The sequence below is a fragment of the uncultured Nitrosomonas sp. genome, assembly GCF_902826915.1.
GTDB lineage: Bacteria > Pseudomonadota > Gammaproteobacteria > Burkholderiales > Nitrosomonadaceae > Nitrosomonas.
This window is the reverse complement of the sequence record NZ_CADEGP010000015.1, coordinates 1-46,360: the sequence shown is the minus strand read 5'-3', so window position 1 is coordinate 46,360 and position 46,360 is coordinate 1. Positions and strand designations below refer to the sequence as shown.

The 46,360-nt window shown below is 45.2% G+C and carries 40 protein-coding genes; 17 read left to right on the top strand and 23 right to left on the bottom strand.

What is annotated here, in order from left to right; all coding sequences use genetic code 11:
• Nucleotides 1-530: 530 nt before the first annotated feature.
• The 3 genes from QZV86_RS04420 to QZV86_RS04410 form a co-directional block, all read right to left on the bottom strand.
• The gene (locus tag QZV86_RS04420; RefSeq protein ID WP_295624437.1) at nt 531-1,433 is read right to left on the bottom strand and encodes a hypothetical protein; all 903 of its coding nucleotides are present in this window, start codon (nt 1,431-1,433) and stop codon (nt 531-533) included.
• 122 nt (nt 1,434-1,555) lie between these two features.
• Nucleotides 1,556-3,376, bottom strand: coding sequence for a copper oxidase (locus QZV86_RS04415; protein ID WP_295624435.1), 1,821 nt, complete (start codon nt 3,374-3,376; stop codon nt 1,556-1,558).
• A gap of 98 nt (nt 3,377-3,474) precedes the next feature.
• Nucleotides 3,475-3,783, bottom strand: a complete 309-nt coding sequence (locus QZV86_RS04410; protein ID WP_295624433.1) for a hypothetical protein — start codon at nt 3,781-3,783, stop codon at nt 3,475-3,477.
• Nucleotides 3,784-3,978: 195 nt separating this feature from the next.
• Between QZV86_RS04410 and QZV86_RS04405 the strand changes: the two genes are divergently transcribed.
• The 3 genes from QZV86_RS04405 to QZV86_RS04395 all read left to right on the top strand — a co-directional run bounded on the left by QZV86_RS04405 (nt 3,979) and on the right by QZV86_RS04395 (nt 8,247).
• A complete protein-coding gene (locus QZV86_RS04405; RefSeq protein ID WP_295624431.1) occupies nt 3,979-4,854 on the top strand; it encodes a DUF6502 family protein in 876 nt (291 codons plus the stop codon).
• A gap of 25 nt (nt 4,855-4,879) precedes the next feature.
• A complete protein-coding gene (locus tag QZV86_RS04400; RefSeq protein ID WP_295624429.1) occupies nt 4,880-6,691 on the top strand; it encodes a DUF5666 domain-containing protein in 1,812 nt (603 codons plus the stop codon).
• A gap of 230 nt (nt 6,692-6,921) precedes the next feature.
• On the top strand, nt 6,922-8,247 hold the full coding sequence (locus tag QZV86_RS04395) for a hypothetical protein (RefSeq protein ID WP_295624427.1): 1,326 nt from the start codon (nt 6,922-6,924) through the stop codon (nt 8,245-8,247).
• A 75-nt stretch (nt 8,248-8,322) separates the two neighbouring features.
• Here QZV86_RS04395 and speB read toward each other — a convergent pair whose 3' ends face one another.
• Nucleotides 8,323-9,288: an agmatinase gene (gene speB, locus QZV86_RS04390; RefSeq protein ID WP_295624425.1), complete on the bottom strand. Its 966-nt coding sequence runs from the start codon at nt 9,286-9,288 to the stop codon at nt 8,323-8,325.
• Nucleotides 9,289-9,512: 224 nt separating this feature from the next.
• Between speB and QZV86_RS04385 the strand changes: the two genes are divergently transcribed.
• The 5 genes from QZV86_RS04385 to QZV86_RS04365 all read left to right on the top strand — a co-directional run bounded on the left by QZV86_RS04385 (nt 9,513) and on the right by QZV86_RS04365 (nt 14,675).
• Nucleotides 9,513-10,004, top strand: coding sequence for a septal ring lytic transglycosylase RlpA family protein (locus QZV86_RS04385; protein WP_295624423.1), 492 nt, complete (start codon nt 9,513-9,515; stop codon nt 10,002-10,004).
• 155 nt (nt 10,005-10,159) lie between these two features.
• On the top strand, nt 10,160-10,879 hold the full coding sequence (locus QZV86_RS04380) for a Crp/Fnr family transcriptional regulator (RefSeq protein WP_295624422.1): 720 nt from the start codon (nt 10,160-10,162) through the stop codon (nt 10,877-10,879).
• Nucleotides 10,880-10,985: 106 nt separating this feature from the next.
• A complete protein-coding gene (locus tag QZV86_RS04375; protein ID WP_292918606.1) occupies nt 10,986-12,233 on the top strand; it encodes a lipoprotein-releasing ABC transporter permease subunit in 1,248 nt (415 codons plus the stop codon).
• Entirely contained in the window at nt 12,226-12,915 is a 690-nt protein-coding gene (lolD, locus tag QZV86_RS04370) for a lipoprotein-releasing ABC transporter ATP-binding protein LolD (RefSeq protein WP_295624419.1), read from the top strand. The genes QZV86_RS04375 and lolD overlap by 8 nt, the downstream gene beginning before the upstream one ends.
• Before the next feature lie 50 nt (nt 12,916-12,965).
• Nucleotides 12,966-14,675, top strand: coding sequence for an ABC transporter ATP-binding protein (locus QZV86_RS04365; protein ID WP_295624417.1), 1,710 nt, complete (start codon nt 12,966-12,968; stop codon nt 14,673-14,675).
• A 61-nt stretch (nt 14,676-14,736) separates the two neighbouring features.
• Here the strand turns inward: QZV86_RS04365 and QZV86_RS04360 are convergent, their stop codons facing one another.
• The 3 genes from QZV86_RS04360 to QZV86_RS04350 all read right to left on the bottom strand — a co-directional run bounded on the left by QZV86_RS04360 (nt 14,737) and on the right by QZV86_RS04350 (nt 17,852).
• Nucleotides 14,737-15,087, bottom strand: coding sequence for a YdbL family protein (locus QZV86_RS04360; RefSeq protein WP_295624415.1), 351 nt, complete (start codon nt 15,085-15,087; stop codon nt 14,737-14,739).
• 24 nt (nt 15,088-15,111) lie between these two features.
• Nucleotides 15,112-15,327 (bottom strand): YnbE family lipoprotein, encoded by a 216-nt coding sequence (locus tag QZV86_RS04355; protein ID WP_295624413.1) that lies wholly within the window; start codon nt 15,325-15,327, stop codon nt 15,112-15,114.
• 68 nt (nt 15,328-15,395) lie between these two features.
• A complete protein-coding gene (locus QZV86_RS04350) occupies nt 15,396-17,852 on the bottom strand; it encodes a YdbH domain-containing protein (protein WP_295624411.1) in 2,457 nt (818 codons plus the stop codon).
• 390 nt (nt 17,853-18,242) lie between these two features.
• On the opposite strand from QZV86_RS04350, the gene QZV86_RS04345 reads away from it, so the two are divergent.
• Together QZV86_RS04345 and QZV86_RS04340 are read left to right on the top strand one after the other, a co-directional pair.
• Nucleotides 18,243-18,566: a hypothetical protein gene (locus QZV86_RS04345; protein ID WP_295624409.1), complete on the top strand. Its 324-nt coding sequence runs from the start codon at nt 18,243-18,245 to the stop codon at nt 18,564-18,566.
• Nucleotides 18,567-18,568: 2 nt separating this feature from the next.
• Entirely contained in the window at nt 18,569-18,829 is a 261-nt protein-coding gene (locus QZV86_RS04340; RefSeq protein ID WP_295624407.1) for a hypothetical protein, read from the top strand.
• 439 nt (nt 18,830-19,268) lie between these two features.
• Here the strand turns inward: QZV86_RS04340 and QZV86_RS04335 are convergent, their stop codons facing one another.
• From QZV86_RS04335 to QZV86_RS04310, 6 genes are all read right to left on the bottom strand, one after another.
• The gene (locus tag QZV86_RS04335) at nt 19,269-20,234 is read right to left on the bottom strand and encodes a septal ring lytic transglycosylase RlpA family protein (protein ID WP_295624405.1); all 966 of its coding nucleotides are present in this window, start codon (nt 20,232-20,234) and stop codon (nt 19,269-19,271) included.
• A complete protein-coding gene (gene rodA / locus QZV86_RS04330; RefSeq protein ID WP_295624403.1) occupies nt 20,231-21,331 on the bottom strand; it encodes a rod shape-determining protein RodA in 1,101 nt (366 codons plus the stop codon). Before rodA ends, QZV86_RS04335 begins: the two co-directional genes overlap by 4 nt.
• A 54-nt stretch (nt 21,332-21,385) precedes the next feature.
• The gene (gene mrdA / locus QZV86_RS04325) at nt 21,386-23,299 is read right to left on the bottom strand and encodes a penicillin-binding protein 2 (protein ID WP_295624401.1); all 1,914 of its coding nucleotides are present in this window, start codon (nt 23,297-23,299) and stop codon (nt 21,386-21,388) included.
• Nucleotides 23,296-23,787: a rod shape-determining protein MreD gene (gene mreD / locus QZV86_RS04320; RefSeq protein ID WP_295624399.1), complete on the bottom strand. Its 492-nt coding sequence runs from the start codon at nt 23,785-23,787 to the stop codon at nt 23,296-23,298. Before mreD ends, mrdA begins: the two co-directional genes overlap by 4 nt.
• 40 nt (nt 23,788-23,827) lie before the next feature.
• A complete protein-coding gene (gene mreC, locus QZV86_RS04315) occupies nt 23,828-24,718 on the bottom strand; it encodes a rod shape-determining protein MreC (protein WP_295624397.1) in 891 nt (296 codons plus the stop codon).
• A 73-nt stretch (nt 24,719-24,791) separates the two neighbouring features.
• On the bottom strand, nt 24,792-25,850 hold the full coding sequence (locus QZV86_RS04310) for a rod shape-determining protein (RefSeq protein ID WP_295624395.1): 1,059 nt from the start codon (nt 25,848-25,850) through the stop codon (nt 24,792-24,794).
• Nucleotides 25,851-25,990: 140 nt separating this feature from the next.
• Here QZV86_RS04310 and gatC point away from each other — a divergent pair, with 140 nt between their 5' ends.
• The 3 genes from gatC to gatB all read left to right on the top strand — a co-directional run bounded on the left by gatC (nt 25,991) and on the right by gatB (nt 29,302).
• Nucleotides 25,991-26,278, top strand: a complete 288-nt coding sequence (gene gatC / locus QZV86_RS04305) for an Asp-tRNA(Asn)/Glu-tRNA(Gln) amidotransferase subunit GatC (RefSeq protein WP_295624393.1) — start codon at nt 25,991-25,993, stop codon at nt 26,276-26,278.
• A gap of 89 nt (nt 26,279-26,367) precedes the next feature.
• Complete coding sequence (gene gatA, locus QZV86_RS04300) at nt 26,368-27,816, top strand: Asp-tRNA(Asn)/Glu-tRNA(Gln) amidotransferase subunit GatA (protein WP_295624391.1); 1,449 nt, start codon at nt 26,368-26,370, stop codon at nt 27,814-27,816.
• 46 nt (nt 27,817-27,862) lie between these two features.
• The gene (gene gatB / locus QZV86_RS04295) at nt 27,863-29,302 is read left to right on the top strand and encodes an Asp-tRNA(Asn)/Glu-tRNA(Gln) amidotransferase subunit GatB (protein ID WP_295624390.1); all 1,440 of its coding nucleotides are present in this window, start codon (nt 27,863-27,865) and stop codon (nt 29,300-29,302) included.
• 77 nt (nt 29,303-29,379) lie between these two features.
• Here gatB and QZV86_RS04290 read toward each other — a convergent pair whose 3' ends face one another.
• The 4 genes from QZV86_RS04290 to QZV86_RS04275 form a co-directional block, all read right to left on the bottom strand.
• Entirely contained in the window at nt 29,380-29,751 is a 372-nt protein-coding gene (locus tag QZV86_RS04290) for a DUF393 domain-containing protein (protein WP_295624388.1), read from the bottom strand.
• A 678-nt stretch (nt 29,752-30,429) separates the two neighbouring features.
• Nucleotides 30,430-33,195, bottom strand: coding sequence for a multicopper oxidase domain-containing protein (locus tag QZV86_RS04285; protein WP_295624386.1), 2,766 nt, complete (start codon nt 33,193-33,195; stop codon nt 30,430-30,432).
• A 34-nt stretch (nt 33,196-33,229) separates the two neighbouring features.
• Complete coding sequence (locus QZV86_RS04280) at nt 33,230-34,225, bottom strand: multicopper oxidase domain-containing protein (RefSeq protein WP_295624384.1); 996 nt, start codon at nt 34,223-34,225, stop codon at nt 33,230-33,232.
• A 223-nt stretch (nt 34,226-34,448) separates the two neighbouring features.
• Nucleotides 34,449-35,174: a response regulator transcription factor gene (locus QZV86_RS04275; protein ID WP_295624382.1), complete on the bottom strand. Its 726-nt coding sequence runs from the start codon at nt 35,172-35,174 to the stop codon at nt 34,449-34,451.
• Nucleotides 35,175-35,555: 381 nt separating this feature from the next.
• Here QZV86_RS04275 and QZV86_RS04270 point away from each other — a divergent pair, with 381 nt between their 5' ends.
• From QZV86_RS04270 to QZV86_RS04260, 3 genes are all read left to right on the top strand, one after another.
• Nucleotides 35,556-36,386, top strand: coding sequence for an inositol monophosphatase family protein (locus tag QZV86_RS04270; protein WP_295624380.1), 831 nt, complete (start codon nt 35,556-35,558; stop codon nt 36,384-36,386).
• A gap of 154 nt (nt 36,387-36,540) precedes the next feature.
• The gene (locus tag QZV86_RS04265) at nt 36,541-37,830 is read left to right on the top strand and encodes a dicarboxylate/amino acid:cation symporter (protein ID WP_295624378.1); all 1,290 of its coding nucleotides are present in this window, start codon (nt 36,541-36,543) and stop codon (nt 37,828-37,830) included.
• Nucleotides 37,831-38,080: 250 nt separating this feature from the next.
• A complete protein-coding gene (locus QZV86_RS04260; protein WP_295624376.1) occupies nt 38,081-39,841 on the top strand; it encodes a hypothetical protein in 1,761 nt (586 codons plus the stop codon).
• Nucleotides 39,842-39,919: 78 nt separating this feature from the next.
• On the opposite strand, the gene scpB is transcribed toward QZV86_RS04260, so the two are convergent.
• From scpB to QZV86_RS04230, 6 genes are read right to left on the bottom strand one after another with little or no spacing between them, the layout of a single operon-like run.
• On the bottom strand, nt 39,920-40,546 hold the full coding sequence (gene scpB / locus QZV86_RS04255) for an SMC-Scp complex subunit ScpB (protein ID WP_295624374.1): 627 nt from the start codon (nt 40,544-40,546) through the stop codon (nt 39,920-39,922).
• Nucleotides 40,512-41,327: a ScpA family protein gene (locus tag QZV86_RS04250; RefSeq protein WP_295624372.1), complete on the bottom strand. Its 816-nt coding sequence runs from the start codon at nt 41,325-41,327 to the stop codon at nt 40,512-40,514. Before QZV86_RS04250 ends, scpB begins: the two co-directional genes overlap by 35 nt.
• A gap of 37 nt (nt 41,328-41,364) precedes the next feature.
• Entirely contained in the window at nt 41,365-42,567 is a 1,203-nt protein-coding gene (locus QZV86_RS04245; protein WP_295624370.1) for a tryptophan--tRNA ligase, read from the bottom strand.
• A 26-nt stretch (nt 42,568-42,593) separates the two neighbouring features.
• The gene (locus QZV86_RS04240) at nt 42,594-43,259 is read right to left on the bottom strand and encodes a site-2 protease family protein (protein WP_295624368.1); all 666 of its coding nucleotides are present in this window, start codon (nt 43,257-43,259) and stop codon (nt 42,594-42,596) included.
• Nucleotides 43,252-43,884, bottom strand: coding sequence for an L-threonylcarbamoyladenylate synthase (locus QZV86_RS04235; protein WP_295624367.1), 633 nt, complete (start codon nt 43,882-43,884; stop codon nt 43,252-43,254). Before QZV86_RS04235 ends, QZV86_RS04240 begins: the two co-directional genes overlap by 8 nt.
• Nucleotides 43,885-43,928: 44 nt before the next feature.
• Nucleotides 43,929-44,789, bottom strand: a complete 861-nt coding sequence (locus QZV86_RS04230) for a 3',5'-nucleoside bisphosphate phosphatase (protein WP_295624365.1) — start codon at nt 44,787-44,789, stop codon at nt 43,929-43,931.
• A gap of 127 nt (nt 44,790-44,916) precedes the next feature.
• On the opposite strand from QZV86_RS04230, the gene QZV86_RS04225 reads away from it, so the two are divergent.
• Nucleotides 44,917-46,140, top strand: a complete 1,224-nt coding sequence (locus QZV86_RS04225) for an NnrS family protein (RefSeq protein ID WP_295624363.1) — start codon at nt 44,917-44,919, stop codon at nt 46,138-46,140.
• Nucleotides 46,141-46,360: the final 220 nt, after the last annotated feature.

The window sequence follows — 46,360 nt, the reverse complement described above, 5'->3', positions numbered from 1 at the left end:
TTCAATTCATCTTGAATCTGTTGCAGGGTACTTTCCAGTTGCTTGATGCGTTGAGCTGCCGTATCCTGGGCATATGCCTGTGATGCGGTCATAACACTTAAACATGTGCCAATAATGAGTCTTAAAACTAAGTGTCTTTTTAGCGGGTAGTTCATATTTGCTCCCTTATTATTTATATTGTATGTATTCACGAGGAATTCTCGATAACTGGAATTGATAGTTGCTGATATTCCTTGTGAATCATGTAGATGAATTATTCGGAGAGATTAAGCCAATCTATTCGAAGCCGGAAAAAGTGACGCAGAACTCCTCTGCCGCAGAATATGCGGTATTAACCGGCATTCAGAGAGTTTTCTACCCGAGGAACAGAATAATAAGCCTCTAGGGATTATCGTTCCTTTGGCTAAAGTGCTAGGAAAACGCCCAATTGGTTGATGACTATTTTCTCAATTCGACAAGCTCAATCAGAACAAAGAACAAAACTTAATTGCCCGTTATGAGCTTATCGAAGTATTCGAGTTAGTAGTTGTCTAACTCAATACACTGACATCATCCCAGCTAATTTGATCAGACGCGACGCCAACCAGCGTGACTGATGCGGTAGAACCAAAATCTACTATGAAATCTTGATCATCATCACTACGGTGAATATTAGTGACAAAGCTTTCTAGATGTTCTCTTGAAATAAGGCCCAGCCCGGTATCAAATATAATGAATTTATCTTCGCTGGAGTTGAAGTCTCCGATTCGTAAATGTGCGGCCTCGCGGATCACAAAGTCATCCGCACCTTGTCCGCCATGGCAATCTTCGCCACCGCGTACTCCAATTCGATCATCGCCGCTAGATGGAGAGTAATCGAGTCGATCTGTAATCTTAAACCCGGCTCCTGGAGAGCTAGGGGACCATTCTTCAGAAACACGATGATAGATGCCATCGCCATCTGCATCAGAATAGCGTGTGATTTCTGTGCCGAAAGGTTCTTCGTCAGCACGAATTACATCACCCGCATCCGTCACAGAATAGACTTCAGTGCCATCATCATCGATGGGCTCAAGTTCCGGTACACCCTTTTTAATTTCGAATACTTCAACGACTTCGTTATTTTCGTTAATAGTGAATTGGTAACCTTTGCGGTCACCACTGCCAGGGCGATCATCATTATTGCCATCATCATCGGTGCCGTTGGAATCAGAGATGGCTTTGTAGGATCCATCACCCTCGGGGTCAGAATAGACAGTGATTTCCGGCCCGTTAGACGATTGTTTGGTGTGGGTGATTTGAGTGCCATCGATTACAAAAGAATCTCTATTGTCGATAGATTCTTGCTGAGTTATTCCATTTTCAACTTCGAAATAGGCTGTCACAGCTCCGTTTTCAATGGTGAACGTAAAATGTTTGTTGCTGTTGGATGAATCATCATGTCCTGTGCTCATTTTGGTTCTCCTAAAAAATCAATTAAGTCAATGTGACAGATAGCATTTAATAGGGTAAGGCGATATCAAATACTATCTGTAGTTGTCATTTATCCATGGAACTAGTTATATTAAAAATACGATTATTCAATCGGATTGCGTTGAGCTGGAGTCAATTGACTGCTCCAAGATGCGGGTAGATTCTGCACCCAGCCGTTATATACTACCGGGATCGGCAGAATGCCTTGCCCGCCCATGCCTGGATTCCCTTTTATTGCGTCATCCTTCTGTGTAGTGCCTGCGGCAAATAATCCTACCGCACCAACAATTTTTGCATCCGATGGATCGCCATCATTATTTGGATCAGGATCCACGATCAGCATTCTGTTGGAAAACTTGCTGGATACATACGCATAGTAACCGCCACCTTGTTTGGCTCCATATTGTACGCCGTGGCAACCAGGATCACAGGGCAGCATCGCAACCACTTTATCGGTATTCGTATTGACAATAGTTATCGTGCCTGAGAGCGTATTGGCGGTTATCATATTTTTACCATCAGGAGAAACCGGGGTTTGAATCGGTAATGCGCCTATTGGGCCGGTAATGGTTCCTGCAACCGGGTCATAATTTTTGATTAGGTTAATGTGTTTCATAACCTTGTGGGTATCCATATTCACAACCGCGATCGTGCTGTCGAGCAGGTTAGCCGCGTAATATTTGCTGGCATCGGGCATCATGCCCGTTGCTATAGGATGGCCGAAAGGGCTGCCGACCGGAAGAATGGCCTCAATAGCATCGGTATGGAAATTGTATTGCGTGGAATCCCCTGAAAAAACATTGGGCGTTACCATGGTTTTGCCATCATGACTCATCCAGTGTGCGTGAGGATTACCGCGCCCAATATCCACTCGGCGCAGTACTCCGGTTCCTAGGGGGGCTAGCTCCATTACTGAGTCCGTGCGTGTGTCGCCATTATTCGTAACGTGAAGGCGATCGGAGTCAGTCAAAGTCATCACATGTGCAGGTGATTCGCCTACGGATACATTGCGTATGAGTGCGCCTGTTTGACGATCAAATACAGCCAGTTTACTGTCAAACCATTGGGTGGCATAAATTACGGTTTGGTCTTTGTCGGTCCACATATTGTGTGGGTTGTTCATTTCAATGGAAGGTAATGCTACTTTGCGTGTCACTTGCCAGGAAGATCCATCTATTGCTGATATTGTGCCGGGTTTCTCCTTGCCGCGAGTGGTTTCAAATTGTGTGGCAACCCATATTTCACCAACTGCGGGGGTTTTAGGGTTTTCTAGTGCGTTTAGCGAAATATCATTGCCATAAAGTTCATTCAGTACGTTTGGTAGATTAACAACGCCAATGTCTACGCGCACGTCAACATTCGGATAGGTGATATGCCACGGTTTGTTGCTTGCATAGTCTTGCCAGTTGGCAGGGTTGGTGGCAATAAAGAAAGTCCGTAAGAGTCTTGTTGCCAGATCGCTGCTGGATGGGACGGTAATGCCGTTAATCAGGCTGATTGAAGAGCCTAAATCCAACCCGGTAGTTTTGGGGTCATCGACAATCACCGCGCCAAACATATAGGGATGAACGCTACAGGTGAAAACATACAAACCGGGTGTTGTTAGCGTCACATCATCTCCGCCTTTTCTCGGTTCCGTATTGAAAGGCATATTAGCAGCGCCCGTCGGATAAATTAAGCTGGTTCGGGTATGCACGGTATTTGAATTGCCCGAGAACTTCACGCGCACGCCTGGGGAAGCTATGGCAATTGAACGATTCCCTGCGACAGACGTGCCAGTATCAAACCATCGTCCAGGATTATCCGTCAGCTCAAATTTGACTTCGTTATCACCGGCAGAGACGCTGCCTGCTGATAACATGAGCAGTGCTGAGGAACAGATCCCCAAATTGACTGCTTGCTTTAAAAATTTTTTATTAAACATTGAATATTCTCCTTGGAGCAATTAAAAATAATAGTTTTTATGTGGTTTTTCACTCAGTTTCGCCTGTGATAGGCGCCACTGAGTTTTACTATCTTATATTATTTCGTGTTGCCATGACCTCCGTGAATATGGTCGTTTTTCCATAGCAGTTTTCCGATTCGTCTGGCTTCACGATCATCGACGTTTTGTCCGTCGCGTATGATAGGTGAAGCGACATTTTGATTATTTTTTGAATGCACAGTTCTGCTAGAATCATTCGTGCTGTGGTCATGGCGAATCTGATCTGTCGGAGTGTTCATTGTGCTCGAGTATCTAAGGTAGTCATCTACAGCTTTTCCGGCAGAGAAAGATGTAGATGCAAATCCCATGCTGAACATTAGAATTGTGATAATTGAGAGTTTTTTCATGATACTTCTCCTTGATTTGAATTGATGCAGCATCAGTAATGTGTCCTGATGTGCGTGTGATATTTTTCCTCACACAGAATCAACTATACGTGGGATATTTTCCCATGTCAACATATTGTGTGATTATTTCCCACGATATGTTAAAATAGCTTGTATTCATCAACTTTGTGGCCCATTTATTCGTGGATAAGCTTTATGCACAGTATTCAAACACCTAACTCAACGCTTTCGCCAGCACTCGTTGTTGCGCTCCGGCGCGTACTTCGTCCAATAATCAGGTTAATGCTGTCAAAAGGGATTACTTATCCTTTTTTGTTGGAATTACTGAAAGAATTGTTCGTAGAGATCGCAGATAAAGATTTTAAGATTGAGGGAAAATCTTCGACGGACAGCCATTTAAGTTTGTTAACGGGTGTTCATCGTAAAGATATTAAGCGGTTGCGACATGAGAATCATTCCGATGCTGAGGCAATTCCTCAAGCAGTTTCAATGGGTGCTCGATTGGTGAGTCTTTGGACCAGTGACGCACGTTATCTCGATGAAAATAATCAACCTAAGCCATTACCTAGATTTATTAAAGAAGGCGGTGAAATTTCATTTGAGAAACTTGTTGCCAATGTAAGTTGTGATATCCGTTCGCGAGTTGTACTTGATGAATGGTTGAGACTCGGGGTGGCGCATTTTGACGATCAGAAGCGAGTGTGCCTCAATACGTCGGCATTTGTTCCAGCATACGGCTTTGAGGAAAAAGTGTATTACTTCGGTCATAACTTGCATGATCATGCCGCTGCTGCAACCAATAATTTATTAGGGGAAAAACAGCCCTTCTTTGAACGAAGTGTTTCTTACGATGAATTAACTACTGATTCGGTGCAGAAGTTAGCTGAAAAATCCACCTATCTTGGGATGGAATCGTTGCTTGCCATTAACAAAGATGCGATGGAACTTGAAAAAAATGATACACCAAGAAGCGAATCGCGTTATCGCATGACATTCGGCATTTATTATTATAGTGAGCCGGTTGATTCGGAAGAATCAACAAAAGCAGATAGCAATGATACACCGAGCTAATCATTCAGGACGTTTGTAAAGCGAAATGACAAAAACTTCATTGGCCGCCCTATACCGTTGCGGGACATATATATTGAGTGTCATCACTCTGATGTTTTTCTATTCCGCTAGTGCCCTCGCTGAAAACAATTGCGATGTCAATGCTTCGCTGACCAACCCTATGCTGCAACCTCAATCTGGAATCGGCGGCACGGGTACACCATTAGCCGAATCGGGTGTGGGTGGGACAGGTGTGCGCGATGGGGGAATGGGTGGTACCGGTGTTTCGGGAGGCGGCATTGGCGGGACTGGTGCGCCAGTAGCCGAATCAGGAGTGGGCGGTACCGGTGTTCAGGGAGAAGGCGGTATTGGAGGAACTGGACATGTTGCTGACGATGGGGGGCTTGGAGGAACGGGAATTATTGGTGTTATCACCGGATTTGCAAGTATTTGTGTCAATGGCATTGAGGTTCATTATGACAGCAATACTCCCATTTCTATTGATGGACGACCTTCTACAGCACGCGATCTTGCGGTAGGGCAAGTTGTTGTCGCGCGTGCGCTAGGCGCTGGCCACGAATTGATGGCTCGGAACATTGCGGTAGTGCATGCGGCGATTGGGCCGATTAGCAATATTAATTCAGAAACCGGGGAAATGCGTGTATTAGATCAAACTGTACAGATTGGAAAATCTGTGGATCATGACTATGTTTCAAGCATGAAGGCAGGCGATTGGGTGCAAGTCAGTGGTCACAGACAATCCAATGGTGCGATTATAGCATCACGAATCGAAACCACACCGCCGCATGTGCAAGCCAAAATAAATGGTTATATCACTCAAATTGACACACATGGTTTTGTGGTTAATGGCACGCGCGTTCAGCATGATGATAAATCATCGCTAACGGATATTTCTCAAGGCATGGAAATCGAGGTTACGGGGCAATGGGATGGCATCCATTTGCACGCCCAGCAAATCCAGGTCGAGCCAATGTCTCGGAGTATTGGAAATGTAGAACATCTTGTGATTGAAGGGTATATCCATGCCCTGGGTGGCAAGGAATTAAACGTAAGCAACCGGATAATTATCATTGATCCCGATACGCAGTTAGCGGGAACAACGAGGAATGACCTCAAGTTGGATCAGCGTGTACTCATTAGCGGTAGGCTTAGTGCGGATCAGCGGATTATTTCGGAACGTATTGAAGTAAGAAACATACTGCCGCCTCAGATACAGGAAGGAAATGATAGGGCTTTTATTGATAACAGCGGCAAAGGTAAAAACAATACGAGCAACGAATCGGAAGTCAAGCCTTCCCAGAGCGGTAAAGATAGTCAGGGTCGCGGCAGTGGGCATGATGGCGGCAATCAGAATCCGAGCGATTTAAAAAAAGGACGCGACCTTGACTCACGCAATGATCAGTCATCCGGCAAGGATTCGCGTATGGATCATTCATTCCGTGTCGAAGACGAAAAAAAGAGTGATCATTCCGGCTCTACAAGAGGGGATCCGATAGAGAAATCATTCGATATGCGCGATAACGATGCATCGAATCGCAAGTCCATAATGCCTGAGAATCCAAGAGAATCCGGCTCAGATGTGCGGGATAGGCCAAGTGATCATAAAGATAGTGTGCGTGATACTGACACTCCAGATAGGGCGCGCGATGATGCAGAACGTTATGACAAGGATTTAGTTATTGACAGACATGAGAGGCCGGACGAATTTGATTCTGGTATGAGTGATCGGCTTGGTGATCACAGAGAGAGTATACGGGATATCGATATTCCAGATCGGGTTGGCGATCATAGAGAAAGCCTACGAGATCTTGATGTTCCAGATAGAATTCGCGATTAGCTGATTAGGTTTTCAGAAGGTAATAAATTAAATATGAACGTGATTTATTTTCTTATTTTAAAATTTCCCCTGTAAAGAAAAAAGTAGAATAAGTGACCATTCTGGCTATAAAAGAAAATGCACCTACACCTACACCTACACCTACACCTACACCGGGGATCAGCATTAATTAACTGAGACATGGGCCGTAGTTTATTAATTCGTGCAACCGCACCGGATGATTACGCTGAATGTTTATACGTAAAAAGGCTTTCATGCACCTATCCTTTTCTTTTAAACAAAAAAGCTTAGCATTATTGTTATTAGTGCTTGGCATCAATTGCCCCGTCGTTTTTGCCAATAGATTAAGCTTCAGTGCGGCAACTGACTTTACCACAGGTAAATACGGAGGGAGTACTACAACTGATATCTGGTATGTTCCTTTCACGGCCCGCTACGACAAGGATCGAGCATCTTTCAGAGTGATTGTTCCTTATCTTAATATCACCGGTCCGGGTAATGTGCTTGGTCCGGGGATCGGTGGTGTTGTGGATGGTGGGGGCCCTATTATAGGGGGAATTTCTGGTGGTAGCAGCTCAGGTAGTGGTGGTGTCATTGTTGTTTGTGATGAGAACACACAGAATTGCTCAGGTGAGAATCCAGGTCGCGAGGAAAGCAATTCAGGTTCTGGTGGGGGTGGGGGCAACGGCAACGGTGGAAGTGATGATGGCGGCAATAGTGGAAGCGGCGGCGGAGATGGAGGTGACGACAATAGCGGAAGTGGTGGCGGTGGTAGTGGGGGTGATGACAATAGCGGAAGTGGCGGCGGTGGTGGTGGGGGTGACGACAATAGCGGAAGTGGTGGCGGTGGTAGTGGAGGCGACGACAACAGTGGTAGCGGTGGTGGTGGGGATGACGACAATAGCGGAAGTGGTGGCGGTGGTAGTGGGGGCGACGACAATAGTGGAAGCGGAGGTGGTGGCGATGAAGATGACGATTCAGATGATGCGATAAATAGTGTCAGGTTAAGCAAAACTATCGCTTCCGGACTGATTGGAGGTATTCCGCTGGGTGGATCATCGTTTAACAGAACAACGCAATCGGGATTGGGCGATATCGTTGCCGCATTCAGTTACAATTTGATTGATCATGCACCGACTGGTATTGTTTTTGATATTACCACTCGGATAAAAATACCGACTGCCAGTGCCAAGCAGAATATGGGAAGTGGTCAAGTCGATTATGCTATTCAAGGCGATTTGTTTAAAACAATTTCCAAGTTCACATTGAGCGCAGCGTTTGGTTACAGAATATTGGGTAACCCATCCGGGATTACTTTTCATAACGTGCTCTATGGTGCAACCGGTGCTGGGTATCAATTATCTCCCAGTGTCACCCTAGGGGCAAATTACACCATGGGCCAATCTCCTGTGCGCTTGGAAGACAGCAGGGATCTGACGCTATATCTTTCGCAAAGAGTTTCCAATAACTTCAGACTGAATGCATACGGGATAAGAGGGTTTTCCGATCGCAGCCCTGATTGGGGAGGTGGCATCAATTTGCGCTATATTTTTTAGAAAAAACTTAAAATTCTGCTCGAGTTAAATTCAATGTAGATGACCCTTAATTAGGAATTTTCTCCTGAAGCGCCTTCATTTCTCCGTTTTGCGTTTTGCCAGCAAGCAAATAAGGTCGCTTGCAATATGAGCAGCAGCAAGCGCCGTGATCTGACTATGGTCGTATGCGGGTGCTACTTCAACAATATCCATGCCGATCAAATTAAGTTCGCTAAAACCACGAATGATGCTCAATGCCTGGGCAGTGGATAGACCGCCGCAAACCGGTGTGCCGGTTCCGGGAGCAAAAGCAGGATCGAGACAATCGATATCAAAGGTGAAATAGGCTGGGCGGTCGCCGACAATGCGTTCAACTTCCGTAACTACAGCATCAGTGCCATGGCGATGTACCCAAGTAGCATCGAGAATGTGTATGCCCATAAAATCATCGTTCCAGGTACGAATGCCAATTTGCACGGAATGTCTGGGATCAATCAACCCATCATTCATTGCCTTATAGAACATTGAGCCGTGATTCAGAGAATCGGGTGAATCGTCTGGCCAAGTATCGCTATGCGCATCAAAATGGATTAGTGCAAGTGGTTTGCCAAACTTTTCCGCATGCGCTTTCAACAACGGGTAAGTAATATAGTGATCGCCGCCAAAAGTTAGCATGCGCGCACCTGATTCCAGAATATGGCGAGCATGCTCGATAATTGTTTGATGGATCGATAATGGATTGTGTACATCGAGAAAGCAATCGCCAAAATCAATGACTACCAGATTCTCAAATGGATCAAAGCCCCATGGATAGGGTTTCGTCGAAGCAACTTCCGCCGATGCAAGGCGAATTGCCTGCGGCCCGAAACGGGCGCCAGAACGATAGGTTACGGCCAAATCGAATGGAATTCCGCTGACGACCAGATCAGCGCCGCCAATATCTTTGCTATATTTGCGCCGCATAAAAGATGAGATACCGGAAAAAGTGGGTTCGCGTTGCATTCCATAAGGATTTTCGCGTACTTGGGCGTCATTGATCTTGATGTGGCTGTTGTTCGTCATAATTTATAAATCCTTTTTGTCGAATGTCGTCATATCGCTTTTAGTGATCATCTAGTGCTGCAAACACAAGCAATAATATGTTGCTGATTACTGCGGATTCAAGTGCTGTCGGTTAATTAACACAGATAAACAGACAGCAATACAACAGATCTTGATAGATTGATATAGTTATAATCTGTACCTATTTAAAATTAAATCTGGTTTAAAGTACTATGCAGCATTCAGTGAATTACAGGCAAGTGAGTGTGATGGTATTGATCGCTGGCCTGATCAGCGGTTGTGCTTCGATGTTTTCTGGCGATCTGCCGCGCTCTTCAGATATTTCTAGCCAACGTGCACCCAATCTTGCCGCACCATATAACAAACCTTATAAGGTACGTGGCGTTACTTATTATCCAATGCGGTCATCGGTTGGATACCGGGAAGTTGGTCACGCATCCTGGTATGGCTCAGAATCCGGCAACCGTACGGCGATGGGGGTACGCTTCGTTCCGCACGGCCTTACCGCTGCTCATAAAACACTTCCCTTGCCATCCAGAGTCAGAGTTACTAATCTAAAAAACGGCCGTCATGTTGATGTGCTGGTTAATGATCGGGGACCTTTTAAGCAAGGTAGGATCATTGATTTGTCGCAAGGTGCCGCTAAGAAGATTGGCCTGCATGGTGTCGATAGAGTGAAAGTGGAGCATCTCAGCGATAGAATCAGCCGGAAGTAAGCATTAGTGCAAAATCGCTATAATGCGGCATCCTATTTCCTTGCAAAACGGTGTATCGATCTATAATTGATATATCATTACTCATTTCAAGGGCAAGTTAAGCCATAGAGAATGATCGAGTCCGGTGAAATAAAACTATTTGCAAGACGATAAGGATGACTACACGAAACATTCCAGCTGACCGTACAACCGCCATGCTGTCTGTGATCAAGGAGTTTCAATGTCTTTCGCCGCAAGATATCGGAATGGTTGCTGCCGCTTGTCAGTGGCATCGATATGAAGCGGGAAATGAGATTGTGCGCTATCACGATCATACTAACAGTGCTTTTTTTATTATACAGGGTGAAATCCGTGTCATGTATCACAGCTTATCGGGGCAGGAAGTTATCTTGTGCGATTTGCCAACGGGTGAAATGTTTGGTGAATTGACAGCGATTGATGGTCATCCCCGTTCGGCTACCGCAATTGCGAGGGGCAGTGTATTGTTAGCATCAATGCCTGCATCGGATTTTCAGAATCTGGTTTATGGCAATCGCCAGATCGCAGAGATCATTCTAAAGCGCCTAACGGGGCAAGTGCGCCGCCTGACCGAGCGCGTCTATGATTATAGTACTCTGGCGGTGAGTAACCGTATACAAGTAGAGTTGTTGCGCTTGGCAAGGAATTACATGGTCTCCGCAAATGTTGCAGTTATTTCTCCGGCACCGACCCAAACCGAAATCGCTAATCTGGTTAGTACGCACCGGGAAGCAGTATCACGCGAACTGAACATGTTGAGCAGAAGTAAACTGATACTACGTCAAGGCCATGATTTGCATATACTGGATATTGCAAAGCTCACTGAGATGGTCAACGAAGCTCGTGGCAGCTTTTAACGAATTCTTGTAGTATAAATCCTAATCACAATCCTTGATTATTTTGTTAAGCTGCGTGTAAATATGGCAAACTTCGTGGTCAAACTTATAACGGGTACTATCATTCGTGTCTCCCTATGAACTTTTCATTGGTTTGCGCTATACGCGCGCCAAAAAACGCAATCATTTCATTTCATTTATTTCTTTAATTTCTCTGATGGGTATCACGCTGGGGATGACGGCGCTGATTACCGTAATGTCGGTAATGAACGGTTTTCAGAAAGAAGTGCGTTCACGAATTTTGGGTGTTGCTTCGCATGTCCAGATTGGTAGTTTTCACGGTAACTTGAGTCATTGGCAGCAAACGGCAGAAGAAGCAGCCAAGCATCCAGCAGTGGAAGCCGCTGCACCCTATGTCAGTGCGCAAGGCATGCTGTCACATAATCAAGTAGTGCAGGGTGTTCTAGTGCGCGGCATATTACCAGCAATGGAGGATCATGTGGCTGATTTCTCCAAAACAATGGTAAGTGGTGATTTGAGTCATTTGGTACCGGGGGAATTCGGCATCGTGATCGGCATGGAATTAGCGCGTACTATGGGCACCTTTATCGGCGATAAAATTGTGCTGATCTCACCGCAAGGGCAAGTTACGCCAGCGGGTATTCTGCCGCGCTTGAAACAATTTACTGTGGTTGGAATCTTTGAGGTAGGGCATTTTGAATATGATTCCGGATTAGTCTTGATTCACATGTTCGATGCACAAAAACTATATCGCATGGAGAACGACGATGTATCCGGCGTGCGTTTGAAACTAAAGGATTTGTTTCAAGCTCCTCAAGTGGTCCAAGAGTTACCTGCGATGTTGACGATTGACAGCTATATCAGCGATTGGACCAGGCAGCATGCCAATTATTTCCGCGCGATCCAAATTGAAAAGCGCATGTTGTCGTTAATTCTGGCATTAATCATTGCGGTCGCAGCGTTCAATATTGTTTCAACATTAGTGATGGCGGTGACTGATAAAGAATCTGATATCGCGATTTTACGCACACTCGGCGCAAGCCCACGCAGCATTATGAAAATATTTATCGTCCAAGGAACATTTATTGGGGTCTTTGGTACTATCCTAGGCGTGGCCGGGGGTATGCTGTTAGCTTATAATGTGGGCGAAGTGGTCGCATTTATTGAAGGTTTGTTTAATGTCCAATTCCTGTCGCGGGAAATTTATTACATCAGTACGATTCCAACTGATCCGCAGATGACGGATATCACAACCGTCGCCGTAACTTCATTTGTTCTCAGTTTGCTGGCAACAATTTATCCCAGCTATCGTGCATCCAAGGTGAACCCGGCGGAGGCATTGCGCTATGAATGATGTGGTTCTTTCTTGCCGCAATCTGGTCAAGCAGTTTTCGCAAGGAGAATTAGCCGTTCCGGTATTAAAGGGGGTTAATCTGGATCTGGTCAAAGGAGAAATGCTGGCGATTGTCGGTGCGTCAGGTTCCGGTAAAAGCACTTTGTTGCATGTGCTTGGCGGGTTGGATGCGCCGACCAGCGGGAGCATTCGGATTCTTGGGCAAGATATCGCTCGGATCAACGAAGAGGAACGCTGCCGGTTACGTAACGGCTCGCTTGGTTTTATCTATCAATTTCATCATTTGCTGATGGAGTTCAGTGCCTTGGAGAATGTAGCCATGCCGCTGCTGATTCGTCGCTTGCCGAGTCAGGAAGCCTATGACCGCGCAGCTGAAATGTTACAACTGGTCGGATTGAGTCATCGCTTGACACATACGCCTGGTGAATTATCCGGCGGTGAGCGCCAACGTGCCGCTGTTGCGCGTGCCTTGGTTACGCAGCCAGCCTGTATTCTGGCTGATGAACCTACAGGAAATCTTGATCGGAAAACAGCTGAGCATGTATTTGAGTTGATGTTGGAGTTGAATCGTAAAATCAACGCCAGCCTGATCATCGTCACCCATGATACAAGTTTGGCCAATCGCGCGCAGCGCATCCAGCAACTGATTGATGGAGTTTTATGCGATGTACCGAATGTCTGATATCTATGTAAACGAATCATTATTTTCTGATCCTTTTTCATAACCGGCTTATGCGTACTTTATTCACGTATATTATGGTTTTTCCCCGGCGCAGTGCATTTGTTCTGTTCGCACTATTGATTGCGGGTATCGCTGAAGGATTGAGTCTAACCGCATTGCTGCCCTTGTTATCAATAGCTGTTGGCGATTCGGGCGATTCGGGCGATTCCGGTGTCGGTAGATTCATGGAAACAGCATTGCAAGATATCGGTATTGATCCTACGTTGGATACAATTTTGATCATTATCGTCGGCGGTATGTTTTTCAAGGGATTGGTGTTGTTGCTGGCGAATCGCCAAGTGGGCTACACTGTTGCGCATGTCGCGACAGCGTTACGGCTGGATTTGATTGAGGCTTTGCTAGCCAGTCGATGGTCCTATTATTTACGGCAGCCTGTCGGATCTCTAGCAAATTCGATTGCAACCGAAGCCTACCGTGCCGCCAATGGCTTTGAGCACAGTGTGAACGTGTTGGCACTGGCCATTCAAGTGATGGTATATGCAATTGTAGCGTTATTCATCTCATGGGAAGCAACGCTGGCTTCATTAGTCATCGGTTTGTTTTTATTGATTGCATTGAATCGCTTAGTCAGTGCAACCCGTCGTGCGGGCACGAAACAAACCCATTTGTTACGCAACCTGCTTACTTATTTGTCCGATGTGCTCAGCTCGGTGAAATCGCTGAAAGCCATGGCGCGCGATAATGTGGCCGACGCCATTTTACATGAGCAGACGCAACATCTGGAAAAAGCGACGCGCAAGGAAGTCATGAACCGAGCAGCTCTGACCGCATTGCAGGAACCTATTCTTGCCGCACTGACTGCTAGCGGTTTGTACATTGCGCTGGTGATGTGGGAATTATCGCTACCGGAAGTGATGTTGATGGTATTTTTGCTGACCCGTATTTTGGGATTATTGAATAAGACACAACGCAGACATCAGCAGCTTGCTGCGCAAGAAAGCGCTTACTGGGCATTACGCAAAGCAGCCGAAACTGCACGTGCAGAGGCAGAAAGATCGACCGGGACAATACAACCTACATTGCAAAAAGGCATTGCCTTGCAGCATGTGAAATTTCATTATGGACAGAAAGCCATCTTCGAAGATTTGAATATTGAAATACCAGTCAACTCATTTACGGCGGTTATGGGACCATCCGGTGCCGGTAAAAGCACTTTGCTGGATTTGTTATGTGGATTGACCGAACCACAATCCGGTGAAGTTCTAATTGACAATACGTCTTTGCATGATATTAATCTGCGCCAATGGCGTCACATGATTGGCTATGTCTCGCAAGATACGATCTTATTGCACGATACTGTCATGAATAATATTCTGGTTGGAGAACCCACATTGACAGTTGGTGACGCAGAGCAGGCGCTCCGTCAGGCTGGCGCTTGGGATTTTGTTAACGCATTGCCGGAAGGGTTGCAAACGGTTGTCGGTGAACGTGGCGGTCTACTTTCCGGAGGGCAGCGGCAACGTGTCGCGATTGCTCGAGCGTTGGCGCATAGCCCGTCTTTCCTGATTCTCGATGAACCTACCAGTGCATTAGACCCGGAAAGCGAGCGTACTATCTGCGAGACGTTACAGAAATTGGCTAAGAGCTTGACCATTATTGCTGTTTCGCATCAGCCAGCGGTTATTAACGCAGCGGATCGAGTTTTTATACTTTCGAATGGAGTGGCAGAGCCGTTATCGCATGGGCCGCAAGGTTATTAGGATGCCGCATAAGGCGCGCAGAAATGAAATCTATACGATCAAAACCTGACTCAGGCATTGATTATTTTTGTCTCCATTGCCCGCTAATTTGAATCCAGGTCCCAGACGGAACCTTCTGGATAATTTCCTCAGCATAAACTTTTCCTACCTGATTAGCGTCAATGCCTTGTGCAGCAGCTTTTTCTTGGTAAATTGCTTTGCGCTTGGCATTGATTGCATCGGCCTCTGCCTGGGCACTAGGCTCTCTGGCGATGACATAGCCAGTACTGCTTTCACCAACTGCACCTAACGCGCGCAGATTTTCCAGATTGTCGGCCCATGCCGGAATTGCATACAGTGCTGACACCAGAAAGATGATTCCAGAAATTTTTGACGAAGGTTTTTTAAAGATTCTATTTGAAATACGCAGCATGATATTCTCCTTTCTCGTTTGCTGTTAGAAGATGTCAGGATTGGCGGCTATGTCTTTTTTGGCTTCTTCTTCAAGCTTTACCCGGATATCAGCATCCAGCTTGATATTAAGGTTTATCGTGATCGGTTCCTTGGGGGATTCCACCTTAACCGTCGGGGCACAAGATGCGATTATCAAACAGTAAGAAATCAAGATTACTGGGATAATTATAGCGTTTGTCATTCGTTCAATTTTACACATGATTGCACTCCTCCTCTCCAATAATGAGCATTATAGCGCTCTGTGTCTGCAATTTAGCGCAACCTAACTTAATGCAATCTGAACGAGCCGCGCAGAATTTCATGGGATAAACTATAGCCATAATTAATCTTTTCCAGGATTTTGTCTATATCCGTTTCAAGCCCAATGTTCAAACGAAAATCCTGTCCTTCCATAACCTTAGGATTGCTCCCCAATAAAGAAAGTTTGGCTACCAAATTATCTGCAGCCGATTTGTCGAGATTCAGTGATAGCTCAGTGTAATGGAAATCCTGCATCGCTTGCAGCAATAAATTCATTTCTTCTCCGGCAGAAGCAAGCAATTGTGAAGCTTTTTGGGATTGAAAATGTAGAATTCCTGGTGCCTTGGCAGCAAGATAGCCGTTTTTTATTGTTAATTGATCATTTTCTATTGTCAGTGGGATCTGACCATCAAGATGTCCGCTTCCCGCAAGTCCATCGACTTTGATCAGGTTGAAGAATGATTCCAGATTGATATTACTGATTCGTATCAGCATGTCGGAGTGTTTGGCCGTGGGATCAATGATGATGGGCGCCACCGATACTATGCCATCCATCATGGAGAATTGTGCTTTCTCAAGCGCAACTTGGGGGGGAATTGTATCCAGAATATGATAGGAAAACAGTAAATTTTCTAATGGAATTCCGAAGTCAATCTGTCCTACCGTGATTTTTTGCCCTGGCAAACTGCTTAAGGTTAGCAAATTATCCAAATTCAGCGTGATATTCAGATCCTTTATTTTTGTAGTTTCACGCGTAAACGAAACATTGCGCATCTCAAATGTACCGCGACTGCTGTGCATACCTGCTGTGGACCATTTCAATTGAGCGATTGCACTGACTTGTCCGCTGACGTTATTCAATTGTACTAGCAGGGGGGAGAGTGCGCTCGGTTGTAAACCACCAGGTGAAAATTTTAATGAAATAATCTCCGCCTTAAGTAATCCGTTACCGCTATCCAGCGCATGCGTGCCTTTGACTTTTAGAAATTGCGAACCTGAAATGCCGCCAGTAATCTGCAGTGCATACTCTGCGGATTCTCCCTGCTTAGCTTTATTTTTGATGTCACCGGTGATGGATAAGGCTGCAAACAGAGACTCGGGCGCCAAATGCTGTAGTTGGCCGATGTCAAAATCAGCGGCACTAACAATTTCGCTATCATTCAAATATAAAGTGGCTGAGATATCTTTAAACTGTATCTGAGATTGTGGCAGATTAAAGGAGGCTTTACCAATAGCCAACTGTCCTTGATAGGTTCCGTTGACATCCATTTTTCCCGTTGCAGTTATTTTTCCCGGACGAATGTTTGCCTCAATTTCAGGTGATGCATCGCGTTTAACCAGCAGGGTCAAGTTAGCAGGCATTACAGTAATATCGTGTTTAAGTATCCAGCCCTGTGGGCTTTTTGTTAGTTCCAGATCGGCCAAAGGAATTGAGAAACCGGGAGGACCTCGAAAACGTAGGAGATATCCGGTATTTATCTTTCCCAATGAGACCTGCCCAGGATTACGCAGTCCAATGTGCCAGTTGTCCGGACTGAACTGAACTTGCATCGGTAAAGTGACCGATAACTGCTGAATTTCTGCAGGCCCAATCATCAGTTTTCCTCCATTAATACCTAGATCAAGTTCTCCATTCCAGGAATCCGTTAGTCCGCGAATGCTTCCTTTTACGGTAACGTGATCAATGGCTGCATTGCGCAATGCCAATTCAGCTGGACTCTCACCCGTCTGCTCCGGTACAGTTTTTTCTAACTTCCTTTCCGGCAGTTGAATACCCGATAATGCAAACTCAGTCTGCACATGCTGCAAATGCAATGCTGCAAATGCAAAAGCGGTTTCGCCTGAGAAGCTTGATATTTTAGCTTCTGGGATGCTCAGCATACCATCCGAAATAGCGAGCTTGCCTTGTATATTTCCCTGCGCATCCAGGGCTGCAGTCAGTTCACCCTTGGCTTGAGCAAGTGGACCGGAGATTATGGTGTTGAACTGTATCAAATGAATACCTGCGTGGTCTTGCGCGATGCTGCCTGACAAAGCAATCGTCACAGCGCCCGCAGCAGAATGCAGGCGAACAACTGAATCTTTCAGTGAGAGTGCGGGTAGCCACGGTATGGTGATATCTTTATCGGGTATCGCGGTTATGGATTCCAAAGAAGAACGTTCTCCATCCAGGTCCAGTGTCATTTGCAGACCGTTAATTTCAAAAGATACCGGCTTTCCGGAGAGCAGATCACTGAATTGCCAGGTCACTAGAATTTTATCTACATGCAATTCGTTTTTGTTACCTGCTGTCAGGTCATGCAAGCGGAAGGCATTGAGAGAAATATCGAGCAGTGCAACAGATTGCAACGGAAAACCTTGTTTGCGTAACTGATCGCTGATGAGCATTTCCAAAAGAGGATTACGCAATGCATAAAGTCCCACTCCAGAAAAAATGATGAGACTGAATAGAATCAGTAATCCAGTTTTTAATGGTTTTGCCATTGGGTTTATTGAAGCTGTTTGTAATGGTTCATTGTATTTCTAGATAGGCTTATGAATTTACAGCAGATCTAAATTTGATAATTCAAATCTTACAAAGTAGAGATTATCATGCCGGCATTTAAAACAAAATTCGATTTCTTCAATCGAAAATAAATGGCACGATTAAACTCAAGTACCACACTTGGTGGCTTTTTTATAATTCAGCACTGCTGGGCAATAAAGTAGTTAAGATTTGATCATGCGATATTTATAGGACTATTAGGTGAATAATGTCTTTAGCTACCAAGAAAAAATCTTACCCGTCTCTAATTATCGTGATCTTTGGACCTTCAGAGGCGGGAAAATCGACTCTTATGGAGCTGCTGATGCAAATTAGGTGACCAGTGCTCGTTGCATTTCAAGGGAGCCGATCGCCCACCTCGTCAGTTCGACGGCATCAAAATCCGTTGCGTCGATCGTGTTGAATCATCAAAGTATTTTTATATCTATCAATCATATAGCTTTCATTATGGAATTCAGAAATCGCAGATTGATGCAGCCATCGCAGAAAATCGCCATCATTTCATAATCTGCAACAACCTTGAAGTAATTCGAGCGCTCAAACACGACTATCCGGATCGTGTGCGCGTGGTCTTTCTTGACTTTAATGTTCCCAGCGAAGCGCTGCACGCAATTCAGGAAGCTCGAAAATACATTACAACGAAATTAAGCTGAGATTGGTAAAAACAGAAGCCCTCTACAAGATTTTTTTGCAGGAAAGAGAGATTTTAGACGATGTGTTTTATCATTGTTATGGTGACAAACCCGAGACGTTGCGTTACAAGATCGAACAAATTCTTGAACATCTTGATGTGCCAACTACGGCACGTTCACCCATTGCTGTTAAGCGGTTCGACCAGTTCACCAGGGAAATTGACACTCGGTTATTGACTTATCTAAATGCTCATCCTGAAGAATCACTAAACAATGATGCATAATTCTAATTTATGGCCAGTTCCAACTCTCTTGAGTAGCCATAAATACTAATTTTGGTGGCTCTCCAGGGGTGATGGCACATACAAAACTTTCATAAAGTAAGGTAGCGCCATCACTCTATGCTGGAGAATGGCTATATAAGGTAGTGTCAATAATTCTGTGTCTGAGGAAGGCCAAATAGGATCTTCACTGGAGTGTGACAAAAATCACAGTCATAGTTTAGATATAAGGGTAAATTCCCTCTCTGTTTTCATCTTCAAGAATACTCAGCTGGTATTAAACTTAAAATCAGTTATCGCAATATCGAAACCGGAATGTAAAAATGTATCGATACCTGCACTGAGGAAGATGTTTTACATTTTACCGTTGATTGCGATGCATGATTTTATGACGAGGCCCTTTAATCCCTATTGCTTGCAATAGGGATTTTTTTTACCCAATTCAATCATTCACTAGAACAGGTGTTATCGCGAGTTGTTGACTAAGCGTATTGGCTGCCAATCTGGCAACGGTTGAATCTGGATAAGGGCCGACGTGTATTTTGTACAACCCCTTGTTCTTGGTAATACTAGCGGTTTCTTTAAGTGATGGGAGTCTCTGATGTATCTGAGAAAGAAAATTCCTTGCATTATCTGATGAACCAAATGCAGCTAGTTGCAAATAAACCATGTTCATTTCTGCGTGACTATCGGCAACAGGCAACGAGGGAGATGGTTTGGAAACCGCCAGCATAACTTGCCCATTATTCGGTATGATGCTCTCAACTTCAACCTGACCGCTACCACCAGCTAGTATTCCCAATTTATATGCGGCAGTATAAGAAAGATCGATGATACGATCAGAAAGAAATGGGCCTCGATCATTCAAACGCACAATCACCGAATTGCCATTTTCCAGATTGGTGACCCGGGCATAGCTAGGTAACGGTAATGTGGGGTGAGCCGCTGTCATTGCATACATATCATAAACCTCTCCCGAGGCTGTATTGTTTCCATGATAACGACGCCCATACCATGAAGCAATTCCACGTTTCCTATAAGGTTCCAAACCAGTCATGGGTCTAAAATGTTTTCCTAGTGCGACATAGGGTTGCATATTGGCTGCACGCAATGGCTCAGCTTTAGGCACGGCATCTGGAACAAGATGTAAGTTTGGTGGCGGATTATCTTCTGGGCCATCGTCCAGATAGTATCCGCCTCCTCGTCTGTTCATTTCACTTGGGCTGATGCCTGATAGCTTGGTCGCTGTTGCTCTCTGTTGTCCTTGCACACTGCTGCTATATTGCGGTGTACTGCTACACGCAGCCAATAGTGCAAAAATTAATAGCAATGCCAATCCAGTAATTGATCTGCAGAGTACAGATAAATATTTATACACTTTAAAGAATGAAGAATTAGAGTTTGTCATGTTTTTATCAGCTTAGGATGTGTCTGAACACTCATCAAAATACCAAAACCAAGCAGCATCGTAACCATAGATGTACCGCCATAACTGATTAGCGGAAGAGGTACGCCTACAATTGGGAGAATGCCGCTCACCATGCCTATATTAACAAATATATAAGTGCAAAAGGTCAATGTAATCGATCCTGAGATCAAGCGTGTGAACTGTGTTGAAGCATTTGCTGTAATTGCTATACAACGCCCGATTACTAGCAGATATAGTAATAATAATACAGTATTCCCAATTAACCCAAATTCTTCTGAAAAAACAGCAAAGATAAAATCGGTGCTTTGTTCTGGCAAAAAATCTAATTGCGTTTGCGTGCCATTTTGCCATCCTTTTCCAACGACTCCACCAGAGCCGATCGCAATAGAAGATTGGATCGTATGATAACCGGCGCCCAAAGGATCTTGCGTTGGATCAAATAATGTCATGATGCGTTGTCGTTGATAATCGTGCATCACCGACCAAAGTATCGGCAAACTTGCGGCTGCAGCCGTCACTAACCCAACAATAATGCGCCAAGATAATCCAGCCAGGAACAGAACATAAAAACCGCTGGCAGCAATTAACAAGGCGGTTCCTAAATCCGGTTGCCGTAAGATCAGCAGAACAGGCAACAATAACAATATCGTTGCACCAAAATAATCTCTCAAACGTAAAGCAATTTCATACTTATCGAAATACCAAGCCATCATTAACGGTATCGCTATTTTCATCAATTCAGAGGGCTGGATTCGAGTCACCCCAATATTAAGCCAGCGTCTGGCACCGTTGTTTATTTCACCAAATAATGCAACGCTGATAAGTAAAATTAATCCTAGCATGTACATCGGGAATGCCAGGCGCAATATTTGTTGCAGTGGAATATTTGCAACCAACCACATAATTACTAACGCTACCAGTATATTAATTGCTTGATTACCGACTCTAGTTACATTTCCACCCGTGGCGCTATATAGCACAATCAGCCCTATCGACATTAATATGAGGATTCCGGCTAACAGAAAGCTATCGACATAGCGCGTAAGATAGTGCCAAATTTTTCTAACTTCAATCATGCATCATGTATGCAGGTCGATAATTAATTGAATGCTGATTTGAGTCTTTTCAGCTCAGAGATGATCATGCGCGTGATTTTTAATGGGTTCAATCAAATGAGCAAGATCTATTTCCGGCAATTTGCCTAATAAAAAATAATCAAATACTTGTCTTGCAATAGGAGCTGCTGTTGAACCGCCGGTACCAGTATTTTCGACTAAAATTGCCAAAGCAATCTTGGGATCCTCTGCTGGTGCATAGGCAATAAACATTGCATGATCACGGTGACGTTCATTGATCAATTTTTCGTTGTAACGTTCTCCCTGTTTAATAGCGATAACTTGTGATGTGCCAGTCTTACCAGCAAAAGTGTAGTCTGCATTGGCGCCCGCTTTTGCAGCTGTTCCGCCGGGACGGGTAACATCTACAAGCGCATTCTTGACAACTTCGAGATTTTTAGGCTTAAGATTTAAGCTATAAAGCAATTTGGCAGGGATATCTTGAACTTCCCCGGTTTGACTATTCTGAATTTGTTTAACTAAGTGAGGTAAATATGCTTTGCCATTGTTTGCGATGATCATCGTGGCGAAAGCGAGCTGAAGCGGCGTAGTCAAATTATACCCCTGCCCAATTGAAACTGAAATAGTATCCCCGGCATACCATTTTTGTTTATGTTGTCGCATTTTCCAAGCAGAAGAAGGCAATAGCCCCGACGCCTCTCCTCCAATATCAATGCCCGTTTTACTTCCTAACCCAAATTGACTGATAAAGTTGTGTATGTTGTCGATTCCGAGATCGTTGGCAAGACTGTAGTAATAGGTATCACAAGAAACAACGAGAGACTTGTGCAAATCGACTCTGCCATGCCCACCGGGTTTCCAGTCACGATAGCGTCGACTGACGCCGGGCAGTGAGAAATATCCGGGGTCACTCATGCTATATTCGGGCGTGCGTTTTCCCAGCTCAAGTGCGGCAAGCGCCATAAATGGCTTAAATGTTGATCCTGGAGGATAAACACCTCGTAGTGCTCGGTTATTGAGAGGGCGATCAATCGAATTGTTAAGCAAATTCCAGTTTTCCTGGTCAATACCACCGATAAAGAGATTATTGTCATAACCTGGTTTGCTAACGAAAGCAAGCACTTCTCCATTATTGGGATCCAAAGCAACCAGTGCACCCCGGCGATCACTAAATGCGATTTCTGCTACTTCTTGCAAGCCAATATCTAATGTAAGAATTAAATTATTGCCAGGCGTCGGCGGCGTCCGTGACAATACCCGAATAGAGCGGCCTGCTGCATCGGTCTCTACTTCCTCAAAGCCTGTGACACCATGTAATTGCTTTTCGTAACTCTGCTCAATACCAATTTTTCCAATGTGGTGGGAGCCGCGATAATTGTGAAGTTCGCCACTGTTTTCCAGTTGTTCGAGATCTTGATCATTGATTCGACTGATGTAGCCAATAACATGTGAAACCATCTCTTTTTCCGGGTATTGGCGGTATACTTGGGCCTTGATTTCAATGCCTGGGAAACGGTAACGGTTTGTAGCAAAGGTTGCGATCTCGACATCTGTCAAACGATTCCTGATAGGTAAGCTTTTGAATCTCTTGTTTTCTTTTAGCAATTTATTGAATCTCTGGCGATCAGCGGGCGTGATCTCAATAATTGTTGCTAGCTCGTTTAATGTTGTCTCAAGATCTTGAATTTTACTGGGTACAACCTCCAACGTGTACGCTGAATAATTTTGTGCCAATACTCTTCCATTTCGATCAGAGATCAAGCCACGGTAGGGAACTAGTGGTGCAATGGAAATACGATTTGCCTCTGCCAGTGTATGATAATGCTCCTGCTGAATAATCTGTAAGTAATAGAAGCGTACATAGAGCAGCAAGAACAGAACAAGAACAAAGCCTGCGCTAATGGCAAGACGCATACGAAATTTGTAAAGTTCTATAGGATGGTTTCTTAGTTCCACATGTTGCTTCATAATGCACTAGAGTCTGGTTTTGGTTTTAATAGCAGAGCTATTGCAAAGGAAGCCGGCGTCCAAAGTAAGGCGCCTGCAATAGTGGCGTGGAAGTATCTCCAGCCAGGTAGTGTTGATCCGCTCGATAGGGCTACTAAAGCGAAGACTATTTGCATTATGAGCAAGAAGAAGCCGATTTGCGGTGCTTGCTTTAGTAAACTGAATAGCCGCAAACGCCGACCAAAAATTTGTGTCAGATAAAAAATAACACAATAAGCTAAAGCATGTTGCCCCAGTATTCCAGCGTTGCCGACATCCACCATTAATCCCATGCCAAATGCCACACTCATTCCTAATTTGTGCGGATGATTGACATTCCAATAAGCTATTGCAAATGCTACGAAATCAGGGCGCGCAATTAAAAGATCGCCTTGCAATGGTAGAAAATTGAGGATGAGTGCGATGACCAGACTCGTGGCAATAAACAAGCTACTAGCAGGCACATACATATCCTGCCCTAAGTAGTTCTCTTTAATTGAATTGTTTTCTTTAATTCGTTCCGGATTCAATGGTTGGAGTCTCTAGAGAATTATTGGATTCTACCTGCGCCAAGGACAGAACTAAAACCTGTCGATTGCGATTTACACCAGCAATCGGTGCGCTGGTAACAAGTGCAAAATCACCTGCAGAGTCCTGCTCAATCTTGAGCACAGTTGCAACGGGAATTCCCGGCGGATACACTCCGCCAATCCCGGAAGTAACTAATAAGTCACCTTGTTGAATATCCGTATTAACCGATAAGTAACGTAATTCCAGCTCATTATTTTTACCCGTTCCAGATACGATTGATCGCAAACCATTGCGAACAACTTGAATGGGAACAGCATGATCTTTATCTGTCAAAAGCGTTACTTCAGATGACCAAGGGTATAGCTGCGTAATTTGTCCGATGATACCCTTATCATCAATTACTGCCTGGCCCAACTCAATATCATGATAACTGCCTTTATTCAAGGTTATTTTGTGATTAAACGGATCACGCGGAGTATACTGAATTTCTGCTAAAACTACTTTCGTTTTAGCAGTGGTTTCGATTTGCTGTACCGCACCTAACAATCTGCGCAAGTGCGTATTCTCGGCTTCCAGTGCCTCTAATCTCAGTAGTTGTTCACGACGGTCCAGATAAAGTTGTCGCAATTTTACATTTTCTTCGAGCAAGTTGAAGCTGGTAATCAATTTCTCAACTTGATCATATATATCTGAAGGGATATAAGCAATTTTCTGTAAAGGAAAGATGATCACACCAATTGTTTGCCGCAACTGAGGAAAATATTTGAAACGCGTATCTTCCGCAATCAACAAGCAGGATAGGATTGCAAATATAAACAGTCGTGCAAACGGACCCGGACCATTTCTGAAAAACTGTGGGGCTGTTTCCATTACGTTCCGTCTTTAAGAGAAAGACTTAATTTTGTACTAGAAAAGAGAAAAGTAATCAGTAAGTAAGCAATAATTAGTCACGAGCAAAAATGCCAATGGATCGATCCATATTTTCCAGCGCGATCCCAGCTCCCCGTACGACACAGGTCAGCGGATCATCGGCAATAATGACCGATAAGCCGGTTTCTTCCATTAATAATCGATCAACATCGCGCAACAAAGCCCCGCCTCCTGTCATAACCATACCTTTGTCAGCAATATCCGCACCCAATTCAGGCGGAGTATGTTCTAAGGCCGATTTAACTGCACTGACAATACTGTTGATTGGTTCGGTCAATGCTTCCAGAATTTCATTGCTGGAAATCGTGAAGCTGCGCGGTATGCCTTCCGCAAGATTGCGACCTTTCACTTCAATTTCTCGTACTTCTGAGCCAGGAAAGGCGGATCCGATTTCCTTCTTAATAATCTCTGCTGTTACTTCGCCGATCAACATGCCATAATTGCGACGAATATAGTTGATAATCGCTTCATCAAATTTGTCCCCTCCAACGCGTACAGAATTGGAATACACGATACCACCTAGCGAAATAACGCCAACCTCTGTCGTGCCTCCACCAATGTCAACCACCATTGAGCCAGTCGGGGATTCCACTGGAAGATCTGCCCCTAATGCAGCTGCCATCGGCTCCTCGATCAACTCAACCTTGCGTGCGCCAGCGCCATAAGCTGCTTCACGAATAGCACGGCGTTCCACCTGCGTGGAGCCATAGGGTACACAAATTACAATACGCGGATTGGCGGAAAATAGGCGTGGCGGATTCACTTTGCGGATAAACATTTTGAGCATCTGTTCGGTCACGGTAAAATCGGCAATCACGCCATCTTTCATAGGGCGGATTGCGGTAATGTTGCCTGGGGTGCGACCTAACATTTGTTTGGCCGCAAGACCCACCTGTTGGATCATTTTCTTGCCGTTGGCTCCGCTTTCTTCGCGAATAGCCACTACTGAGGGTTCATCCAGCACAATACCTTGGCCGTGAACATATATCAGCGTATTGGCTGTGCCCAAATCAATCGCCATGTCTGTTGAGAAGTAGCTTCCAAGAATACTGTTGTTCAAGAAATTAAACATAGTGGCAATATCCGATATTAGTAATTATGATGAGAGCGAATGCGAATGGAATAACAAATAAAACCATCAAAAAATAATACGCGAGTAAACTGCGGCATGATACCCTAATACTTCTTTGAATATAAGGCCAACCATTTCAAATGACTTTATCTGTTAGTGATGTAAAACGAATTGCTGATCTTGCCTATATTGAGATTAACGATAACGAGGTAAAAGAGACTTTGAATCAATTATCCGGTATTTTTGATCTGATAGAAACCATGCAAGCTGTCGATACTTCAACTGTGGAGCCCATGTCTCATGCGCAAAGTGTGGTGCAACGCCTACGCGAAGATGAAGTCACTGAAGCAGACCAACACGGATTATATCAATCGATCGCACCACAAGTCGAAGCCGATCTCTATTTGGTTCCACAAGTCATTGAATAGATAAGTGACGAAATGTGCCCAAGGAATTTCTAAGGCTATAAGAATAGCCATAATACGTAATATTTTATTTTTCTCTAATCAGTAAATCCATGTTTAATGCCAGTCTTAAACAGCTCTCGATTCAGCTTGCCGAAAAAAAAATTTCCAGCACGGAACTTACCACCGAATTTTTGCAGCGCATCAAACAATTCAATCCTGAATACAATGCGTTTATTACGGTCAACGAAGAAATAAGTTTGGCGCAAGCAAAGGTAGCCGACAAAATGCTTGCCACAGGACAGGCCGGGCCATTAACCGGAATTCCGATTGCACAGAAAGATATTTTTTGCGCTAGAGGTTGGTTGACCACGTGCGGCTCAAAAATGCTGTCGAATTTTGTTTCACCGTATGATGCCGGTGTTATTGAACGATTCAATCAGGCGGGTGCGATTAACATTGGCAAAACCAACATGGATGAATTTGCCATGGGGTCAAGCAATGAAACATCCTATTTCGGCATGGTTAAAAACCCCTGGGATATTGCGGCAGTTCCTGGTGGCAGTTCAGGCGGCGCGGCGTGCGCAGTGGCAGCCAGACTAGCTCCTGCAGCAACCGGCACAGATACCGGCGGTTCCATCCGCCAACCCGCAGCATTATGCGGCATCTCCGGAATTAAACCGACCTATGGATTGGTGTCGCGCTACGGCATGATCGCTTTTGCCTCCAGCTTGGATCAGGGCGGGCCAATGGCTAAATCGGCCGAAGATTTAGCGCTACTGCTGAATGTCATGATTGGGTTTGATCCGCGTGATTCCACCAGTCTGCAGCACGATGCTGAGGATTGCGCGCAGGATTTGCAGAAACCTTTAGCGGGTCTGCGCATTGGTTTGCCGAAGGAATATTTTGCCGAGGGCATGAGCCAGGATGTCGCAAGCGCGATCGAGAAAGCATTGGTTGAGTATCGCAAATTAGGTGCACAAACGATCGAGGTTTCATTACCCAATGCGCCACTGTCGATTCCAGTTTATTATGTTTTGGCGCCTGCCGAGGCGTCGAGCAATTTATCCCGTTTTGATGGGGTACGTTACGGTTATCGTGCTCCAGCATACAGCGACCTAGCTGACATGTATCGCAAAACACGCACGCAGGGCTTTGGCGCAGAAGTGAAACGGCGAATTCTGATCGGAACCTATGTGTTGTCGCATGGTTATTACGACGCCTACTACATCAAAGCGCAGAAACTGCGCCGCCTGATCGCGCAGGATTTTACTGAAGCCTATAAACGGTGCGACATTATCATGGGGCCTACCACTCCCACGGTCGCATTTAATCTGGGAGAAAAAAGCGGCGACCCGATCCAAATGTATTTATCGGATATCTATACCAGCGCGGCAAACCTGACCGGAATGCCGGCAATGTCGATCCCGATTGGTTTTGGTGACAAAAACCGGCCAATCGGCTTACACATTATGGGTAATTATTTTAAGGAAGCGCAAATGCTGAATATTGCACATCAATATCAATTGGTGACAGACTGGCATTTGAAGTCTCCTGTTTAGAGCTATTGTTCATTCATGAAATCAATCATTTAGCCGGAAATTTATCATGCAATGGGAAATTGTCATCGGTCTTGAAGTACATGCTCAACTTTCAACGCAATCTAAAATATTCTCTGGCGCATCCACTGCTTATGGTTCGCCGCCGAATACCCAAGCGTGCGTAATCGATTTAGCATTGCCCGGTGTTCTACCAGTACTCAATAAGGGCGCGGTTGAACGGGCTATTAAATTTGGTCTGTCAGTCGGCGCTAAGATTAATTCGCCCTCTATTTTCGCGCGTAAAAATTATTTTTATCCCGATTTACCGAAAGGCTATCAAATTAGTCAATTCGAATTGCCGGTGGTGCAAGGTGGCAACATTCAGATTCAGGCTGATGGTGAGGAGAAAAATATCCGACTGACTCGCGCACATTTGGAAGAAGACGCCGGCAAGTCGTTGCACGAGGATTTCCATGGTATGAGTGGGATTGATCTGAATCGGGCCGGCACACCCTTGCTGGAAATCGTTTCTGAGCCAGATATGCGCAGCAGTGCGGAAGCCGTAGTCTATGCGAAAACACTGCACGCGCTAGTACGTTGGATCGGCATTTGCGATGGCAATATGCAGGAAGGCTCTTTCCGCTGCGATGCCAATGTTTCGGTGCGTCCATACGGCACGGAAAAACTTGGCACGCGCTGCGAGATCAAGAATCTGAATTCATTCCGTTTTCTCGAGAAAGCGATCGATTATGAAGCTAGAAGACAAATTGAAATCCTGGAAGACGGCGGTATAATCCGACAGGAAACCCGTTTGTACGACGCCAGCAAAGACGAAACGCGGACTATGCGTACCAAGGAAGATGCCAACGATTATCGTTATTTTCCCGATCCGGATTTATTGCCGCTCGAAATTTCTGCAAACTGGATTGACCAGGTGCAATCAGTCTTGCCGGAATTGCCTCAGGCGCGCCGTGATCGTTATATGTCGGAGTTCGCACTATCTGCCTACGATGCCTCCGTACTAACAAGCTCGCGCGAAACCGCAGATTATTTTGAATCAACTATCAAGCAATTGCCTGCACAGGTAAAATTATGTGCCAACTGGATCATGGGCGAAATCAATGGGCAATTGAACAAAGAAGGGCTTGAAATCACCGCATGCCCAGTGACCCCTTCCCAACTTGCTGCACTGCTGGAACGAATCAGTGATGACACCATTTCCGGCAAGGCAGCCAAAGCGGTATTTGAAAGCATGTGGAATGGCGAATTGGAAAAAAATGTCGATGCTATTATTGCCGCCAAAGGGTTGAAACAAATTTCCGACGATAGCGCCATTGAAAAGCTGGTTGATCAAGTGCTGGCTGCTAATGAGCAACAAGTCGCAGACTATCGCAATGGCAAAGAAAAAGCCTTCAATTCACTGGTCGGCCAGATCATGAAAGCAACCCAAGGAAAAGCCAATCCAGCACAGGTGAATACTATTTTGAAAAAGAAACTGGAAGGATAGCAAGCAATCAAGACTATCAACTTAACAGGCTGTTGAAACCTTGCCACCGAGTTCAGGTTCAAATCAAGGTCAATAAGCTACCAATGCTTTTTGGCTTTGTTCCAGCGATAAAGCATCGCGGCAAATAGATTGTAGCTTAAAGTACACAGCTGCCTGACAATCGGAGTTCCTAGCACTTTCGCTTTCCAGCGTTCATGCGTAGACGCACGCCAGATGACCAAAAAGGCATCAAAACCGACATGAAGATTGCCCGTCTCGTCAATAACATGCAGGCGTTCGCGAACGAACTCAAGATCTGAATTGGCTTCGGAAACAAGCGCACGATGCGTGTGAATATCGTTCCACTGGATTTCACTACAACTTTCTTTATCCATCTGAGCTTCAATTCCAGCTTTGCATACCGGACAGGCTGAGTTGTAATACACTTTTATTTTTGGTTGATTCGTCATTGCGGTTCTTCACGATAAACGGCCAGGAAGGTAACAGTCTTTCTTGGGACTAAGAAACGATCAACTTTTTTGGAGTTTTCATTACCACACCCAGACAATGAAATACTTTTATCTTTGGATTACTATTTTCACATTAGCATAATTGACTTCAAAATGCTTGCTCCCGTGTCAGTGGATAAAGAATTGAAGTGTCTCGATGCGTTAGTATCTTTTCATAGCATTGCTTAATTGCGTGCGGCATAAATCTAGGATGGTATTCCTAGAGACTTTTACAAAAGTGTACTTTGTGATTTGCAGCACATTGTATTAAATTAATAAAAATTTCATGAATTAGGGGCTTGCAAAGATTTCTTTTATTGTAGATCGAGTCTGAGTTATCCGATTTATGCGATCAAGCAATTGATTAGGACCTTACTGGTGTGTTTTATTTTTGCGGCAACTCGATTGGCCGATTTGAATTTATTTGCAGGTTAGCTTAATCGTATTTTGCTTCATGTGTGAATCGAAAAAAGAAATGATTACTTCAGGTGATGAATGAACGTCACTTATTGAAAGTATGCCGATGTTTCTACAATTTCTTGTTTGCTTGTGGGAGCTGAAGCGTTGCCTGTTTGCAACACAAGATGGAAGCGCTCAAAAAATACGGCTACCAGTTCGATACTGGTAGCCGTACGGATATTAGTCTCCGATTGGATTCCTTTGTGCAGCGGTCAAGCCGGCTTTCCAATCTTCTGGCAGGTTTTGCACCCAACCATTGTAAACATTGGGAATCGCAAGCACTCCTTGACCACCAAATCCTGGCAGACGACTTACCGCGTCATCACTAGCTGTATTTTCTCCGGTGGTTAGAGAAATCGTTCCCACAATCGTTGCATCGTTCAAATTGCCATCGCCATTCGGATCAGTATCTACCACGATCAGACGATTGGAAAATTTGCTTGTAACGTAGGCATAATATCCACCGCCCTGTTTGGCACCAAAGTTTGCACCGTGACAACCGGGGTCGCAGGGGAGCATTTTAACGATGCTATCGGTAGCGGTATCTACGATAACAATTTGTCCGCCTGTTGCGGCGATTACAACTGCTTTGCCATCGGGAGAAACGGGTGTTTGGATGGGTAATACGCCGTATGCAAATTCTCCATTCCCATCATTATCAGCAATACTGCCGTCAATCGGATCGTAATCGGCAATGAGATTGACAGTTTTGATCAGTTCTCCGGTATTGCCATTCAGTACGCTTAATGAATGGTGTAGAAGATTGGTTGCATAAATTTTGCTGGAATCCGGCATCATGCCGATTGCGATTGGATGTGCGCCGGGAGCACCTTGACCTGTTACGGTTCTGGCGTGTATATCGCCATCGGCACCATAGATTCCGATATCACCCGTATTGATGTTGGGGGTTACGATTCTGGATCCATCTGCACTGACCCAATGGCCATGAGGATTTGCGGAGGTATGCCCGCGTCCTTGTGTTGGCATCATTTTGGTAACATGCTTAGTCCCAGCAGGAATAACTGCAATGCTGTTTTCACCATTGATAGCAATCGTTGCGTCATCATTCGTGGGTAATGTCATAACATGAGAAGGTGCATATCCCACTTGAATGTTTTTTATCAATTGACCATTATTACGCTTGATCATGGTTAATTTGTTATCAAACCATTGGGTCTGATAAATGACTGATTGATCCCGGTTGGGCCACATATTATGTGGATTATTCATATCAATCTCAGGTAGTCCAATTTTACGTTTAACCGTCCAATCGGTTGCATCAACCACGGTAATGGTGCCTGGTTTGTATTTGTTTGCAGTTTTCTCAAACTGGGTATTAATCCATATTTCTCCGACACCATGTTCTGTTGGTGGAATTGGCGTTGGAAGAAGGTCGCCGCTGATATCCAAGATGCTTAAAGGAGCAGCAACGCCTCCATCGGTTAGCTCCTTACTGAATGGAGCTCCTGAGATTACGACTGAAAGATCAGGGAATTTGACATTCCAACTGCCGGATGAATAGTCTTGCCAGTTATCCGGTGCAGTAGCGACAAAGAATGTTCGTAATAACCGAATGGCCAAATCGCTATTGGTGGGCAGTCCTTTAATTCCAGTTACGAGATCGATTTTAAAATCTGAAGCTTTGTCACCTAAGTCAAGTGCAAGACCAAGTATTCCTTCCGCGTGCATAGTTTCAGGGTCATCAACAATCACTGCACCAAACATATAGGGGTGAACCTTACAAGTAAATACATAAAGGCCTGGCGTATCTAATCTGAGAATTCCACCTCCTCGGTAAGCATCGGTTTGATTGAAAGGCATATGATGCGCTCCCGTTGGCCATAACAAAGAGCTGATGGTGTGCACAGCATTGGTGTCTGACATGATAAAATTAACGCTGCTACCTGGAGCAATAACTTCCAATGATTTAGTTTTAATGCCCAGACCCAGTCCTACAAGTGTATCTCCGCGCGCGCTTCTAAACCAACTGGCTGGTTCATCAGTTATTTCAAATGTTACCAAGCCTGGTTCATTTTTTGGTCCGAGTAAAATTCGACCATAAGGTGATGCACCGATTTCACTGACCCCGTCACCGCCGATTGGGTCAACTCTGAAGCTACCGTGCATACCGGCTTCCATATGTGCAATTAAGTGGCAATGATATTGCCAGCTTCCGGTGCCAACACCAGTGCCTGCTTTGACGGTAAAGGAATGGCTGTCGATTTCATCTTTCAACAGCTTGGTATCAATCACTTCGCTGGTGCCTGTTTTCAACCATCGATGCGCATGTAAGTGGAAGGTGTGTCCGGGTCCGATCGATAAGATGTGGAAACGTACGATATCATTCTCGATTGCACCAGGATTGGGATTTGCCCAAAGTGGTTTGTGCTGTGTGCCATCTCCGGAGACTTCGGTTCCCCAGAAAGTTGAACCGACCATGAATAGAATAAATTGTTTATTGATATCAGCTGATGTGATAGGAATTATGCTTCCATCTGCATTCACATAACTGTCGACAGGCCCATGTGCTTTATCCACAATGATTGCGCCAAATAGACCCAGCAGTTCCTTGCCATTGCTATTGCCATGGTATACGAAGCTGCCTTCCTTGTTAGCTTCTATCTTGTAACTTTTTGTTTTTCCTGGTTGAATTTTCCCTGAGCCTGATTGCGTAAGACCAGGCACTTTGAAGCCGATTTTGATACCCGTGTTATTTGTTAATGACACATTAACTGTATCCCCTTTCTTTACGAACAGGGTTGGCCCCGGTATGACAGCTTCGTTTCCTGACAGTGCATACGCAATCTGTCCGTTAGGTAATGGTTCGGCCGTAAGCGCGAAGTTATGTTCTGTAGCCAGAGCGAACTGCGAAATTAAGAGTGTGATTACAAAAAAAACAATTGCAGTTATCTGTTTCCTAAGACCAAATGCATTTTTAATTTTCATTTTTTATCCCTATTATTAAGTTGCTAACATATGCTTACTGGACTCGAAATTTTCCCTTCATGTCCAAAAGATTGTTGGAGAAATTTTTGTCTTTATAATGAGCGCTACTTTTGGCAATAACACTGAAAACATGTTTCTCCAGCGGACCGATTGCAACTTGATTAATAAGGTTGGTAGTTCCGGGGTCGATCCATTTATAGCCGTCTAGCTTAAAGGTGTGAATATCGGTGCCTAAGGCAATTAAATGAAACCGGACATTGGAGTTTTTTGTTGCAGCCAATGTTGGATTGGTGCCATGTTTTGACTGAGTTCTGCTTGTTCCGTCGATTTCCATACCCCAGAAAGCATCGTCGCCTAAATAAAGTACATAATCCTTGTCAAAATTTGGTGCGCCGATTTCGTTGACGATGATTGCTCCAAAAAGACCTTTGTGCTCTGCTCCGTTATGGGTTTCAAAATTATGATCGTGGTATGCCCAGGTGCCAGCAGTTCCAGCTGCAACATTCCATTGATATTCGTAGATGACATAGGTCTCTTCAAGCCCGGCACCTGCTCCCTCGTCAAAATTTTTATTGATGACCTTGAGGGTTCCGTCGCTAAGAATATCGTAATGGACGCCATGCACATGAATGCTGACCTGTCTGCTGATTTCAGGAATAGGAGTATTATTGCCAGGAATTGCATTCTGAATCGATATCTTAACTGTGTCTCCTTCGGTTAACTCGATGGTAGGGCCGGGAATGGTGGCTTCCGGGCTATAGCGTGATGTAATATCCGTACCGTTAACTTTATGGCTTAACATTTTGTAAGCTAACAGTTTGTTACCAAATCCATCGTCTTGGGTTTCTTCTGCGGTCAGTTGAATAATATGTTCGGCTGCAAAACCTGCAGAAAAAGTAGATAGTGTCAGGGTAAGTGCGAATGTCACGGCACTCAGTTTTATTAAGGATCTTTGTGTGATAGTCGGCGAGGCATTGGAATTTTTTATGAGCTTCGTGTCATACTCGGCTCGGTTGGATTGAAACAGCATTGAATGACCTCCTAATGTGAAAAATGCATATCAAGTGAAGCGTGTATGGAACATGCATCTTGGTGGATTAATGCAGGTGTTTCATTTTAGGCTCGCAATTCACTTGTAACGTAAGGTTTAGCAAGCTGATTGCAAAAGGGGAATGCAATCCTAGCTGGGCGGGATTCTATCAAATCTGTTTTTTTCTAAATAGAAGGCATCTGTCCTTAAAACCTATCTAAATTTAGTTATTTTTTGGGATAAATGTCCCGATCAAGCAGGATTCTTTAAAATAATCATATAAGGGGGCTTTGAGACATAGTTCGATTTGTTTCTTGACACCAATTTTTCTGTAGATAATAGATAATTGGTTTCGTACAGTCTTCTCTGTTACAGACAGTTGCGCGCCGATTTCCTTGGCGGACAAACCTTTGCATGCGAGATGGGCAATGTGACGCTCGCTGTCGCTTAATCTAGGTTGCTGGAATGTTGAAGCATCAGCTCGCGGTTTGATTTCTACAGCCGGATCGGGATCGAATTGTGCTTGCCAGAGCAACTTGGTGATATTGCGATCAAACCAGAGATGACCTTTATGGATTGCAATAATGGCCTTGATTAATAGATCTGTCGAATGGCCTTTCCTGATCACCCCTGCCACGCCTGAGCGAAAAGTTTGTAAGTGAGTTTGTTCGTTATTGTAATCAGAAAAAGCCAGTATTTTACTTTGTGGGCAAGTACGCATTAACTGGGCAATATGTTCCACGTAGTTATTGCCGCTCAGGTGTAGATCCATAAGGATTATGTCCGGCTTGTGCTGTTCTGCCAGATTAAATAAGTCTTTTATTTTATTGGTTTCTGCTATCAAGTTGATATTGGTGTGGTTTTCAAACAGTGAGCGCAGTCCTAAACGAACGAGCTCGAAGCTCTCGGCTACTAGAACGCGTATTTTTGAATCAGGGTGCTCAATCACGCTTTTTATTGTCCGTAAATTACAAAGAGTCCTAGCTAAAAGGACGGCACTTGAGCATAGAGAATTGCAATTAAATCATATAATTAGATTAATATATATTATGACTATCCATCTAATTTTTACTTGAGATTCTAACAGACTTGCTTATGGTTAAATAGATGGTGTTTGTCCCAAAATATATCGCAATAGATCGTTATTTTCTGACAGAACAGCCTGACTTTTTAGGATCGTGGGAATAATTATAAAGCGTCATTTTTGTTGTATTTATTGGTGATGTCGGTTATTTCATTGGTATTTGCGTTTTCGTTTGAATTATGAGAGCGGGTAAGAGCGATTCATATTAAAATCGCAGCTTTCCCTTTTAAGTTCTGAATCAAGATTATGCATCCAATGTTGAGTATTGCGGTGAAAGCTGCGCGTCGTGCCGGTAATATCATTAATAAGGCTTCTCAGAATCTGGATTTGCTCACAGTGTCAAAAAAATCACACAGTGACTATGTCAGTGAAGTGGATGGCGCAGCTGAAGAGGCTATTATCAAAGTCTTGCTTGCGGCCTATCCCAATCATGCAATTCTGGCGGAAGAGAGCGGACGCCAGGGTGATCAGAAGCAGTCAGAATATCAGTGGATCATTGATCCGCTGGACGGAACGACTAATTTCCTGCATGGTTTTCCAAAATATTCGGTTTCTATCGGATTAAGGTATAAAGGTGTTCTGATGCATGCGGTGGTTTACGATCCGAACAATAATGAGTTATTTACCGCGAGTCGAGGCAGCGGCGCTTTTTTAAATGATCGCCGAATTCGTGTCAGTAAGCGCACCAAGCTTGAAGAGTGTTTAATTGGCACCGGAATACCATTCCGTGACTTGACGCACGTCGATGCTTATTTTGCGATACTGCGGGATATCGTGCCCCGTATCACAGGGATACGGCGCCCGGGTTCCGCCGCGCTGGATTTAGCTTATGTCGCGGCTGGGCGCTATGATGGGTTCTGGGAAATCGGGCTGGCACCATGGGATATGGCCGCCGGTTGTTTGCTGATTACTGAAGCGGGTGGGTTAGTTGGTGATTTGGAAGGCAATGACACGCAATTGGAAAGCGGACAAATTATTGCTGGAAATCCAAAAGTTTTTAGTCAATTGCTGCAAGTGATTGCGCCGCATCTCACACCGGAGTTGATCAAAGCGCAACGGTCTGCCGAACCAATTTAGCATAACGACAGTGGATCTGCATTCGGCATTCGGCATTCGGCATCCACGCGGTACCACAATCCGATTCCGAATGCTCAACCTCCAGTATCAGGCGTTATTGATAAGCTAATCAGACGCTTGTTCGATAACAGACTGCGCTTATCTTTCCAATACCATGAACATGACTACAAAAATAATAATTTGGATGATTGCTGGCTTATTGCTGGGTAGTTTGATTAATATCTTTGCTTATGATGTTGCACTCATTCAGAATTATTTGGTTCATGGCTTGTTTCATGTGGTGGGTACGATCTTCATTAACTTATTGAAAATGCTGGTTGTTCCATTGGTGACTTTTTCATTGATTTGCGGCGTTTGCGGCATTGGCGATGTTAAAAAACTGGGCCGGGTGGGTATCAAAGCTTTCGGTCTCTTTTTGCTAACCACTACGCTTGCCATTTCATTAGCGCTCCTTGTTTCTGTCACGATAAACCCTGGTAAAGATTTTAATTTGACTCAAAGTGCTCAGACAGAATTTGTGGCGCCTGAGCCACCGCCCATAACACAAGTCTTTATTGATCTTGTTCCGAGTAATCCAGTAACTGCCTTTGCGGAAGGCAACATGCTACAAATCATTTTTTTCACCATTCTGTTTGCGATTTGCTTGCTGATGGTCGGTGAGCGTGGGCGCACGCTAATTGACGGCGCTGAAAAATTGAATGACGTCATGCTGCAGGTGGTGAATGTTGTTATGTCCATTGCGCCCTACGGGGTATTTGCATTAATGGCGAAGAACTTTGCGTTACAAGGAATTGACTTAATTCTGCCAATGATCGGCTATTTCGGTATCGTTATTTTGGTGTTAATTTGTCATGTAACCGGCACACTTATGTTGTTATTGAAATTTCTTGGACGGATCAGTCCAAATCAATTTCTTAAGAAAATGCGCACTGCCCAGGTTTTTGCTTTCAGTACATCCAGCTCCAATGCAACCATACCCGTTACACTCAGAACGGTTGAAAGGCGTATGGGTGTGGATAATTCGACGGCTTCATTTGTTGTGCCTTTTGGTGCCACCATTAACATGGATGGCACCGCCATTATGCAAGGTGTTGCCACAGTGTTCATTGCCAATATTTATGGTATTGAACTGGGCTTAACGGGCTATCTCACTGTTATTGGCATGTCGGTACTGGCATCGATCGGTACCGCGGGCGTGCCTGGCGTCGGACTCATTATGCTGGCCATGGTTTTCAATCAAGTGGGGTTGCCAGTTGAAGGCATTGCGTTGATCATGGGTGTGGATCGTTTGCTGGATATGCTACGTACCGCGGCCAATGTTACCGGGGATGCTGTCGTTACCATGATTGTTGCGCGCAGTGAAGACAATGTATCCATGGAAGTTTTTAATGATCCCGATGCTGGAATATTAGAGTCCGTAGAATTGCCTCACGTCAAACAGTGAAACAAGCGGGTCAGAATTATCGCTAAACCGCCATAATTAATACATATAGTCAATTCTAGTTGAGCGAAGCAGTTAGGATATTGTCGCTGCATTTCAAAAATATGAACGGCTACTTGCTCGGCGCGCCGTTTGATTCCGATACGCTGCAACGTTATAATAAACTCAAATGTTGACGCCTTTCAGGAGGTGTTTAGGAACAAGTTATAAATTAAGATTAATCAAAATCAATAACTTATCCAAAAGGTAATTTTTGCATATCATTCTTTTTCGCATATTCCCATTACTACTACTGTTGGCCTTTGGATTGCCGGGGTCAGCGCTATATGCGCAAGCTATTCCACAAGTTAAACCTCAAATAAATGACTCAGCTGTTAGCAATTCAGTCAAAGATACTGAAGCTACTGGCAAAGAATCAACAGATCAGTTATCCGCCATTATGCAATCCCTGCAGGAGAAGCGTAAGCAACGAAAAGCATTGCAACAGCAGTTGGCTAAAGCTACCCAAGAGGATGAGAAAAAAGATTTGCAGCAGCGGATTGATGAACTCAAGGCAGTTATCAAGCAGTTGAATCACTCGTTTGAGCAGGTAATTATTGGCGGTCTGGATTTGGACCCATTTCTGGATGCATCAACGCGACCTTTTGATTGGAAAGAAGAGCTTATTCTGGCGACTAAGCCGATCATTGATGCTTTGAAGGATTTGACCGAGAAGCCGCGCAAAATTGAAAAACTACGTGGCGATATCAGCTTATTGCATGAGCAGCGCAAACTAATTGACCTTGCGTTAGACGCGATGGCGCGGTTTCAGCCAGATACTATGGCCCAACCGACTAAACAAGAGTTTGAATCTGTAACCCAAAAGTGGTTGCAGAGACAAGCCGATAACATACAAGATTTGGAAATTGCCCGTTCTCAGTTGGTTAGTCTGGAAGAAAGCAATAAAGACTGGTGGCAGAGCCTGAAAACCGGGATGGTGGACTTTGTGCAGGGCCGCGGGCTTACGCTAACAATCGCCATCTTGACCGCATTTACTGTCTGGATGCTAATGCGCGGCTTACTATGGTTGTATCAGAAGAAATTGGTTTCTCCCGGTAACCGCAACAGCATCAAGGTGAGATTGGCGGGATACGCATATCGTATGCTGACCGGATTACTGGTGATATTGGCAGTTCTGATAACATTTTATCTGGCCAATGATTTTCTGCTACTGACATTGGCGATTATTTTATTAATCGCGATTGCGCTGAGCCTCCGACATATTTTGCCGCGCTATATCAACGAGACCCGATTATTGTTGGATATTGGGCCGGTAAGAATCGGTGAAAGAGTGGTCTATAATGGTTTGCCGATGCAGGTTAGATCGATCAATGTGCATTCGCTGCTACGCAATCCTGATCTAAAGGGGATCGTCCGGCTACCATTAAACGCGCTGGATGATATGGTGTCGCGTCCAGATATTGATGAACCTTGGTTTCCTTGTCGTCCAGGTGAGTATGTCATGTTGTCGGATGGCCGTTTCGGAGAAGTATTAGAGCAAACCTTGGAATTGGTGTTGCTGCAAATGAAAGGTAGCTTGGTGCAATTTCCTGCGGCTGATTTTTTCCGTCTGGATCTGCTCAATCTATCACGCAAGGGATTTGTCGTGGTCGTTACATTCGGCATTGATTATCAGCATCAGGCGCAGTGCTTGGATGAAGTGCCGACTCGTTTTCGTGAGGCGTTAGAGCATGCGCTTGCGCAAGCGGAATTTAGCGATAAGATCGTCAGTTTGCTGGTCGAATTTAAGGAAGCCAATACGAACTCATTGGATTATCTGATTGTTGTCAACTGCAAAGGTGAGGCAGCCAGTTCGTACTTTACGATTAATCGTTTGATCCAGAAAACTTGTGTTGAAGTTTGTAACCGGGAACACTGGGTTATTCCATTTACTCAACTAACGGTGCATCAAGGCGAGGGATTCCAAGCGCTGAGTGACCGCAACATGCAGATACACCAACAGCTCAACGCATAATTTAACCCAGCAAACAGTATCTTATCTAAATTGATTGAGATGGGTAAGACACAAGTTATTAAATCCTACTTGGTTCCACTAATCGTGTGCTTCAGGAACTTCAAAAGGCAAGTCTGAGTTTTTTTCATTGGAATCAATCAAGGATTTCATTTCTTCTAGTGGTGGAAGCTCTTCCAGTGAGCGCAGATTCAGATCGTTAAGGAAATGTTGTGTGGTAGCAAACAGCGCGGGTTTTCCAGGCACGTTACGGTGTCCGATTGCTTCTATCCAACCGCGTGTTGTGAGTGCTTTAAGCACCGATCCGGAAACGCTAACGCCGCGAATTTCTTCGATATCGCCACGGGTTACCGGCTGACGGTAGGCGATGATGGCGAGCGTTTCCAGAACTGCACGTGAATAGCGCGGTGCTTTGGGCGGTGTCAAACGCTCCAGATACGGTTGTATGTCCGCTTTGGTTTGAAAACGCCAGCCGCTGGCGATCGAGACCAGCTCCACGCCGCTATCACGCCATTTCTCGCGAATCTCCTCCAGTAATTTCGACAACACGGTGGCGCTTAATTCCAGGTTGAATAACTTACGCAATTCGTTAATGGGCAGAGGCTCTGAAGTTGTCAGCAAGACAGCTTCCAGAATTCGCTGGGTTTTTTCAGGAGTCAGTGTATCCGATGTATCAAGCTGATTGAGCGACATCAATGGAGCGGACATAAATAATCCCAGAATCGAGCGATTGAGAAATTTCTAGCAACAGTTCCTTGACCAATTCCAAAACAGCCAGGAAGGTGACAACCACTTCTGCAACCGTGGCTGCGGGAGCGAACAAATCGTAAAATTCTACCTGATCACGTCCACGCAGGTCACGCAGCACCTGGCTCATATAAGCTCTGACCGAAAGCGTTTCACGTTTAATTTGATGGTGACGATTGATTTTTGCGCGCGTTAGAATAGCCATCCAGGCGTTCCGTAAATCATCCATGTCGATATTGGGTAACTGTGCCGCAGCTTGTTGTTCAACCCATATCTGAATTACGCTAAAGTCGCGCCCGGCTTGTGGTAGTTCATTTATTCGGGTTGCAGCATGTTTCATTTGCTCGTATTCAAGCAAACGCCGCACCAGTTCAGCGCGCGGATCATGTTCTTCTTCTGTTTCTGTTTTGGGATTGGGGAGCAGCATGCGCGACTTGATTTCAATCAGCAATGCGGTCATCAGTAGATATTCGGCTGCCAGTTCCAGTTGGTCCACGCGCATCATTCCAACATAAGTCATATATTGCTGCGTTAACTCCGCCATCGGAATGTCCAGAATATTCAGATTATGCTTGCGAATCAGATACAGCAGTAAGTCCAGCGGACCCTGAAAGGTATCCAGAAAGACTTCCAATGCATCGGGTGGGATATACAAATCCTGTGGAATTTCCAGCAACGGCTCACCACAGATTCTGGCGATCGGTTGTGTTTCATTGGTTTCGATTACTGAATTGTCGTTCATAGAACAATAAGATCAGTCTCGCTTGTGCGCTGTAAATTTATGAATAACTGAGTCCCATCGCTGCGCGGACGTCACGCATGGTTTCTTCCGCCAGTTTGTTGGCTTTTTCGCAACCGTCTGCAATGATGTTGCGTACCAGGGTCGGGTCTTCTTCGTATTTTTTGATGCGTTCTAACATGGGTTCCTGTTCAGCCAGAATCTTATCGATCACGGGTGTTTTGCAATCCAGGCAGCCAATTTCCGCATTTCTGCAACCCTGTTGTACCCATTCGCGTGTGGCGTCATCGGAATAAACAAGATGGAATTGCCACACCGGACATTTAGCCGGATCACCCGGATCGCTGCGCCGTACCCGTGCCGGATCGGTTGGCATGGTGCGAATTTTTTTGCGAATGTTTTCCGGATCTTCGCGCAGACTGATGGTGTTGTTATAGGATTTAGACATTTTCTGACCATCCAGTCCCGGCATTCTGGGAGCTTCAGTCAGCAATGTTTCCGGTTCGGATAGAATCATTTTGCCGCCGCCTTCCAGGTAGCCGTATAGCCGTTCACGATCACCCAGACTTAGATTCTGCTGCTCGTTCAGTAATGACTTGGCTTTTTCCAGCGCGTACTCATCGCCCTGTTCCTGATACAGCGTACGCAACTCAGTATACAGCTTGGATTTTTTCGAGCCTAGTTTCTTAATGGCTTGCTCCGCTTTTTCTTCAAAACCAGATTCTTTGCCGTAGATGTGATTAAAACGCCGGGAAATTTCGCGCGTAAATTCCAAATGGGGTGCTTGATCTTCTCCGACGGGAACTAGATTGGCACGGTAAATCAGAATATCTGCACTTTGCAGTAACGGATAGCCCAGAAAACCAAAAGTGCTGAGGTCTTTCTCGGATAATTTTTCCTGTTGATCCTTATAGGTGGGCACGCGTTCCAGCCAGCCCAACGGTGTCATCATCGACAGCAGCAAGTACAGCTCAGCGTGAGCAGGAACCTTGGATTGAATGAATAAGATCGCCTGCGATGGATCAACGCCCGCAGCCAGCCAATCAACTACCATATCCCAGACATTCTGTTCGATGATTTCAGGTGAATCATAATGGGTCGTCAAGGCATGCCAATCGGCAACGAAGAACAAACATTCGTGCTGCCGCTGCAGCTTGACCCAATTTTTCAAAACACCATGATAATGTCCCAAGTGCAGGCTACCGGTGGGGCGCATGCCTGATAAAACGCGATCAGCAAACATGTTAATTTTCCAAATGTAAAACGTTATTAAATATATAATCCAAAAATTGATACGATCATGATTTTAGCCCATGTAATCACGGGGCCAATCACGGCGCCCAGTGCACCACTGAATAACAATACCAGCAGTATCATAAAACCATAAGGTTCAATCCGGGAAAACTGGTAAGCCAATTGATGTGGCAACAAACTCACTGCCATTCGACCTCCATCCAAAGGCGGTAGCGGTAACAGATTGAGTACCATCAGGATAACATTGATTTCAATTCCTGCAATTCCCATCAGCGCCAGCGGCTTTGCAAAACTACTTTCAGGCGAGATAATGGCTAGTTTGATCATCAAGGCCCAGAAAAACGCCATCAGTAAATTGGCGCCGGGCCCGGCAGCGGCTACCCAGAGCATATTGCGTTTGGGTTGGCGCAAGTTGGAAAAATTAACCGGCACCGGTTTGGCCCAGCCAAATAAAAAACCCGCACCGATGGTTAATTTACTTAGAATGAATAATGACAACGGAACCAGTATCGTACCCACAAGATCGATATGCCGTACTGGATTGAGACTGATACGCCCTTCGTTGTATGCGGTAAAGTCACCGAAATGCTTGGCGATATAACCATGCGCGGCTTCATGCAGGGTGATGGCAAAAATAACGGGAAGCGCATAAATGGCGATACCCCGGATAATTTCATCCATGTTCGATTCCAAATGGATCAAGACAACCTTTTCCTTGACGTACCAATGCAGGCACATCAGTGGTTAAATCAATCACCGTGGTCATATCTATGCCGCATGAACCAGCATCCATAACTAATTCAACTTGATGTTCCAGTCGTTCGCGAATTTCTTCGGCATCATTCAACGGATATTTGTCTCCTGGCAGAATCAGCGTTGAGCTTAGCAGCGGTTCGCCGAGTTCCTCCAGTAACGCCAGCACCACCGGATGATCGGGAATGCGTAAGCCGATGGTATTGCGTTTCGGATGCTGCGTGCGCCGTGGTACTTCCCGGGTTGCCTGTAAAATAAACGTGTAGCTGCCCGGTGTAGTGGCTTTAAGCAATCGATACTGACTGTTATCCACTTTGGCGTAGGCGGAAATTTCTGTCAGATTGCGGCACACCAGCGTGAAATGATGGCGTTCATCTACTTGCCGAATGGTGCGGATGCGCGCCATCGCGTCTTTGTCGCCCAAATGGCAGCCCAAGGCATAACAGGAATCCGTGGGGTATACGATAATTCCGCCTTTTCGAACAATAGCAACGGCTTGCTTGATCAAGCGCGCATGCGGGGTATCCGCGTGAATTGAAAAGAATTGAGCCACAATAAAACGGTATCAGGATTAAGTTAAGTTAAGTAGTCAATGTGCTAATTTGTGAGTTCGGCTGCGATGTTGTTTTTCCAATGGTGCCAGACGGGCGTGCAACCGTGTGGAAATTCCGGTAACTGCCCCAGATCAAAATAGCTCTCACCAGGGCCATGAAAATCCGAGCCGCACGAAGCCAGCAGGTTTCTATGTTGTGCGTGGTGTGCAAAATGTCGCATTTGCTCGGGTGTGTGGCTTGACGTGACCACTTCAAGGCCTGATCCGCCCAGCGCGCAGAACTCATCAAGCAGATCATTCAAGACATTCTTACCCAAACCATAACGCGCTGGATGTGCGATCACCGCATGACCACCACTATTGCGAATCCAGCTCACAGCATCGCTGAGCGAGGCCCATTCGTGAGAGGTATAGCCTGGCTTGCCTTTCACCAGATATTTTTTAAACACGGATTTTACGTCCTTAGCATAACCCCGCTCAACCAGAAAACGAGCAAAATGCGTACGTCCGATCAAGCGCCGCTCGCCAACATGCGCATAAGCGCCTTCCAGGCTATCCTGAATGCCGATTTTTTCCAGCTCGAGAGCGATATTTTCGGCGCGTTGCGCACGCCCCGCGCGTATAGCTGCCAAACCTTCGATCAGCGGTACGTAGGTCGGGTCAATATTCAATCCGATAATATGCAAAGTGCGGCCGCGCCAGCTCACGGAGATTTCCACACCATTTATAAATGTTATACTTTTTGATTCGGCCATCTGCCGTGCTTCTGCCAGTCCAGAGATGTCGTCGTGATCGGTTAACGCCAGTATTTCAACGCCGCGCATAGCGGCGCGCTCAACCAATTGAGCCGGTGGTAAAACGCCATCAGAAATGTTGGAATGACAATGCAGATCAATGTTAAGCATGAGGTAATTCGTAGCAACGCAGAACATGCATGATAGCAAATAACCGCATTGAAGAGAAATAATTGCGTTGGATAATGAAAGAGATAGTTAGAACCCTGAAAGAAAAATCGTTTTACAAGGAACCCAAATGAATAAACTATTGGCAATTCGCCACCATCTATCCGCTGCGCCGCATCGTAGCTTGTTTTTAGCGGGCGCATTGCAAGGCGTGCTGACCGTGTTGTGGTGGGCATTTGACCTGACCAGTCGCTATGGCATCGCCGGATCAATGACCCACTGGAGCATTGCACCGACCTGGGCACATGCATTTCTGATGATCTATGGTTTTTTTCCCTTCTTTATTTTTGGTTTTCTGTTTACCACCTACCCCAATTGGATGAACGGCGACAAAGTAAGGCCGCGCGAATATGTCGCTACGTGTGTATTAATGGCGGCAGGTGTGGTGCTATTTTATGTCGGTTTGTTGACGCACAAAGTAATCAGTATCGCCGGTGTTGAATTGATGTTGGTCGGCTGGGGCATTGCAATTTATGTGTTGTTTCGCATTCTGCTGACGACATCTGCACAGGACAAACGTCATGCCAGAGTAACCAGCATCGCACTGCTGATGGGCTGGCTGGGCGTGGCGGCGTATCTAGTCTGGTTAGTGACCGAAAGTCCGGTTGTGCTTAATTTTGCGCGTCACGCCGGAATTTGGTTCTTCCTGCTGCCGATCGTGCTGACCGTTTCGCACCGCATGATTCCGTTTTTCTCCAGCCGCGTACTGGATAATTATGAAATGGTGCGGCCATTCTGGATGCTGTGGCTGATGCTCGCCTGTATTGCGGCGCACGGCAGCCTGCAATGGTTGGAACTGTCGGCCTACCTATGGATCGCCGACTTCCCGCTGGCCGCTTGTGCGCTCTATTTGTCGTACCGTTGGGGATTTTTGCGCAGCTTTAGCGTTAGTTTGCTGGCGGTGTTGCATTTCTCCTTTGCCTGGCTGGGTGTATCCATGCTGCTGTATGGAGTACAGAGCTTGACATATATGCTATCCGGCAACATGGTGCTTGGCCTTGCGCCATTGCATGCACTGGGCATCGGCTTTTTTGCCAGCATGATCCTGGCGATGGCTTCGCGCGTCACCATTGGGCATTCGGGACGTCCGCTGGAGCTGGATCGATTAACCTGGGTGCTGTTTTTAGGCTTTCAGGCAACCGCTGTGATCAGAATTCTGAGTGATGTCGTGCCGGTGATCGCACCGATGCTCTATGTCTTAGCCGCATTTGTCTGGCTGGCCTGCTTTGGGCTTTGGACTGCCAAGTACGCGCCGATTTATTGGCGGCAACGGATGGATGGGAAACCGGGGTAGTTAAGGAATCTCCGGATAATGGTCATTTCGAGCAAAGCGAGAAATCTATTGTGTTTGCTATCAAAGATTCCTCGCCGCATTCGGAATGATTTTAGTGAGTTATTCAGAGCTTCCTCTAGTTAAGTCTTGCAGAGAACTACGCGATGAACATCGATCTATCTCGCTTAGCTAGAGCTTACTCAAAAAGCATAACTAACTGATTGAGTTTAACAATATTGTA

Coding starts and splice junctions, on each gene's coding strand:
- lolD (WP_295624419.1), top strand. CDS start 12,226: ATGAATGATGTGGTTCTTTCTTGCCGCAATCTGGTCAAGCAGTTTTCG.
- QZV86_RS04250 (WP_295624372.1), bottom strand. CDS start 41,327: ATGAACGACAATTCAGTAATCGAAACCAATGAAACACAACCGATCGCC.
- QZV86_RS04225 (WP_295624363.1), top strand. CDS start 44,917: ATGAATAAACTATTGGCAATTCGCCACCATCTATCCGCTGCGCCGCAT.
- QZV86_RS04245 (WP_295624370.1), bottom strand. CDS start 42,567: ATGTTTGCTGATCGCGTTTTATCAGGCATGCGCCCCACCGGTAGCCTG.
- QZV86_RS04395 (WP_295624427.1), top strand. CDS start 6,922: ATGTTTATACGTAAAAAGGCTTTCATGCACCTATCCTTTTCTTTTAAA.
- mreD (WP_295624399.1), bottom strand. CDS start 23,787: ATGTATGTGCCTGCTAGTAGCTTGTTTATTGCCACGAGTCTGGTCATC.
- gatB (WP_295624390.1), top strand. CDS start 27,863: ATGCAATGGGAAATTGTCATCGGTCTTGAAGTACATGCTCAACTTTCA.
- gatC (WP_295624393.1), top strand. CDS start 25,991: ATGACTTTATCTGTTAGTGATGTAAAACGAATTGCTGATCTTGCCTAT.
- QZV86_RS04280 (WP_295624384.1), bottom strand. CDS start 34,225: ATGCTGTTTCAATCCAACCGAGCCGAGTATGACACGAAGCTCATAAAA.
- QZV86_RS04365 (WP_295624417.1), top strand. CDS start 12,966: ATGCGTACTTTATTCACGTATATTATGGTTTTTCCCCGGCGCAGTGCA.
- QZV86_RS04335 (WP_295624405.1), bottom strand. CDS start 20,234: ATGACAAACTCTAATTCTTCATTCTTTAAAGTGTATAAATATTTATCT.
- QZV86_RS04400 (WP_295624429.1), top strand. CDS start 4,880: ATGACAAAAACTTCATTGGCCGCCCTATACCGTTGCGGGACATATATA.
- QZV86_RS04290 (WP_295624388.1), bottom strand. CDS start 29,751: ATGACGAATCAACCAAAAATAAAAGTGTATTACAACTCAGCCTGTCCG.
- speB (WP_295624425.1), bottom strand. CDS start 9,288: ATGACGAACAACAGCCACATCAAGATCAATGACGCCCAAGTACGCGAA.
- QZV86_RS04405 (WP_295624431.1), top strand. CDS start 3,979: ATGCACAGTATTCAAACACCTAACTCAACGCTTTCGCCAGCACTCGTT.
- gatA (WP_295624391.1), top strand. CDS start 26,368: ATGTTTAATGCCAGTCTTAAACAGCTCTCGATTCAGCTTGCCGAAAAA.
- QZV86_RS04265 (WP_295624378.1), top strand. CDS start 36,541: ATGAACATGACTACAAAAATAATAATTTGGATGATTGCTGGCTTATTG.
- QZV86_RS04310 (WP_295624395.1), bottom strand. CDS start 25,850: ATGTTTAATTTCTTGAACAACAGTATTCTTGGAAGCTACTTCTCAACA.
- QZV86_RS04270 (WP_295624380.1), top strand. CDS start 35,556: ATGCATCCAATGTTGAGTATTGCGGTGAAAGCTGCGCGTCGTGCCGGT.
- QZV86_RS04410 (WP_295624433.1), bottom strand. CDS start 3,783: ATGAAAAAACTCTCAATTATCACAATTCTAATGTTCAGCATGGGATTT.
- QZV86_RS04415 (WP_295624435.1), bottom strand. CDS start 3,376: ATGTTTAATAAAAAATTTTTAAAGCAAGCAGTCAATTTGGGGATCTGT.
- QZV86_RS04420 (WP_295624437.1), bottom strand. CDS start 1,433: ATGAGCACAGGACATGATGATTCATCCAACAGCAACAAACATTTTACG.
- QZV86_RS04360 (WP_295624415.1), bottom strand. CDS start 15,087: ATGCTGCGTATTTCAAATAGAATCTTTAAAAAACCTTCGTCAAAAATT.
- rodA (WP_295624403.1), bottom strand. CDS start 21,331: ATGATTGAAGTTAGAAAAATTTGGCACTATCTTACGCGCTATGTCGAT.
- QZV86_RS04230 (WP_295624365.1), bottom strand. CDS start 44,789: ATGCTTAACATTGATCTGCATTGTCATTCCAACATTTCTGATGGCGTT.
- QZV86_RS04350 (WP_295624411.1), bottom strand. CDS start 17,852: ATGGCAAAACCATTAAAAACTGGATTACTGATTCTATTCAGTCTCATC.
- QZV86_RS04355 (WP_295624413.1), bottom strand. CDS start 15,327: ATGTGTAAAATTGAACGAATGACAAACGCTATAATTATCCCAGTAATC.
- QZV86_RS04240 (WP_295624368.1), bottom strand. CDS start 43,259: ATGGATGAAATTATCCGGGGTATCGCCATTTATGCGCTTCCCGTTATT.
- QZV86_RS04285 (WP_295624386.1), bottom strand. CDS start 33,195: ATGAAAATTAAAAATGCATTTGGTCTTAGGAAACAGATAACTGCAATT.
- mreC (WP_295624397.1), bottom strand. CDS start 24,718: ATGGAAACAGCCCCACAGTTTTTCAGAAATGGTCCGGGTCCGTTTGCA.
- QZV86_RS04380 (WP_295624422.1), top strand. CDS start 10,160: ATGACTACACGAAACATTCCAGCTGACCGTACAACCGCCATGCTGTCT.
- mrdA (WP_295624401.1), bottom strand. CDS start 23,299: ATGAAGCAACATGTGGAACTAAGAAACCATCCTATAGAACTTTACAAA.
- scpB (WP_295624374.1), bottom strand. CDS start 40,546: ATGTCCGCTCCATTGATGTCGCTCAATCAGCTTGATACATCGGATACA.